This window comes from Nitrosospira briensis (genome assembly GCF_900115125.1).
Taxonomy (GTDB): domain Bacteria; phylum Pseudomonadota; class Gammaproteobacteria; order Burkholderiales; family Nitrosomonadaceae; genus Nitrosospira; species Nitrosospira briensis_A.
Genome location: NZ_FOVJ01000003.1, coordinates 1 through 56828, shown reverse-complemented (window position 1 = coordinate 56828; position 56828 = coordinate 1). Strand labels below are relative to the sequence as shown.

The 56828-nt window shown below is 51.3% G+C and carries 56 protein-coding genes, 3 tRNA genes, 1 other RNA gene and 2 pseudogenes (1 of these 62 running past the window's edge); 22 read left to right on the top strand and 40 right to left on the bottom strand.

What is annotated here, in order from left to right; genetic code table 11:
- From epsG to BMZ14_RS08330, 9 genes are all read right to left on the bottom strand, one after another.
- Positions 1-691: the 5' portion of a chain length determinant protein tyrosine kinase EpsG gene (gene epsG / locus BMZ14_RS08365; protein ID WP_083396721.1), read on the bottom strand. The gene continues 239 nt to the left of window position 1, outside the view; 691 of the gene's 930 nt are visible here — the first part of the coding sequence; it begins with the start codon at positions 689-691; the stop codon falls past the left edge of the window.
- Positions 692-711: 20 nt separating this feature from the next.
- Positions 712-2118 carry a chain length determinant protein EpsF gene (gene epsF / locus BMZ14_RS08360; protein WP_074796690.1) on the bottom strand — a complete coding sequence of 469 codons (1407 nt, stop codon included), beginning with the start codon at positions 2116-2118 and terminating at the stop codon, positions 712-714.
- Positions 2119-2134: 16 nt separating this feature from the next.
- Positions 2135-2932, bottom strand: coding sequence for a polysaccharide export protein EpsE (gene epsE / locus BMZ14_RS08355; protein WP_074796688.1), 798 nt, complete (start codon positions 2930-2932; stop codon positions 2135-2137).
- A 40-nt stretch (positions 2933-2972) separates the two neighbouring features.
- Positions 2973-3935, bottom strand: coding sequence for an EpsD family peptidyl-prolyl cis-trans isomerase (locus BMZ14_RS08350; protein WP_074797043.1), 963 nt, complete (start codon positions 3933-3935; stop codon positions 2973-2975).
- A gap of 515 nt (positions 3936-4450) precedes the next feature.
- The gene (locus BMZ14_RS15460) at positions 4451-5155 is read right to left on the bottom strand and encodes an outer membrane beta-barrel protein (RefSeq protein WP_256208496.1); all 705 of its coding nucleotides are present in this window, start codon (positions 5153-5155) and stop codon (positions 4451-4453) included.
- A gap of 66 nt (positions 5156-5221) precedes the next feature.
- A complete protein-coding gene (locus tag BMZ14_RS15455; protein ID WP_256208495.1) occupies positions 5222-5785 on the bottom strand; it encodes a porin family protein in 564 nt (187 codons plus the stop codon).
- A gap of 127 nt (positions 5786-5912) precedes the next feature.
- Entirely contained in the window at positions 5913-7331 is a 1419-nt protein-coding gene (locus BMZ14_RS08340; RefSeq protein ID WP_074796686.1) for an undecaprenyl-phosphate glucose phosphotransferase, read from the bottom strand.
- Complete coding sequence (gene epsA / locus BMZ14_RS08335) at positions 7324-8121, bottom strand: XrtB/PEP-CTERM-associated transcriptional regulator EpsA (RefSeq protein WP_074796684.1); 798 nt, start codon at positions 8119-8121, stop codon at positions 7324-7326. Before epsA ends, BMZ14_RS08340 begins: the two co-directional genes overlap by 8 nt.
- 880 nt (positions 8122-9001) lie before the next feature.
- Complete coding sequence (locus BMZ14_RS08330) at positions 9002-9739, bottom strand: class I SAM-dependent methyltransferase (protein WP_074796683.1); 738 nt, start codon at positions 9737-9739, stop codon at positions 9002-9004.
- Positions 9740-10164: 425 nt separating this feature from the next.
- Here BMZ14_RS08330 and BMZ14_RS15450 point away from each other — a divergent pair, with 425 nt between their 5' ends.
- Complete coding sequence (locus BMZ14_RS15450; RefSeq protein WP_256208492.1) at positions 10165-10293, top strand: hypothetical protein; 129 nt, start codon at positions 10165-10167, stop codon at positions 10291-10293.
- Positions 10294-10324: 31 nt separating this feature from the next.
- Here BMZ14_RS15450 and BMZ14_RS08325 read toward each other — a convergent pair.
- The 7 genes from BMZ14_RS08325 to BMZ14_RS08295 form a co-directional block, all read right to left on the bottom strand.
- A tRNA-His gene (locus tag BMZ14_RS08325) sits at positions 10325-10399 on the bottom strand.
- Between the two features lie 59 nt (positions 10400-10458).
- A tRNA-Arg gene (locus tag BMZ14_RS08320) sits at positions 10459-10535 on the bottom strand.
- A 35-nt stretch (positions 10536-10570) separates the two neighbouring features.
- Positions 10571-10647 (bottom strand) — tRNA-Pro (locus BMZ14_RS08315).
- 128 nt (positions 10648-10775) lie between these two features.
- Positions 10776-11576, bottom strand: a complete 801-nt coding sequence (folE2, locus tag BMZ14_RS08310) for a GTP cyclohydrolase FolE2 (protein ID WP_074796681.1) — start codon at positions 11574-11576, stop codon at positions 10776-10778.
- Between the two features lie 66 nt (positions 11577-11642).
- Positions 11643-13490 (bottom strand): 1-deoxy-D-xylulose-5-phosphate synthase, encoded by a 1848-nt coding sequence (dxs, locus tag BMZ14_RS08305; protein WP_074796679.1) that lies wholly within the window; start codon positions 13488-13490, stop codon positions 11643-11645.
- Positions 13491-13535: 45 nt separating this feature from the next.
- Complete coding sequence (locus tag BMZ14_RS08300; protein WP_074796677.1) at positions 13536-14429, bottom strand: polyprenyl synthetase family protein; 894 nt, start codon at positions 14427-14429, stop codon at positions 13536-13538.
- Positions 14419-14673, bottom strand: coding sequence for an exodeoxyribonuclease VII small subunit (locus BMZ14_RS08295; protein ID WP_074796675.1), 255 nt, complete (start codon positions 14671-14673; stop codon positions 14419-14421). Before BMZ14_RS08295 ends, BMZ14_RS08300 begins: the two co-directional genes overlap by 11 nt.
- A gap of 239 nt (positions 14674-14912) precedes the next feature.
- Here BMZ14_RS08295 and BMZ14_RS08290 point away from each other — a divergent pair, with 239 nt between their 5' ends.
- The 6 genes from BMZ14_RS08290 (at position 14913) to spt (ending at position 21288) form a co-directional block, all read left to right on the top strand.
- Complete coding sequence (locus BMZ14_RS08290; RefSeq protein WP_074796673.1) at positions 14913-16010, top strand: aromatic ring-hydroxylating oxygenase subunit alpha; 1098 nt, start codon at positions 14913-14915, stop codon at positions 16008-16010.
- Positions 16011-16059: 49 nt separating this feature from the next.
- Complete coding sequence (locus BMZ14_RS08285; RefSeq protein ID WP_074796671.1) at positions 16060-16404, top strand: SpoIIAA family protein; 345 nt, start codon at positions 16060-16062, stop codon at positions 16402-16404.
- A 665-nt stretch (positions 16405-17069) separates the two neighbouring features.
- The gene (locus BMZ14_RS08280; protein ID WP_074796669.1) at positions 17070-18893 is read left to right on the top strand and encodes a fatty acyl-AMP ligase; all 1824 of its coding nucleotides are present in this window, start codon (positions 17070-17072) and stop codon (positions 18891-18893) included.
- 7 nt (positions 18894-18900) lie between these two features.
- On the top strand, positions 18901-19815 hold the full coding sequence (locus BMZ14_RS08275) for an NAD-dependent epimerase/dehydratase family protein (RefSeq protein WP_074796667.1): 915 nt from the start codon (positions 18901-18903) through the stop codon (positions 19813-19815).
- A gap of 31 nt (positions 19816-19846) precedes the next feature.
- Positions 19847-20098 carry an acyl carrier protein gene (locus BMZ14_RS08270; protein WP_074797042.1) on the top strand — a complete coding sequence of 84 codons (252 nt, stop codon included), beginning with the start codon at positions 19847-19849 and terminating at the stop codon, positions 20096-20098.
- Positions 20099-20100: 2 nt separating this feature from the next.
- Positions 20101-21288, top strand: a complete 1188-nt coding sequence (gene spt / locus BMZ14_RS08265; RefSeq protein WP_074796665.1) for a serine palmitoyltransferase — start codon at positions 20101-20103, stop codon at positions 21286-21288.
- A gap of 474 nt (positions 21289-21762) precedes the next feature.
- On the opposite strand, the gene BMZ14_RS08260 is transcribed toward spt, so the two are convergent.
- On the bottom strand, positions 21763-22350 hold the full coding sequence (locus BMZ14_RS08260) for a hypothetical protein (RefSeq protein ID WP_074796663.1): 588 nt from the start codon (positions 22348-22350) through the stop codon (positions 21763-21765).
- Between the two features lie 205 nt (positions 22351-22555).
- Positions 22556-22858: RNase P RNA component class A (gene rnpB, locus BMZ14_RS08255), an RNA gene on the bottom strand.
- Between the two features lie 445 nt (positions 22859-23303).
- Between rnpB and BMZ14_RS08250 the strand changes: the two genes are divergently transcribed.
- A complete protein-coding gene (locus BMZ14_RS08250) occupies positions 23304-23654 on the top strand; it encodes an LEA/WHy family protein (RefSeq protein ID WP_256208491.1) in 351 nt (116 codons plus the stop codon).
- 30 nt (positions 23655-23684) lie between these two features.
- Here BMZ14_RS08250 and pyrE read toward each other — a convergent pair whose 3' ends face one another.
- On the bottom strand, positions 23685-24332 hold the full coding sequence (gene pyrE, locus BMZ14_RS08245) for an orotate phosphoribosyltransferase (RefSeq protein ID WP_074796659.1): 648 nt from the start codon (positions 24330-24332) through the stop codon (positions 23685-23687).
- A 234-nt stretch (positions 24333-24566) separates the two neighbouring features.
- Here pyrE and BMZ14_RS08240 point away from each other — a divergent pair, with 234 nt between their 5' ends.
- On the top strand, positions 24567-25349 hold the full coding sequence (locus BMZ14_RS08240; protein WP_074796657.1) for an exodeoxyribonuclease III: 783 nt from the start codon (positions 24567-24569) through the stop codon (positions 25347-25349).
- 178 nt (positions 25350-25527) lie between these two features.
- Positions 25528-26916: an AmpG family muropeptide MFS transporter gene (locus BMZ14_RS08235; RefSeq protein WP_074796655.1), complete on the top strand. Its 1389-nt coding sequence runs from the start codon at positions 25528-25530 to the stop codon at positions 26914-26916.
- A gap of 9 nt (positions 26917-26925) precedes the next feature.
- Here the strand turns inward: BMZ14_RS08235 and metW are convergent, their stop codons facing one another.
- The 16 genes and pseudogenes from metW to BMZ14_RS15615 all read right to left on the bottom strand — a co-directional run.
- Entirely contained in the window at positions 26926-27543 is a 618-nt protein-coding gene (metW, locus tag BMZ14_RS08230) for a methionine biosynthesis protein MetW (RefSeq protein ID WP_074797041.1), read from the bottom strand.
- 32 nt (positions 27544-27575) lie between these two features.
- The gene (gene metX / locus BMZ14_RS08225) at positions 27576-28703 is read right to left on the bottom strand and encodes a homoserine O-succinyltransferase MetX (protein WP_074796653.1); all 1128 of its coding nucleotides are present in this window, start codon (positions 28701-28703) and stop codon (positions 27576-27578) included.
- Between the two features lie 222 nt (positions 28704-28925).
- Positions 28926-30653, bottom strand: coding sequence for a phosphoenolpyruvate--protein phosphotransferase (gene ptsP / locus BMZ14_RS08220; RefSeq protein ID WP_074796651.1), 1728 nt, complete (start codon positions 30651-30653; stop codon positions 28926-28928).
- A complete protein-coding gene (locus BMZ14_RS08215) occupies positions 30650-30919 on the bottom strand; it encodes an HPr family phosphocarrier protein (protein WP_074796649.1) in 270 nt (89 codons plus the stop codon). Before BMZ14_RS08215 ends, ptsP begins: the two co-directional genes overlap by 4 nt.
- Positions 30919-31314, bottom strand: coding sequence for a PTS sugar transporter subunit IIA (locus tag BMZ14_RS08210; protein WP_074796647.1), 396 nt, complete (start codon positions 31312-31314; stop codon positions 30919-30921). The genes BMZ14_RS08215 and BMZ14_RS08210 overlap by 1 nt, the downstream gene beginning before the upstream one ends.
- Before the next feature lie 614 nt (positions 31315-31928).
- Positions 31929-32621, bottom strand: coding sequence for a choice-of-anchor K domain-containing protein (locus BMZ14_RS15445; RefSeq protein ID WP_074796643.1), 693 nt, complete (start codon positions 32619-32621; stop codon positions 31929-31931).
- Between the two features lie 493 nt (positions 32622-33114).
- Entirely contained in the window at positions 33115-36144 is a 3030-nt protein-coding gene (locus tag BMZ14_RS08195; RefSeq protein ID WP_074796641.1) for a hypothetical protein, read from the bottom strand.
- A 22-nt stretch (positions 36145-36166) separates the two neighbouring features.
- Positions 36167-36772 (bottom strand): hypothetical protein, encoded by a 606-nt coding sequence (locus BMZ14_RS08190; RefSeq protein WP_143071930.1) that lies wholly within the window; start codon positions 36770-36772, stop codon positions 36167-36169.
- A gap of 348 nt (positions 36773-37120) precedes the next feature.
- Complete coding sequence (locus tag BMZ14_RS08185; protein WP_074796637.1) at positions 37121-38086, bottom strand: tyrosine-type recombinase/integrase; 966 nt, start codon at positions 38084-38086, stop codon at positions 37121-37123.
- 600 nt (positions 38087-38686) lie between these two features.
- Positions 38687-39757 carry a zinc metalloprotease gene (locus tag BMZ14_RS08180; RefSeq protein WP_083396739.1) on the bottom strand — a complete coding sequence of 357 codons (1071 nt, stop codon included), beginning with the start codon at positions 39755-39757 and terminating at the stop codon, positions 38687-38689.
- Between the two features lie 113 nt (positions 39758-39870).
- Positions 39871-40206, bottom strand: a complete 336-nt coding sequence (locus BMZ14_RS08175; protein WP_218144999.1) for a hypothetical protein — start codon at positions 40204-40206, stop codon at positions 39871-39873.
- Between the two features lie 96 nt (positions 40207-40302).
- Positions 40303-41208, bottom strand: coding sequence for a hypothetical protein (locus tag BMZ14_RS08170; RefSeq protein WP_074796631.1), 906 nt, complete (start codon positions 41206-41208; stop codon positions 40303-40305).
- Positions 41209-41868: 660 nt separating this feature from the next.
- The gene (locus tag BMZ14_RS08160; RefSeq protein WP_177186944.1) at positions 41869-42435 is read right to left on the bottom strand and encodes a hypothetical protein; all 567 of its coding nucleotides are present in this window, start codon (positions 42433-42435) and stop codon (positions 41869-41871) included.
- A gap of 274 nt (positions 42436-42709) precedes the next feature.
- On the bottom strand, positions 42710-42883 hold the full coding sequence (locus BMZ14_RS15110) for a hypothetical protein (RefSeq protein ID WP_177186943.1): 174 nt from the start codon (positions 42881-42883) through the stop codon (positions 42710-42712).
- A 16-nt stretch (positions 42884-42899) separates the two neighbouring features.
- The gene (locus BMZ14_RS15620) at positions 42900-43121 is read right to left on the bottom strand and encodes a Na+/H+ antiporter NhaA (RefSeq protein WP_371265710.1); all 222 of its coding nucleotides are present in this window, start codon (positions 43119-43121) and stop codon (positions 42900-42902) included.
- Positions 43122-43160: 39 nt separating this feature from the next.
- Positions 43161-43513, bottom strand: a pseudogene (locus BMZ14_RS15615) (Na+/H+ antiporter NhaA); the annotation flags it as partial.
- 571 nt (positions 43514-44084) lie between these two features.
- Between BMZ14_RS15615 and BMZ14_RS08145 the strand changes: the two are divergent.
- From BMZ14_RS08145 to BMZ14_RS15265, 4 genes are all read left to right on the top strand, one after another.
- On the top strand, positions 44085-45038 hold the full coding sequence (locus tag BMZ14_RS08145) for a hypothetical protein (protein ID WP_074796623.1): 954 nt from the start codon (positions 44085-44087) through the stop codon (positions 45036-45038).
- Positions 45039-45052: 14 nt separating this feature from the next.
- Positions 45053-45322 carry a hypothetical protein gene (locus BMZ14_RS08140; protein WP_074796621.1) on the top strand — a complete coding sequence of 90 codons (270 nt, stop codon included), beginning with the start codon at positions 45053-45055 and terminating at the stop codon, positions 45320-45322.
- Positions 45323-45366: 44 nt separating this feature from the next.
- The gene (locus tag BMZ14_RS08135; RefSeq protein ID WP_074796619.1) at positions 45367-45960 is read left to right on the top strand and encodes a hypothetical protein; all 594 of its coding nucleotides are present in this window, start codon (positions 45367-45369) and stop codon (positions 45958-45960) included.
- 114 nt (positions 45961-46074) lie between these two features.
- On the top strand, positions 46075-46329 hold the full coding sequence (locus BMZ14_RS15265) for a hypothetical protein (RefSeq protein ID WP_074796617.1): 255 nt from the start codon (positions 46075-46077) through the stop codon (positions 46327-46329).
- A 191-nt stretch (positions 46330-46520) separates the two neighbouring features.
- On the opposite strand, the gene BMZ14_RS08125 is transcribed toward BMZ14_RS15265, so the two are convergent.
- Positions 46521-47069: a hypothetical protein gene (locus BMZ14_RS08125; protein ID WP_143071928.1), complete on the bottom strand. Its 549-nt coding sequence runs from the start codon at positions 47067-47069 to the stop codon at positions 46521-46523.
- Between the two features lie 10 nt (positions 47070-47079).
- Positions 47080-47247, bottom strand: a complete 168-nt coding sequence (locus tag BMZ14_RS15105; RefSeq protein ID WP_177186942.1) for a nucleoside phosphorylase-I family protein — start codon at positions 47245-47247, stop codon at positions 47080-47082.
- Between the two features lie 231 nt (positions 47248-47478).
- On the opposite strand from BMZ14_RS15105, the gene BMZ14_RS08120 reads away from it, so the two are divergent.
- From BMZ14_RS08120 to BMZ14_RS08105, 4 genes are all read left to right on the top strand, one after another.
- Positions 47479-48051: a hypothetical protein gene (locus BMZ14_RS08120; protein ID WP_143071927.1), complete on the top strand. Its 573-nt coding sequence runs from the start codon at positions 47479-47481 to the stop codon at positions 48049-48051.
- 420 nt (positions 48052-48471) lie between these two features.
- The gene (locus BMZ14_RS15610; RefSeq protein WP_371265673.1) at positions 48472-48984 is read left to right on the top strand and encodes a surface-adhesin E family protein; all 513 of its coding nucleotides are present in this window, start codon (positions 48472-48474) and stop codon (positions 48982-48984) included.
- 42 nt (positions 48985-49026) lie between these two features.
- Positions 49027-50307: a tetratricopeptide repeat protein gene (locus BMZ14_RS08110; protein ID WP_074796611.1), complete on the top strand. Its 1281-nt coding sequence runs from the start codon at positions 49027-49029 to the stop codon at positions 50305-50307.
- Positions 50308-50510: 203 nt separating this feature from the next.
- Positions 50511-50702 (top strand): hypothetical protein, encoded by a 192-nt coding sequence (locus tag BMZ14_RS08105; protein WP_074796609.1) that lies wholly within the window; start codon positions 50511-50513, stop codon positions 50700-50702.
- A gap of 136 nt (positions 50703-50838) precedes the next feature.
- Here the strand turns inward: BMZ14_RS08105 and BMZ14_RS08100 are convergent, their stop codons facing one another.
- Positions 50839-51309 carry a GNAT family N-acetyltransferase gene (locus BMZ14_RS08100; RefSeq protein WP_083396718.1) on the bottom strand — a complete coding sequence of 157 codons (471 nt, stop codon included), beginning with the start codon at positions 51307-51309 and terminating at the stop codon, positions 50839-50841.
- Positions 51310-51368: 59 nt separating this feature from the next.
- Positions 51369-51859, bottom strand: a pseudogene (locus tag BMZ14_RS08095) (thermonuclease family protein).
- Between the two features lie 188 nt (positions 51860-52047).
- Here BMZ14_RS08095 and BMZ14_RS08090 point away from each other — a divergent pair.
- The 4 genes from BMZ14_RS08090 to BMZ14_RS08075 all read left to right on the top strand — a co-directional run bounded on the left by BMZ14_RS08090 (position 52048) and on the right by BMZ14_RS08075 (position 55641).
- A complete protein-coding gene (locus BMZ14_RS08090; protein ID WP_074796605.1) occupies positions 52048-52326 on the top strand; it encodes an HU family DNA-binding protein in 279 nt (92 codons plus the stop codon).
- 76 nt (positions 52327-52402) lie between these two features.
- A complete protein-coding gene (ligD, locus tag BMZ14_RS08085) occupies positions 52403-53704 on the top strand; it encodes a DNA ligase D (protein ID WP_256208488.1) in 1302 nt (433 codons plus the stop codon).
- Between the two features lie 23 nt (positions 53705-53727).
- Positions 53728-54312 carry a non-homologous end-joining DNA ligase LigD gene (gene ligD, locus BMZ14_RS15440; RefSeq protein ID WP_074796601.1) on the top strand — a complete coding sequence of 195 codons (585 nt, stop codon included), beginning with the start codon at positions 53728-53730 and terminating at the stop codon, positions 54310-54312.
- Between the two features lie 168 nt (positions 54313-54480).
- On the top strand, positions 54481-55641 hold the full coding sequence (locus BMZ14_RS08075) for a PEP-CTERM sorting domain-containing protein (protein WP_074796599.1): 1161 nt from the start codon (positions 54481-54483) through the stop codon (positions 55639-55641).
- A gap of 114 nt (positions 55642-55755) precedes the next feature.
- Here the strand turns inward: BMZ14_RS08075 and BMZ14_RS08070 are convergent, their stop codons facing one another.
- Complete coding sequence (locus BMZ14_RS08070; protein WP_074797039.1) at positions 55756-56457, bottom strand: SOS response-associated peptidase; 702 nt, start codon at positions 56455-56457, stop codon at positions 55756-55758.
- Between the last annotated feature and the right edge of the window lie 371 nt (positions 56458-56828).

Genomic DNA, 56828 nt, shown 5'->3' with positions numbered 1-56828 from the left:
CCAATTCCTGCGGATTGGGGGGCACAGCGCCCGCCGGGAGTATCGAAAGCCCCAGCAACGAGGGCACGCGTGCGATTGCTTCTATACCCACTCGACCGGCAAGCACGCCGGACAACCCGGCATTATTGCCTAGTTTGAATAGCTCATGCTGCCGCGGCTTGCGCAGGTTGGCGTCGAGAAGCAAGGTCCGCTTGCCAAGCTGGGAGAAGACAATCGCAAGATTGGCAGCAATGAAGCTGCGTCCTTCCCCTGAGCCGGGGCTCAAAATGGCGAGCGAATTCAGGCCTGCTTCTGCGCCAAACCACCTCAACATAAGTTGGCTACGTAGCGCGCGCAGCTTCTCGACGACTGGACTGAACGGCTTATACGCGGCAACCAGTTGATAATCCAGGCTGTCGTCACCTGCGGGCAGGTAGAGGGTGTTAAATTGACGTGAAAGCGCAAAACGGACATCGTCTTCCGCAAGTAGGCCCAAGTCGATTGCCGTTTCGCCAAAACGCTTGCCCCTCTCAATTTGCAAGCGCAAAATGTGCTCCACGTTTTCTGCGGAGAGGCGTCCGGTATCGACAAGGATGGCTCCAATCGAACCTCCGGCGCCAGTTATCTGAGACTTGCCATAGATAGATGGGTCGCCTGGTCGCGCGGTCTGATTCCGTTTAAAAGCTTGGAAGCTGGCGCTTACGGGATTCATAGGCTGGTTCCATGTGGGGTTCAGCTGGTAGAGGTTCCCAGCTGCTTGGGTAGTTTTGGCAATTTGGGTAGTTTGGATACACTGCGACCCTCACTGCCGGGAATAACCGCAAGTACCGGCAAATCTATCGCTTGCACGAGATCTGTCGCCGAGCGTATACGACGGTTCATTAGTTCGAGCATCAAAGCAATCCCTACCCCGAGCAAGGTGCCGAGGAAAATGGAGATCAGCACATTGAGCAGGACTCTGGGCCGGGAGTGCTGAATTGGGATCGTGGCTGGATTGAGCATGGCGACGTTGGTCTGAACCGATTGACTTTCGAGGCGAGTGTGCGCTGCGCGCTGGCTCACGCCTTCAAACGTGCGCTGTGCCGCTTCGACGTCGCGCTTGAGAACAGCTATTTCGTCGCGCTCCCTGTTGAGTTCGAGCACACGTTTTTTCTGTATCTCCATCGCTTCTAGCAGTTCCTTTTCCTTTTGCTTGCCTACTTCGTAGGAGGTGCCGATACTGTTGGTGATTTGCTGAATTTCGCTGGCAAGCCTTCTCCTGAGCGAAGCAATCTCTGATTGCGTGCGCTTGGTTTGCGGATGATTTACACCGAGATTGACATTACTCTCCTGAAATTTTGCCTCAAGGCGTGCGAGGTCCGATTTAAGACTATTAACCAATGGGTTCTGCATCACCTCAGCCAGAGTTTCGGAGCTTGCCGATTTATGCTTGCTGCTGCTATCCGTAGTTTCTGCCTGCACGTTGGTTAATTGTGAGGAAAGTTCATTCAGCTTGGCAGTTTCATAATCAAGACGCTCTTCGGTAGCAACCACGCCGGTTTTTTGCTGATGTGCCGAAAGCGCCTCCTGGGCTTTTTCCAACTGCTCACGGACCGTTCTGGTTTGATCTTCAAACCATGAGGCGGACTGACGGGCAGGTGCGACCTTGAGATCAAGGTTGACATCGAAGTAGGCCTGGGCAAAGGCATTCGCGACGTTTGCGGCGAATTCAGGGTCCGCGCCCCTGAATTCAATATTGATGACATTGCTCTCGCGAGATGGTTTGACGTCAAGTTTCTCCTTTAGCAGATCAGCCAGCCAGGTGTGCAAATCGCCACTCCCGCCTGTTGCATCTATCCACTGCTCCCGAACAGCCGGGTTCTCGTCCATGCGGAGCAGCTTGACCACCCGCTGAGCTACACGGTCGCTGTTTATGATGTCTACTTGCGTTGCCATGTAGGCGGGAGCCGCCAAACCGGGCAATATCATGCCTCCGATAGGATCCGGCGATCTCACATCAATCACCAGGGCTGCGCTGGCGGTGTATTGCTTCGGTAACAACAAACTGACTACAAGAGTAGTTAGCACGGTAACCAATAGCGTGAAGAGAGCTACCTTGTAGCGCGCCCGCAGGATAAGTAGAAATTGTTGAAATGTCATTACATTACGACCATTATCAGAAAATACTTTCTCTAACGTAGATTATGTCGTTCGGCTGTACGATGTCGGTCATTTCAGGCGAAATCTTCTCGACATTGCCATCGGCGTTTTTCCGGTGGAGGCGCAACCACCATTCACTACCACGCTGGGTAGGACCGCCACCCTGGGCCAGGGCCTGCATGACTGTCATGCCGCGTTCGATACGGTAGGCTCCTGGACGCTGGGCTTCCCCATAAATATAGAACACCGGGGCGCGATGGACATAGATAGTATCGCCACCCGCAAGAATGATATCGTCCTCGGACTGCTCGTCGAGGTAGAGTGCAGGAATATCTATCAATTTACGAAAGGGCTGGCCGTTGCGTGAGCCCGTGACAATCGCGAAATCATCACCAGTCTGACTGGCGCCCCCCGCGGCGGCAAGCATATCGCTGACGCGGCTTAGGGTTTCAAGGGGAAAACGTCCTGGCCGGTTGACTTGACCCAGCACGCTTACCTGGCTGCCGCGCATCTGCAAGAGAATGATGTTGACCTGTGGTTGTTTGACAAAGCCGCCCTTCTTGAGCGCCGTGGCAATCTTCTGCTCCGCTGCCGCTACAGCAAGGCCGCCGACATCAACGGCTCCGACCAGCGGGTAAGTAATGGAGCCACTCTCGGACACGCGGGTTTCAGTCGTGAGGTCTGGATTCTGGAAGACCTGAATACGCAGCACATCTCCCGGCCCAAGGGGATAATCGTGATTGTCTTCCGCCAGCGCATTTGCGGTTGACAGGGCAAAGAAAAGAGTCAGTATTCGTATTAGAGCTTGCTTCATAGTTTCGGATTTCCTTATGCTTCGGGTAGTGGACAAATTTTTACTGCAAGCCGGCGACCCCATTTTCAACATTGATGTCAGCACCAGATTTCTGCGCACCGACGTCTGTAGCCTGTGCCACTGCGGGAACAGGAGCTTTTTGGGAGGCCACGCCCTTATCAGCGAATTCTCCCATATAGGTTATGTTTGCTTTGGCCTTCAACTCCTTGAACTCCTGCTTTGCAGCTTCCGCTGCGCGCTGATTGCCGAGAAACTGCTGGATGCGCGGAATTGCGGCTTCTTCCGACACTGGCACTGACTGCGCTGCGCCGAGCCGCATCAGGGTAACGGATTGCGGCCCCTGAATAACCAGGCCTTGGCCAACTTTGAGCGGATGTATTTTGGGCAGCAATTCGAGCGGGATCTGTTCGGCGGTTCGTGTTGCACTGCCAGCCGCAAATTTGATTCCCTTGCTCTTGAGCCAGTTGGCGACGCTTTCCATGGACTTGTCGGCATCTAGCATCTCTCTGAGCTCCCCGGCGATCCCGGCATCTGCGGGAACCACAATTTCCTGAATGTTGTAGACGCGCCGCTCGGCGAAGAGCTGCGGATTGTCCGAGTAATATTTCCTCGCTTCATCCACGCTAGGCTTCGGCATCGCGGCTGTCAACTGCTCAACATAGGCTCGAGCAAGAATTTCCCGCCGTGCATTTTCCACGGCCATAAGGACATCGGGTGAACGGTCTAGTTTTTTTCCGACGGCTTGCTCGACGGCAAGTTCCTGATCAATAAGCCGGTCGAGAATTTCCCGGCGAATTTTGGGCGCCGTTTCCGGTGCGGCGGCACCTGCGCCCGTGCGTGAAAGTACGTAGTTAATCTGGTGGACGGAAATCTCCCCGGAATTGACCTTCGCTGCAATCTGACTGGCAGGTTTCTCCGCCTCCTTGCTGCCACAGGCCGCGAGTCCCAGCGCAAGCAGCAGGGATAGTATTTGCGGTATACCTTTTTTCCGGCTGAGTTTCATATGGGCCTTGAGTGAAAAATGTGAGTACATATATATTCAGAAACCAGGTAGAACGGCCGCAACAACGACACCTATCAGCTTGATCCATCGTGCCACAAGATCATGGCACACTTTCCAGAGCAATCATCGTAACCGCTTCCCCCTTATTTGATCATTCAGCGGTCTCAACAAAAGAAGAGCAGCTCAAAGGAAAGAATATACACGATGCCGCCGGTCGTCAATTCGGTTTTCAGTGCGAATTTGACGACCTCGTCAGAAAACCTGCGATCGAAAGAATGCGCCTCATACTGATCTTCATCGCCCTCGCGCACTCTGCTGCATAGCCAAAAATTCTAATATATCAACCTTCCTGATCACGGTAGCGGAGGTAGCACTTGCAGCGCAATAGTCCATATGTACTATACCAATGAGTGCATCCAAATCGACTCTTGCTGCCCGGGATCTGGGGAAAATACGTACGGGATCATTGTTATCAATTTGCCGATGCAACGCGTGGCTTTCTATCTTCCGCGGTGTCAAAAGCTAAGCCTCGCGGACACGCTACCTGCGGTGCTATTGAAGTCAAATCCCCGGAAGTTGGAACTGCGGTGGTCCCTATGGAAGGCAGCGCTGAGAAAGAGTACCTTCAAAGGTTGCCAGTCCAAAGCGATCAGGCCGGAATGCATTGAATCGCTACGAACTCCCCCCGGAACCGGGAGGACTGCCCCCTCGAAATCGCTGAGGACATAATCGTAGCGCAGGCGCAATGCCGTTTTATCGGTAATTTGCCAGATTGGCGCTACCGTGAAGCGATCCGTCGCAATGAAACTGCTGGAAAAACGTTCAAAGGCAGGATGTCGAAAGGCAAACGGCGTGGTTTGGTAATTGGAGAGTTGGCGCGCCCAGCTGGCAGTGACGCGGGTCTTGCCTGTAATCGCCCAGTTTAGATTGAAGTTGCCTACGAAACCGGCGAAATCGCGCTGGGGAAAATGTACGTGTTCGCGCTTCAAGTAACCGGCGCGTGCGTCTATCGAAGCTTTGCCTGTAACGGGCCATGTCAGGTGAACCTGATGTTCCATTTCGTCGAACCGGGTATCGAGAAGACTCTCGACAATAGGTGCAGGTCTATCGATGAATTCTCCGAATCCGCTTCTTACCTTATAGGTAAGCTTGCTGCCTGAAGGAAAAGAATAACGGATGCCCCCTTCGACGGAAAAAATCTTGTTATTGAAGTCCTGCACGAGAAGCCGGCTGTTTTTCGCGATGCTGTGGTCAATACCGCCAACGATATGCCACGCCCTGTCAATTTAGAAGACCCCCTCGAAATTGAAATTGTCCCTGGTCCGCAGGTTGCGATTGGTGGAATTGTTTAAACCCGTCAGGTTCGCAAAATTGTTGAGCGCTTCGCTGTGGCTGGCGCTCAACCTGCCATGAATATAGGGAGTTAGATACCAGTGCCAGGCTGCCGTATAGTTTTTTCCGAGAAAGTTCAGATAATCAAAATTATTGTAGCGATTATCGATGAGGCTGCCATTGAACTCAAAACGCTGCATGGCATAAACCTTGTTTACTCCGAGTGTTACTGATGTGGTTATGATCTGGTCGGACCTCGTCGGCTGGCCGGTCAAAGCAGCCGGGTCAATGAGGGACGAAAGACGGAAAACATTGGTGTCATACGTGAATGTTGTGCCAACACTCACTTTGAAAAGCTCTCCTGGAAGTATTTTGGCTGGTTGCAGCATTCCCTGTTGGGCTGTGGCATGTTGCGCAGCCAACGAGAAATATAAGGGAACAATAAGTGCAAGGCAGCGGCTATAAGCGAGCCTTCGGCTACAACGAGGGGAAAGATTTATGAGCAATATTTTTTTCATTTTAGGTGCCTCTATCTTTTCCATGACACAAAATACCGCAAGGGTATCATCTCGACCGGCAACAGGGTAGAGGAAGTATTATTTACGGACAAAAAAGACGTAACAGTCGTACGGCTGTGCTTGAACCTCAATAGGCGGCCCGGTCCCTCAGGACTACCAGGATAGTCTTGAGAATGATGTGCAGGTCAAGGCGCAATGACCAATTGCGCAAATAATCGAGATCGTGATCGATGCGCGCCTGCATTTTGGCGAGAGTTCGGGTCTCCCCGCGGTAGCCATTAACCTGAGCCCAGCCGGTAATTCCAGGCTTGACCTTATGGCGGATCATGTAGCCTTTTATCAGATTGCGATATATCTCGTTGTGCGCTACGGCATGAGGCCGGGGGCCGACGATGCTCATGCGTCCCTGCAGGACGTTGATAAACTGCGGTAGTTCGTCCAGCGAATTCCCGCGCAAAAAAGCGCCGATACGAGTGACGCGACTGTCTCCCTTCTCTGCTTGCCGAATGGTATCGCCATCTTCGCAAACACGCATTGAGCGGAATTTATAGACGACGATTTCCTCCCCATCAAGCCCATATCGACGCTGTTTGAAAATGACGGGGCCGGGTGAATCCAGTCTTATGGCAATTGCGATGACGAGCAGAAGCGGGGAGATGAGCAACAGAATGAGCAAAGACAAAATAATATCGCTCGCTCGTTTAATGGCGCCGTTAGAGCCTGTAAAAGGGGATTCGCAAACGGAGATAACCGGCGTGCCACAAACTGTTCCGGTACGTCCCTGGATAAGGTCGGTGATAAACATGTCCGGTACAAAGTATATGGAAGCAGTGGTATCTTTCAGTTCGTCCAGAACATGAAGAATGCGTGGCTGGGAAGCCATCGGCAACGAAAGATAGATAAACTGGATACGGTTTTCCTTGACAAAATCGGGGACGTCTCGAAGCCTGCCGAGCAGTGTACTGTGTCCTGTCTGATGAAGCCGGCCCTGGTTCCGGTCGTCGAAAAAGCCTGACAGTTCAATTTTGGAATAGCGTGTTTCCTGAATCCGGCTGGCAAGCGCAACCCCTTGCTCATTCATGCCTAAAATAACGGCGCGCTGAGGCGGCCCTTGTAGCATAAGCAGATAAGGAGCAGCCGAACGCAAGGCCAGATGGGCGCCGATCTGGCTCAGGGGCGCCACCCATAACCAGGTGACCAATGCTTCGCTCGAGAATTGGGAGATGTAGCCGGTGGCAAAACCGAGAAAGAACAGCAGCAGCGCTACCCAGAACCAACTGTAGAGGACGTGGAAGATAAGCAGCTTGAAAGAGGATTGCAGGCGCGAGGAACCCGGGAAGGTAATCGAAAACACGATAACTGCAAGGATGAGGTAGGGCGGCAGCAGTGTCCCTTCGATACTGACGCTCACGAACCAGAGTGAAAGTGTAAGTACGGCGGGGTCCAGGATGGCTTCGGCCGCACTCAGCATATTATTGCCGAGCGGCCCGTTGGCGTGACGCGAGGAAACGGTTGAAGCTGAAAAAATAGGATGAGCTTCAGCCATGACGGGCCCTGCGCTCAACTTTGGAAACCGCTTGTACCCGATTATATACGTCGAGTTTCCGGAAAATCTGGTGCAGATGGTTTTTTACCGTATAGGAACTGATGCACAGGATACTGCCAATCTCGGCATTGGTTTTACCCTTCCTTACCCAATCCATTATCTCGATTTCGCGCTCGCTCAATCCCTGGCTTTCGGTTCCTAGCGCGAGGAGCGATGACCGGCAGGAACGCTGCGGCAAGGGCGCCACTCGACGCATTGCGGTATCAAGATAAGGCAGCAGGATTTCCATTGCGCTGAGCGTCGAATCGTTGAGTTTATCCTGAGAACTGAAAATCACGTAAAGGCATTCATCCCGACCGCGCTTGTCGCTGATGCCGTGCAAGAGCGATGAGCGCATGCTCAGCAAAGCTTTGCCAAGGGAACATTGTTGACGACTGTCTTCATAGCCAACAAGGTATTCTCCGTTGAGACGGTCGGAAGCGCTTGCTATACACGGCATTCTACCGAGTTCAACCCAACGATTATAAGACGCGCGTAACAATGGATAAAGACCCGTCAACTCTGAGTGCGCGGTTCTGACGCCAGGGAGAGGAGAAATAATATCGTGCTGAATTGCATTCGCGTTGAAATCACCCCACGCAACAAGCATGATCTCATGCGGTAGATAGTGCTGCACCTCCCCCTGCAACCATGTCAACAGGTCAAAATGCTGCCGTACCGCTAGCCCTTCCTGAATAATTCGGAAGTAACGCTGGAGATGATCGGCAGGAAGAGAGGACAACAAACCCATTTTTGAATTAGTTGATTTAGTTGGATGGGTTAAATAACTTGAACTTGGGTGAAACGTCTAATTACTCTCCATATGCAATCACCTACCCTACCTCTTAGGCTGCGCACAAGTTGTATTGGAACAGGCCGAGGAATTACAACCGCATGACCTGGATCCGTTGTAAATTAAACGCGGCCAGTACGCATACATTACAGAAGATGTAACTAAAATACGGCGATACTGTCTGTGCGGTAGATAACACACTATATTTTCGCGGTAACCCGGTAGCAACAACTCGATAGCTTTTTTTGAACGGGCTCACCTCCTACCCAAACTTTTTTACCATAATTTGCAATAAGCCTTGCTGCATATGAAGCAAAAGTCATGCCAATAATTTTATCTTACGCGTAACAAGTGTAATAAAGGTTTGATAGCAATTGCTTGCGTTGGGTTGTCGCTGAAACGGGGAAGGTCTAGCTATGCTGAAGCAAGATACTGATGAGTAACAAGTTTATTTGTCTCTAAAGAGAGACACTTTAACTGCATTAGCTAAAGGGATTTGCTATATCCCTTTTCCAGACCAGGACAATTATTTTTGGAGGGGAATTGCTTTTAAGGATTCCAGGGTGAAAGCACATATTCCGGCGTTACTGAGGGATAAGACTTCCACAGGAACCGAGTGCTGGAAAATTGATTTTCAAGAAAGCAAGTCCAACAACTCTGATTGCTACGCGTAAAACACGGTCGATTGTCCACGATTTTCCGCTAGTCCTGGCGTGCCACCCGGCAAATTACAAATCCTCTTTTTAAACCGAAAAATCATCTTAAATCAGGCAACTTTCGCGCGCTTCCCGTTCTGGAGCTTCGCGTTCTCCGTGTGCCTGATTATCAGGTCCCTTATTCATTTATTCAGCTGCAAAACATAAAGAAGGTTAGTGTGGCGTGCAGAAAGCTTTCCGAGGGACAGGGATGCGATAATCTGCTTAATCATACCGATTGCTAACTGAATCATGCCTTCTCCTGGTCGTATATATCCGTCTCCGAATTCCGCTGCTATGGAAAGATTGTTCTTTTCACAGAATTTACGTACTCCTTGCCGAGACACTACTGAATCATAATATGTTCGGAACGGGGCATAGCCAGGAAGGCCCGCCGTCTTCTTTTTTAGGAGGTAGCGGTAATAAAATATATGAAACCAATGGGGCGTTACCCGTGTAACAAATCCCTGCACGGAATCAGGATCCGGAATCCTTATGACAATTAATCCACCCGGTTTTAACCAACGAACAAACGAGTTCAGAACATTCTCGGCCCCATGAATATGTTCCAGGACAAACGCATTGTAGATTACATCGAATGTCCCGGCATCGAACTCGACCGTACGTAAATCTCCAACTATCGCCACGTCCAGATCTTTCATGACATTTTTGCGGATATCCAATGCATGAGAATCAGAGTCCACCCCCGTTAAAACATATTCGACACCATCGAGACGAAGTGACCAGCTCTGCCCGCACCCCGCTTCAAGTATCCGGAGGGCTCCATCCACCGGACCCATTTGCCTGATGAAATCCTCGATCAACTCGGCATCTCGTTCCCAGCTCGATGTAAGCTCAAGGTTGCCTAAAGGAGACTCCATCTTAACCGTCCTAGTGTTATGAGTTAGAAATTAGTTGAATTAATTATGCTTCTGGCTCACGTAAAATACATATGATGGGAGATGCTGCGATAAACGGCAGACCGAACGCGGGACTGATCTTGAGCACAGCCGAACATGAGCAGATACAGGCGTGATTACAATGTTAGTGAACTATCACTTAGCCGGCGCCAGAGCAATCCATATTCGCTATAAACTCAGCAGCGACACAAGTCTTCTGCGCCGCAAATATGACAGGCACAAACTGTTGCTAACCCATCAAGTCCGCTGGTCAAGTAATATTGGCGGAATCAATGTGTCCTGTCAATATATGTTGCTAGGCGGTATGTCTGGTCGGCTCTGCAAAAATGTATTCAGCGACAGTATAAGTTTTCGGCGAAACTCACCTTTAACAAAAGGAGCTTTGCATGAAGAAGAAACGGTTTGCCGTGGAGCAGATTGCCGTGGTAGTGGAGGAAGTCGAGGCTGACACTCCGGTGGCCGAACCAAGACGCCGGATCGAGCCGTTCCCGCCAAATATATCTCCGGCCCATTAAAGCTTGAGATAATGGAAAGGAAATAAGTACTTGGGGTGGCTGATGGGGATCGAACCCACGACAACCGGAATCACAATCCGGGACTCTACCACTGAGCTACAGCCACCATCGGAAAATCGCAAAGCATAGTTCGAAGCTCAGGCGCCAATCGCTAGAGGGATAGTTTGGCGTGCCCGACAGGAATCGAACCTGTAACCCCCAGCTTAGAAGGCTGGTGCTCTATCCGGTTGAGCTACGGGCACCACTCAAATCGGACTTTGCCTCTGACAAGCATGAATGGTCGGGGTGGAGAGATTTGAACTCCCGACATCCTGGTCCCAAACCAGGCGCGCTACCAGGCTACGCTACACCCCGGAAGGGCGATAATATACCTGCCCATCAAGAAAAGGTCAATTTTACGTCTTGACAGAGAAAATTATCCGCGCTTTCCCAAAATAAATATGCGGAGATAGCAGTTCCGTCCACAGGCACGAGAGATAAGCTCAGCTTTCCAATTTGTCCCGCTCGATCATCGCGTAAGCTGAATGATTATGGATGGATTCGAAATTTTCCGACTCCACTACATAGGCTTCTATGCGGGCGTCACGATTCAGTACCGCTGCCGTATCACGTACCACGTCCTCGACAAATTTGGGGTTGTCGTAGGCCTTTTCAGTAACATGCTTTTCGTCTGAACGTTTCAGCAATCCATAGAGCTCGCAGGATGCCTGATCTTCCGCCATACGGATCAGTTCCGCGATCCATACCAGGCCGCTGGTTCGAACGGATACGGACATATGGGACCGCTGATTGTGTGCGCCATAGTCGGAAACCTGCTTGGAGCATGGACAAAGGCTGGTTACCGGCACGACTGCTTTCATCGTGAACTGGTAGCTTCCGTTCTCGATTCGGCCGACGAAACTCACCTCATAGTCCAGCAAACTCTTTATTCGAGAAACCGGCGCCGCTTTGGTCATGAAATAAGGAAAAGACATTTCGATGCCACCAGATTCGGCTTCGAGCCTTGTTATCATGATCCGCAGCAGGCTTTCAAACCCTTCTGCCGAAATGGCGCGATCGTATCCATTAAGCACCTCCACGAAGCGTGACATGTGCACGCCTTTGAGGTGGTGGGGCAAATTTACGTACATATTGAAAGTGGCAACGGTATGTTGAATGCCACTGCCCTTGTCAGCTATCGTGACCGGGTGGCGGATGCCCTTGATACCGGCTCTGTTGATTGCAATAAGCCGCGTATCGGACGCACCTTGCACGTCTACCATGTGGAGATTCACTTCATTCATGGAGGTGTTGACTTCCTGGATTGGAGCATTCATACGTCAAGCCCAAACGTATGCGTGCGAATCGGGTTAGCTTGCAGAGAGTCTGGCTCTGATGCACCTTATGATAGCCGCCTTGTCCAGTCCGCAATCCGTCAGCATTTCCGAGGTTTCACCTTGATCTATGAAAACGTCCGGCAAGCCCAATTGCAGCACTGGAACCGTGAGGCCGCCGCTTATCAGTGATTCCAGGACTGCGCTACCCGCCCCGCCCATTATGGTGTTTTCTTCCACTGTTACCAGCAATTCGTGATTCGCTGCCAAGGATGAGACCAGATCGTTATCCAGTGGCTTGACAAAACGCATATTGGCGACCGTGGCATTTAACTCTTCCGCTGCTTCGAGGCAGGGCTTGAGCATACTGCCGAAGGCCAGCAGTGCGATTTTAACGCCCTCACGGCGGATTTCGCCACGGCCTATCGGCAACATCCGCATCTGCGTTTGGGGTACTACGCCGGTCCCGGCGCCGCGTGGATATCGTACTGCTGTCGGTGTATCCATCTGAAACGCGGTGTAGAGCATTTGACGACACTCATCCTCATCCGCAGGAGCCATCACGGTAATATTCGGGACACATCGCAAATAGGTTAAGTCGAAGCTGCCAGCGTGAGTGGGTCCGTCTGCTCCAACCAATCCCGCACGGTCGATGGCGAACACTACCGGGAGATTCTGGATGGCGACATCGTGAATCAATTGGTCGTAAGCCCGTTGCAAAAAAGTCGAATAGATAGCCACTACCGGCTTCATTCCGTCGCATGCCAGCCCTGCGGCAAATGTGACTGCATGTTGCTCGGCGATACCGACATCAAAATAACGATCAGGATATTCCTGGGAAAACCTCACCAGGCCCGAGCCTTCGCGCATTGCCGGGGTAATCCCGATCAGGCGCTGGTCCAATGCCGCCATATCACATAGCCAGTCTCCAAAAACTTGCGTATAGGACGGCTTGGCAGTGGCTTTGGGGATAATACCCGCGTCCGGATTGAATTTGGTTACTCCATGATAAAGAATCGGGTCTTCCTCGGCCGCCTTATAGCCTGCGCCTTTCCGCGTCACCACATGCAGAAACTGGGGCCCGTCAAGATGCTTGATGTTGTTGAGCGTGCCAACCAATACGTCAAGATCATGCCCATCTATGGGGCCGATATAGTTGAAACCGAACTCTTCAAACAGGGTGCTGGGCGTTACCATGCCTTTTACATGCTCTTCGGCGCGCTTGGCAAGTTCCAGCACATGGGGAACCACACCCAGCATTTTTTCGCCTGCGCGGCGCGCCGTAGCATAGAACTGTCCTGACATGAGCCTTGCAAGATAATTGTTGAGCGCGCCTACCGGGCGCGAAATGGACATATCGTTGTCATTCAGGATCACCAGCAAATTGGTATTCATGGCGCCCGCATTGTTCAAGGCCTCGAATGCCATACCTGCACTCATTGCGCCATCGCCGATTATCGCTACCACAGACCTCTCTTTGCCCTCCCTCTGTGAAGCGACCGCCATGCCTAAGGCAGCGCTGATGGAAGTGCTCGAGTGAGCTGTCCCGAATGCGTCGTATTCGCTTTCGTCCCGCCGTGGAAATCCTGCGATGCCGCCGTGCATGCGCAATTTGCTCATGCCTTCCCGGCGGCTGGTAAGAATTTTGTGTGCATACGTCTGATGGCCCACATCCCATACAAGACGGTCATGCGGCGTATTGAAAACGTAATGCAATGCAATCGTCAACTCGACCGTACCAAGATTGGAAGAAAGGTGCCCGCCCGTCTTGGCAACGGACTCAACCAGGAACCGGCGTAACTCGTCGGCAAGTTGCGGCAACATCTTGCGTTCCAGCTTTCGCAACTTGGAAGGGGTGGTGATGGTGTCAAGCAGTGGATACATTTAAACCTTGAAAATATATTATTCTTTACTATGGAAACGCCAGCCTCAAAACTCCCGCTGGATGATGAAGTCAGTTACTTGCCGCAACCGCCCCGCCATTGGGCCAAAAGCTTCCAGCGACTGATATGCACTGCGCCGCAACTCTTCGGCCAGTTCGCGAGCCCTGCTGCCCCCGAGGATACTCACGTATGTCGGTTTATTGTTTTCTGCGTCCTTGCCGGCGGTTTTTCCTAAAGTCGCCGTGGTAGCTTCTGCATCGAGTATGTCGTCCACTACCTGGAATGCGAGACCAATACACTTGGCAAAGTGATCAAGGCTCATCAGCTGATCTTCCGTAAGACGGCTTCCGCAACAGGCGCCAAGCATGACTGCAGCCCTGATAAGCGCTCCAGTCTTGTGAATATGCATGAATTCCAGCTCTGGCAGACTTAATGTCTTGCCGACGCTTGCGAGATCGACCGCCTGCCCCCCCGCCATGCCGCGCGAGCCAGCCGCTTTCGCCAAACGGCTGATCATGTCCAACTGCAGTTGCGGGTTGTCGGCCAGGCAATATTCCGCCAGTAATTGAAAGGCCAGACTTTGAAGGCTGTCTCCTGCCAGCAATGCAATGGCATCACCGTACTCGACATGGCAAGTAGGCTTGCCTCGCCGCAAAACATCATTATCCATGCATGGCAAGTCATCATGCACCAGTGAATAGGCATGTATCAGCTCTACGGCGGCCCCCGCGATCGTCACGCGCTCTTCATCCGCTCCGTTCAGCTCCCCAGCCGCAAAGGCAAGCAGCGGACGCACGCGCTTGCCTCCACCCAATACGGTGTAACGCATCGCGTCGTGCAGACGCTCGGGAGCAACATTTGCGGCGGGAAGCAGGGTCTGCAGGGAATTTTCTATGCGTACCTGGCGGCTCCTCGCCCAATCCTGGAAATCAGCGGTCATCGATACCGGACGGGGAGAAATTTTTCAGTGTATCGGCCTCAAGAAGACGTATCTGTTGTTGCGCATCCTGTAGCTTTGATTGGCAGTATTGTAACAACTCTGCTCCACGTTTGTGAGCCTCGAGCGATAGCTCGAGCGGCATTTGCCCTGCTTCCATTTCTACTACAATGCTTTCCAGTTCGGCCAATGCAGCTTCAAAATTCTCCGGCGGGGAAAATTTGACGGGGTCAGCGGGCTTTGTCATGATAAACACATTTTGTCACGGAGTTGTGATGCGTCGCGGGGAAACTACAAAAATAACGCAACAAGCGGGGTCAGGTCAATTAAATACAAGAAACTTTCCTTCAAATATGGCCTCTTAGACCGGATTATAAGCGTTTCCTGGAAAGAACACCCTTTTTCCACTTTTCCCGGTGCGTTTATTCGGCATTTTAATATTTCAACTATCTTTTTTACTCCTCGAAAAGGTCTAAAGTAACGGATATGTCCGATCTCGTTGATGTTTTCCAACTGGCGCCGACGCAATTACCAATTGATTGGTACCTCGATCCCCACGTTCTTGATCTGGAAAAACGCTTTTTATTCGATCGGGGGCCAGGCTATGTCGGCCATGAAATAATGCTGCCCAACGTGGGCGACTATTATGTGCGGGAATGGATGAGTAATGCGAAGGTATTGGTGCGTAACAGGGACGGGATCGAGCTATTGTCCAACGTGTGCCGCCACCGGCAGTCTCTGCTGCTCAAGGGCCGGGGCAATGCCAGAAATATCGTTTGCCCCATACATCGCTGGACCTACGATCTGAATGGCGTTTTGCTGGGCGCGCCGCATTTTTCCGAAAACCCTTGCCTGAACCTCGGCAGCACACCCTTGCAAAACTGGAATGGGCTGCTGTTTGAAGGCAAGCGAAATGTCGCGCGCGACCTCTCCAGATTAAGCGTCCTCAAGGATTTTGACTTTTCTGGCCACATATTGGAACGGGTTCAGATAGAGGAATATGCCTGCAACTGGAAAACGTTCATCGAAGTTTACCTGGAAGACTATCACGTCGAGCCGTATCATCCTGGATTGAGCAAATTCGTCAATACGGCGGAGTTGAAATGGGAATTTGACGAGTGGTACAACGTGCAGACTGTAGGGGTAAATTGCGGTTTTACACGCCCGGGCACACCGGTTTACGCCCGATGGCAGGAACAATTATTGCGTCAGACCGCGGGAAAAATACCTGGGCATGGCGCGATCTGGATGCTCTACTATCCCAACATCATGTTAGAATGGTATCCCCATGTGCTTGTTATCAGTACTGTGCTTCCGACGGGGACAGAGCGCTGCACCAACGTGGTCGAATTTTATTATCCGGAAGACATCGCCTTGTTTGAACGGGAATTCATTGAGGCGGAACAAGCGGCATATCGCGAAACCGCCATTGAAGATGACGAGATCTGCAAGTTGATGACCTCTGGGCGTCGTGCCCTGTATGAGCAGGGGATCAACCAAAGTGGCCCCTATCAGTCCCCGATGGAAGATGGAATGGTGCACTTCCATGCATTCTTGCGGCGGGAAATCGAACCGCACGTTTAGTTACTGTCCACGTGCCCATGAATAATCCGTGCTTTTTCGAGACCAGCCCATGATTACTATCCAGGAAACGGACAATCTGATCAGCGTCGCCGTTTTTGGTGAGTTTACCCTCGCCGATTACAAGGAATTCGAAGAGCAGGTACTCTACAAGTTCCGGCATGACGGCAAGGTGAACGTATTGTTCGATTGGCGAGACATGGTGGATTACACTGTTGATGTGGCATGGGAGGACATCAAGTTCATTCGGGAGCACGGCAGCGAATTCAACCGGATTGCAATAATCACGGAGAATCAGTGGCAAGCCTGGGGCGCCTGGGTATCGAATCTGTTTGTCAACGCCGACATCAGGGTGTTCAGCAATTACGCTGACGCGAAAGCATGGGCGGAAGCCTGACTGGTTCCGGGAAGTATCAGGCTTGAACACACCTGGCCAGGCCATTATGCATGGGGAATCGATTCTTCCAGGCTCCTTGCATCATGCTTGATGAAATGCTCGCCATTGCGTGGAGTACAGTCGCAGCAATTGAGCTTATCCGTGGCAGTTATGGCGTGTAAAACAATATGATGATGGCCGGCGAAGCCGTGGCCAGCCGTCATTCAGAAACCACATGAAAACGCAACATTACCGCTTTCGAGCAGTGTTGCAAAAAAGCGACACATTTCTCTCCTATTCTCCAAAATCTCTTTATATTGGCTGCTAACTCGTACAGAATGGAACCTGTCGCTCCAGCAGCATGGAAGAAGAGCCTGAGGTGTATTCGAACGGCATTTTTTGTAGCGGAAGCGGGCTGCACGCAATGGTTTTCATGGCTATATTAGTATGGCGGCAATGTTGCGTTGACAGTGAAGTCAACTATAATATAAGCTCGGTAATTAGTTAAATTAACACGTTATTCCTTAGTTTCGAGCGCTTGCATTCTCGGAATTTTTTATTTAACAACATTTGATTTTCAAGGTTGAGCATTTCGAGTCAGCGGCCCACATTGCACCAGTGTGTCCGACCGGAATCCTTTACATTACAAAAAGATGACTAGTACGATTAATTTGGAGGGGAAGACCTTGAGTTCAACAATAGCGAAGTTGAACGCTCCGCTGACGCAAGCGTTTGATCCTCGGTTAAACGAGTCGCCGATAGCAGTAAACCCAACACCGACATTGAACACACAAGCTCAGAGACTGGCTGACTTTGAAACCTTGACCGCTGCCTTGGAATATGCAGCAGCCGGGACTGCGGGATATAACTTTTACGACGCCAGGGGCAACCTGCGCTCCATTCTCCCCTATCAGGCATTAAGGGCAAATGCCCGGACTTCAGCTCAGCGCCTGGCTGCTATCGGGCTAAGCAGTGGTGACCGTGTAGCTATTATTGCCGACACCACCCCGGAATTTGTTGAATTGTTTTTCGCGTGCCGGTATGCAGGCCTGATTCCTTTTGCGATGCCTGTGCCGGTTAACCTTGGCAGCCACGCGGTGTATGTGCAGCAACTGCGCGGAATGCTTGAAGCGGGTCAGGCAAGCGCTGCCGTGGCAAATGTGGATTATATTAATTTCCTCGAAGAAGCGGCCGAGGGATCGAGTGGGCTACGCTGGGTTGGAACTCCGGAGCAACTCGGGGAGTTTCCCGTTGCGGATATAGTGCTGCCGGCAAATCGTCCCGATGAAATTGCTTATCTCCAGTTTACCTCAGGCAGCACACGTACTCCGCGCGGAGTGGTTATTACCGAACGCGCATTGATGAGCAATCTGCAGGGAATCGTGCGTAATGGATTGGAAATACGCGCGGGTGACCGTTGCGCATCCTGGCTTCCGTTTTATCACGACATGGGTTTGGTAGGCATGGTGATGGCGCCAATGGTCGCACAAGTTTCCGTCGATTATTTGGCAACTCGCGACTTCGCAATCAGACCGTTGCAATGGTTGCGGTTGATTAGCCGGAATCGGGCGACCGTGGCGTTTAGCCAACCTTTTGGCCTCAAACTCTGCACCCTCCGGGTCCGGGATTCGGATCTGGAAGATCTGGACCTTAGCAGCTGGCGTGCGGCAGGTGTCGGCGCCGAGATGATCCGTCCTGATACCTTGAGGAATTTTGCCGAGAAATTTGCGCCTGCGGGGTTTGATGAACGGGCCTTCCTTCCTTGCTACGGGCTGGCAGAGTCAACGCTTGCCGTCACCTTTTCCAAGGTTGGACAAGGATTTCAGAGCTTGCGGGTTGACGCCGGCACCCTGGTTGACAGAAAGATGGCGGTTCGATTACAGGCTGATGGCAGAAAGTATAGTGAATTTGTAAATTGTGGCCAGGCTTTGCCCGGACACATAGTAAAGGTCGTTGATGACGCCGGGCAGGAGTTGCCGGATCTAAGGGTAGGTAGCGTGCTGGTGCAGGGTAGCAGTATCATGACCGGCTACTTCAATAACCCCGAGGATACCAGCAAGACCTTGCGTCCCGGCAACTGGCTTGATACGGGTGATCTTGGTTTCCTTTTCGAAGGGGATTTGTATGTCACCGGCCGCCGCACAGACGTTATTATCGTTAACGGGCGCAATATCCGTGCTCAGGACATAGAGGAGCTTGCCGAGCAACAACCGGAGGTGAGAGCTCGTGAAGCATCCGCTTTTGGAATAAGCGATGCCAATGATGTCACAACCATCGTTCTGGTTATCGAGTGCCGCCTGACTTCGATAACAGATCGGCAATCTCTTACCAACCGGTTGCAGCGGCTCGTGTATATGGCATTTGGTGTTAATTGCCTGGTTGAATTGGTTCCCCCACATACCTTACCAAGGACCTCATCCGGCAAGCTTTCGCGTTTTGCGGCACGTCAGGGCTTCATACAGCGGACGAATTTGACAGACCAGCTATCAGCGGAGTCTGGGGACAAATAGCCGGAATATGTCTGAGTCAGTGGTGGCAGTAACTGGGGCCACCGGCTTTATTGGTCGTGTCCTTTTACAGTCATTGACCAAGGAAGGATGGACAGTCAGGGCTTTGACCAGAAACCACTGCGTAGATGATGAATTTACGCAATGGATCGAAGGTGATCTGGATGACCTCGATGCATTGCGTAGGCTTGTCAAAGACGTCGTCGCGGTTGTCCATTGTGCCGGCCGGGTTCGCGGTAGCTCTCTTGAGGACTTTGTCCATACCAATGTCGAGGGTACAGGCAATTTAGTGCGAGCCTCGATGGAACAGAGTTCTCCTCCCCGTTTTCTTCTTATATCCTCTCTTGCTGCCCGGCAACCCGAGCTTTCATGGTATGCGACCAGTAAGCGTATGGCTGAGAAGCTGGTGAGTGCTTACTCGCAGAAAATGGCGTGTGCAGTTTTTCGTCCGACTGCGGTCTATGGTCCAGGTGATAAAGAATTGAGCCCGCTCTTCAGGGTCACCCAGCGCGGGATATTGCCGATGGTGGGGCAGCGTGCCATGCGTTTTAGCCTATTACACGTCAACGACCTGGTAGCGGCCATTATCTGCTGGCTATCCACCGAGGCTCCCGTGCAAGGCGTCTATGAGCTTGATGACGGAAGGCCGGGAGGCTACGATAGCCGAGCCGTAGCAGACATTGCGCAAGAGGTCTGGAAACGGCGGGTACATTGCGTCTTCTTTCCGGCATCACTTGTATCGTTGATCGCAGCCATCAATTTGTGGTCGGCCCGCTTGCTCCATTATTCCCCAATGCTAACGCCAGGGAAAGTCAGAGAATTACGCCATCCGAACTGGGTTTGCGACATCACACCTCTAACCCGGGCACTGCCCAGCTGGCAACCCTCCATCCAACTGCGTGACGCCTTACCTCAAGCAATATAATTTGAACAACCGGATCAATTCAGAACAAGCCATGGCGATCGATTACACCGATGTGCTGCAGAAACTTTGCCTTCATTTAGAACAATTTGCTGGTCCTGGCGTAGTAATTACGCCAGAGACAGATCTTATTAATCAGCTTGCGATCGACTCTGTCAAGTTATTGAATCTAATTATGGAAATTGAGGATGAATTTGATATTTCCGTGCCTATCAATGCTCTTGCTGACGTCCAGACTGTCCATGAGCTTGCAACTTTAGTTCATCAGATAAAATCTGCAAAATAAAAATGAGCCTACTAGATAAGCTTGATGCCGTCGCTGCTACGAGAAAAGCGCTTTTACCCGAGGATGTCGAGGTTTTCGGGACGCCGGTAGATGCGGTTTATTCTTCTACGGAAGCGAAAATAGGTGACCGGCGTATATTATTCCTGGGCACAAATAACTATCTCGGACTGACATTCGCCCCTGAATGCCTGCAAGCCGCACATGCCGCAATCGATAGTGAGGGAACAGGTACCACCGGATCGCGCATGGCCAACGGCAGTTACAGTGGTCACCGTGCCCTCGAGCGGGAGCTTGCGGACTTCTACCGGTGCCATTCCTGTATCGTCTTTACGACCGGTTATCAGGCTAATCTCGCTACTATCTCCGGCTTGGCAGGGGCCGGTGATGTTGTTCTGATTGACGGTGATTCCCATGCAAGCATTTATGACGGGTGCCGTTTAAGTGGCGCGGAGATCATCAGGTTCAGGCACAATGATATGGTGGATCTGGAAAAGCGCCTTCGGCGTCTGGGAGAGCGCTCAAGTTCTACATTGATCATTGTTGAAGGTATTTACAGCATGCTGGGCGATCGCGCTCCCTTGGCAGATGTTGTCAAATTAAAAAATGCATACAACAGCACACTTCTTCTGGATGAGGCGCATTCCCTTGGCGTCCTGGGTACGACAGGGCAAGGCCTGGTAGAAGAAACGGGGCTTATCGAGGAGGTTGATTTCATAACTGGCACATTCAGTAAAAGCCTCGGCGGCATCGGAGGCTATTGCGTAAGCAAACATCCTCAACTTGATCAATTACGCTACGTCAGCCGTCCGTATATATTCACTGCATCACCCACCCCCGCTACTATCGCGTCAACACGGGCGGCGCTCAAATTGCTGCGTGAAGGGAGCGAGTTACGACGGCAGCTCTGGAGGAATGTGCACCAGCTTTATTCGCGGCTTGATGAGCTCGGCTACGATTTGGGGCCGGAGCCCAGCCCTGTTATCGCAGCCATACTGAAAACGCCACAGCAGGCGCTGGCTTTATGGAAGGGCCTGCTTGATCATGGCATCTATGTCAATCTAGTATTGCCACCCGCCACCCCCGAAGGTAATTCACTGGTTCGCTGCAGCGTTAGCGCGGTTCATAGCAGTGAACAGTTGGACTATGTGGGTAAGGCTTTTGCCGAGTTGCGCGAAGCTATTTCTCAGTAGCATCCGAGCCGTAGTTCAATCTTTTTTTTGGCCGCCGGCCGATGTCGCTGTGCATGGTGGTATATATTTTGCGGCGCACCAGTTCGGAAGATACGTTGTGTAAGGGAAAACAAGGGATGGAAACCCATCCTGTCCATAGCAGTTCCACTTGGAGCCGGTGTCGAGTCAGCGATATTTTTGAAGGGCTCGCCAAGCCGGTCTCTACTTACGATTGCAGCTAATCCATGAGCAATTCATATAGCTCGGGAGTTTTAGTACGGACTCCGACCGGATAGGATAGTATAAGGCAGATACTTCGTGGATACGATTATCTGCGGGAGGAGAAAAACCGCGTTGCTTATGAAGCAACAATGAATCGCTGAATTATACGGAGACAGGTGGGCCGATGGAATATCCTCAACTCATCAGCTAATCTCGCTAAGTTGAGGATATTCAGCAGCAGAATGAATCAACCGTCCCGAGGTTTGAGACGCATCAGGACATCTTTGCGCTGGTCCGACGACGCATGAAAAAGAAGGCGGCAGCACCAGCAATGCCCAGCAACAGCACAATTTCTGTCGCTCCAATGCCTCCACCGTGTCCATCATGGCCACCGCCACCGCCCACATGTACTGGAATTCGTACCGCTGTGGTCATCTTGCCGTCCTTCTCGGTTTCCAGCAGTAAGGCGTATTGACCAAGCTCTTCCACAGTCGCGGAAAATGTGATGCTTCCAGACGGATAGGGTTTGGCTGGTATGGACAGAATCTCATGTCCCCCTTCTCCATGCCCTTCCATAACCATGCGCAGTGCAATAGGAATCTCTCGAGAATCAAGATCCGTTAAATCGACGGTGAAATACAGCTCCCCTGTCTCGGGAACATGATCGCAATACGCATGAGTGGGCGGAAGATCACCCTTGGGTTTTTCATAAACACTGAAAGCTACAGGAAAAGCCCCAGACTTGATGGCGCAGTCACCTGAATGGTGACCTTCATGAGCGAGCATGAGTTGCGCGTGAGCCGGCAGCGCTATTAAAATAGCCCATGTCAACCCCGCAGCCCACCCAAATATTTTCTTCATAATTTCTCCGGTTTCGGATCCGCAAATTTATCTTACGCTGTGCCTTGGCGAAGGATCGCCTTGGCAAATAATCGCCGATTGTATACCAAACTGGTCGAGAAAAGGAAAGAGAGTATTTCTCCAAACCTTGATCCCACGCGACTTCAACTTAGTTAATATCGTATTTTTCAGGCGGTTTATTCTGGTGAATTGAACTTCCAGAACAAAATGAAGCTGGCCGATAAGCCGGGTTCTGTCATGGACAATCATTCCTCTAGACGCACGGTTGCCCGTGCGTTCAAGCAACCTACCCGCAGGCTCAGCGAGCAGCATCATTGCCTGCCTATTTGGTCTTGCTCCGGATGGAGGTTACCGCGTTTCACCGTAACTTAATACGCTCGTCTCTGTGGCCCTATTCCTCGCCTCACGGCGGCCGGCCATTAACCGGCATCCCGCTCTTTGGAGCCCGGACTTTCCTCCCCTCGCCTTTCATTACTGGAAAGCGAGCAGCGATTGTCTAGCCAGCTTCGACAGGGATAATACTCCAACCGGGGGGGCAGGAGCAAACTCAACCGCCAGGATACTTTACCTTGAGCTCCGGTGCCGACTGCGACCGGATTATATGAGAGGATGGGGTTCAGCAGGTTCCGAGCTTTCCACCCCTTAACGCCAGCCCAAATGCGGGGATGCAATTCCACAACCGCGGGTTTCCGGTCCCTGCATTCGGTCCATGCAACCCTTCCGCCAGATGCAAGGCTCGCCCACACGCTTTGTGAGACCAAAAATAAGCAGAAACACGCCGATTCATCAAATATTCGAGTTATGATTGGATTCACAACACGGGTGGGGCCATGAACCGTTGCCTATTGCTTATCTCAGGACTATTTTTCATCCTCTCCGGATGCGCTGCATTAAAGCTGCAGGATCCACTCCGGATTTCGGTGGCTGGACTCGAACCCCTGGAAGGAAAAGGGATGGAAGCACGCTTCGCAGTCCAGTTGAGAATTCAAAACCACGGCGAAAAACCACTCGATTATGACGGTGTTGCACTCGACCTGGATTTACGCGGAATGAGCTTTGCGAGCGGAGTGAGCGATCAACGCGGGACCATACCGCGCTTTGGAGAAACAATCATTACCGTGCCCGTGACCGTTCCTGCCACGGCAATAATCCGCCATGCGTTCGGGCTGGCTACCGGGGATCGTACCAGGGCTGATTACCAGTTGTATGGCAGGCTTGGTGGAACGGGACTAAGCATTGGAAGGAGCTTCGACTCCAGCGGAGAAATAACATTACCTGCCCTGCCGCCGGACGAGACGCAATAAATGCAGCAGTGGTACTGAAGATTTAACAGATTACTGCTGACCTACCCCATATCGCTCGCGATATGCTTTCACCGCTCGCAGGTTGCTTCCCATTTCCTCCGTGGTCCCCAGATAATTTGTAATGTCGTCGAGATTGACGATACTGGTCACCTGGATCCCGTATGCGAGATGAACTTCCTGCACGGCCGAAAGCTCCCCGTTGCCCCGCTCCATCCGATCAAGGGCAATAATGACTCCGGAAGGTACGGCGCCGGAACCGTGAATATGACGAACGGATTCACCCACTGAAACGCCGGCGGAAATGACGTCGTCCACTATCAACACCCGCCCTGCAAGCGGTGCACCCACGAGGTTCCCGCCTTCACCATGGTCTTTCACCTCTTTGCGGTTGAAGCAGAACGGGTAGTTATTCCCGCACTCCGCCAGTGCAATGGCAATAGAGCTGACCAGCGGAATGCCTTTGTAGGCAGGGCCAAACAGCATGTCAAACGGAAGCTGGGCAGCGAGTATCGCTTTAGCGTAAAATCGGCCCAGTTTCCTGAGGGAATCACCGTCGTTGAACAGGCCGGCGTTGAAAAAATACGGGGACATTCGCCCTGCTTTTGTTTTGAATTCACCGAAGCACAGCACATTGCGACTGATGGCAAACTTGATGAATTCCTGCCGAAAATCGGACATCGCTAATGACAAACCGGAAAAATGGACGTGCGGATTATAACGCTTAAGCTGAACGGCGCGCGTCTATTGCATCAGAGTTTTGCGGCCTTTCCGGAATAACATCCTTCGTGACCGGGAGCTTATCCGGTTTTACTCATCTTGCCACGCTCTGCTGCACACATAGCCGGAGCACCGTTAATATCAATCGCCCGGGCCTTCCGCCAGTCAACCACTTTTCCTTAAAGAATCAGACCCATGCTTCGAGTAATATCAGCCAATCTCAACGGCATCCGCTCAGCCTTCAGTAAAGGCTTTTTCGATTGGCTCGCAACACAAGACGCCGATTTTGCCTGTGTGCAAGAACTGAAAGCCCAGGTTGGAGACATGACCGCCGAAATGCTGAACCCATCCGGTTACTACGGCTACTTTCACTATGCGGAGAAAAAAGGCTATAGCGGTGTTGGCGTTTACGCTCGGCATCAACCACTCCAGGTTATTGAAGGCCTGGGAATTGCTGAAATCGATGCGGAAGGTCGCTACCTCGAGTTGATGTATGAAAAACTTTCCATAATCTCGCTGTATTTGCCCTCAGGATCCAGCGGCGAGCACCGGCAGGCGGCCAAATTTCTCTTCATGGAACGTTTTTTCGGGCATCTGGCCGCGCTCGTCAGATGCGGACGGGAGGTCATTCTATGCGGCGATTGGAACATTGCGCATCGGGAGATAGACCTGAAGAACTGGAAAGGAAATTTGAAAAACAGCGGTTTTCTTCCCGAGGAACGGGCCTGGCTGACGCGCGTGCTCGATGAACTGGGATGGATGGATGTGTATCGCCATCTGTACCCGGATACGACGGGTGAAGGTTATACCTGGTGGAGCAACCGGGGACAGGCCTGGGCCAAGAACGTGGGCTGGAGAATCGATTATCAGATTTCTACGTCAGGCATCGGAAATACCGCAAAGGAAGTCTCCATTTACAAGGAACAGCGTTTTAGCGATCACGCGCCGCTTACAGTGAACTACGATTGGAGCCTCTAAAAAGCAAGTGCTGATGGCGCCGCTGAATATCTTAGGGAATCGTTTTGGAAGAGACGTTCTGGAAGAGACGATCCATCTTTGCGCGACTGTGCCACTCCGCGTTCATGCATTTATTTAACCCCTCTACATTGCCTCCTTCGATCTGCCTGGACAGCGCCCATACGGTGGATTCACGATAATGCCAGCCGCGCTGTCCGGCTGGCTCCACGCTTTTCGCATCTACACCCATCCCCGCGTGCTGGGAATGCTGTCGCTGGGCTTCTCCGCTGGATTGCCCCTGTTACTCGTATTGGGCACGCTTTCGTTCTGGTTACGCGAAGCCGGGATCGACCGTTCCACTATCGGCCACCTAAGCTGGATAGGACTGGCTTACGGCTTCAAGTGGGTGTGGTCGCCGCTGGTGGATCGTCTTCCCCTGCCATTGTTGACCCGCTTGCTGGGCAGGCGGCGAGCATGGCTTTTGCTATCGCAAGTCGCCATTACCATCGCGCTGATCGGTATTGCGAGCACCGACCCGCTTCAAAACCTGACCCATACGGTATTTTTTGCGCTAGCTGTTGCTTTTGCTTCCGCCACTCAGGATATCGCCCTCGATGCATATCGAATCGAAGCCGTTGCTCCCAGGCTCCAGGGAGCGATGGCTGCCACTTACCAAGCTGGCTACCGCGTAGCAATGATTCTGGCCTCCGCCGGCGCGTTGTGGATAGCTGCGGCCGTGGATCCATCCGAAGCGACTTACGAATACGCGCCCTGGCGGATTGCTTACCTGTCGATGGCGGGCTTTATGGCGGTAGGGATTATTACCACCCTGATTATCCGTGAGCCGGATGTTCCCGTCACCCGTCTGATCTCGGAGAATGAGAACCGCGCCCGCGAAGCCATTGCTCATTGGCATTTGAACAAAAGACTTACACAACTGCTGGCATGGCTGTACGGCGCAATGATAGCGCCCTTCCGGGACTTTATCGTGCGTCATGGAGGCCAGGCTTTGCTGATTCTGGCGTTAATTGCGGCTTACCGCATCTCGGACGTTGTGATGGGGGTGATGAGCAATCCCTTCTACGTCGACATGGGTTATACAAAGGACGAAGTGGCGACCGTCTCCAAGGTTTATGGAGTTATCATGACAATTGCCGGCGCTGCCATAGGAGGGGTACTGACGGCGAAAATCGGCATCATGCGCACGCTGTTTCTAGGAGCGGTATTGTCAGCAGCAACGAATCTGCTTTTTGTCTGGCTGGCGGGACGCGGACACGACGTCACCGGACTCATATTCACTATCTCGGCCGATAATCTGTCGGCCGGCATCGCATCTTCCGCCTTTATTGCCTATCTTTCCGGCCTGACAAACTCTGCCTATTCCGCCACGCAGTACGCGCTGTTCAGCTCGGTGATGCTGTTGTTGCCGAAGTTCATTGCGGGATTCAGCGGCGACTTCGTCGATGCTTACGGTTATGCCAGCTTTTTCACCGGCACGGCGCTACTCGGCCTGCCGGTACTGGTCCTGGTATGGCTTGCCGGACGTGCTAAATTCGAAACCGAGGATTCACCCGCGCATCTGAAGTGATGTTGAAGGCTATTTTTGCTGTTCAAACCGGTAAAAAGCCAGCATCCCAAGCAAATTAGGCATCATCGCCACCTGGCGATTTCCACTCATTACGCGCCGCTCAAGAATTCGCGCGCCATGCTGACCGCAAAATTCCTCAAAATCGCCAAGCGTACAGTTATGAATGTTGGGGGTGTCGAACCATTGATAAGGCAACGCCTCCGAAACAGGCATGTTGCCCGCTAAAACCTGCAAGCGATTTTTCCAGTATCCAAAATTCGGGAACGAGACGATGCCTTCTTTGCTTACCCGCAGCATTTCCTTGATGATGTTTTCGGTATTTTTCACTGCCTGCAAGGTTTGCGAGAGAACGACATAATCGAACGACGCTGATTCGAAGCTTTGCAATCCCGATTCCAGATCGCTCTGAATCACGTTCACTCCGTTATTGAAGCAGGCAAGAACATTCGCGTCGTCAATTTCGACCCCATAACCACGGATATTACGCGCCTCACGCAAAAAACACATGAGCGAGCCATCTCCACAGCCGAGATCGAGCACCTTTGCGCCCGGCTTCACCCATGCGGCAATGACGGCAAAATCCGGCCTGAAGGAATGGGCAATGGACGGAATAGTAATGTCAGTCATGTCTTTGGTATTCACGGCCTCATGGTCTTGTTTCATACAACGATACTATCCATATAAGCCCGCACCAGCCTGTGGTAATGACGGTCTTCCATCAGGAAGGAATCATGGCCGTGGCTGGAAGTGATTTCCGCATAGCTGACGTTCAGCTCGTTATCCAGCAAGGCTCTGACAATGGCGCGAGAGCGCTCCGGTGAAAAACGCCAATCGGTAGTAAATGACAGTACCAGGAAATTCGCCTTGGCGGCGCGAAAGGCCGCACTCAAATCGTTGTTGTGCTGGTATGCGGGGTCAAAATAATCCAGCGCCTTGGTCATCAGCAAGTAGGTATTCGCATCGAACTGATCGGCGAACTTATCTCCCTGGTAGCGCAAGTACGATTCTATTTCGAACTCCACGTCAAATCCGAACGCAAGCGATCCGTTACGCAACTCCCGTCCGAATTTAGCAGCCATGGCGTCATCGGACAGATAGGTGATATGCCCCAGCATGCGCGCCAGCCTGAGGCCCCGCCGTGGCACTACACCGTGCGAATAGTAATCTCCCCCGTAAAAATCCTGATCAGTGATGATCGCCTGGCGTGCCACATCGTTGAATGCGATGTTTTGCGCTGTTAACTTGGCAGCTGCGGCGATAACCAATGCATGGCGAACCCTATCCGGAAAGTCGAGCGTCCATTGCAGGGCCTGCATGCCGCCAAGGCTGCCGCCCGCGACTGCGGCGAACTGATCGATACCAAGATGATCCGCCAGCCTTACCTGTGTTTGCACCCAATCTTCCACCGTCACCACCGGAAAATCCGGGCCGTAGCATTTACCCGTCTTTGCATTGATGCTGGCAGGCCCGGTCGAGCCATGGCAGCCACCGAGGTTGTTCACCCCGATGACAAAGAATTTTTGCGTATCGATCGATTTGCCGGCACCGATCATATTATTCCACCAGCCTCCGCTCTTGGGATTGTCCGGGTAGAAACCGGCCAGATGGTGGTTACCCGAAAGCGCATGGCAAACCAACACGGCGTTGGACCTGGCTGTGTTGAGTTCCCCGTAGGTTTCATATACCAACTCGTAACTGTCGAGCACAGTCCCGTTCTTCAAATGCATAGGCGTATCGAAACGCACAATTTGCGGCTCGACTATGCCGATAGAGTTGGAGTCTTGCATCAAGGTAAGAGGCTTGTCAGGAAGTCAGGAGGATAGGTCAGGGTTGGCAACGTGCAAATGGATAGCAATTACGAGTGCCCCTTTCCCGGTAGAAGATCCTGCCGGCTCGGCGGTTATACGACCGGGCATGGAAACGAGCGCAATCGACAACTGACAATTATGTCAAACACACGCTTAGAAATCCAACTGTACGTGGCCTCTCGAAGCATTCTTGAATAAACCTCAGCCATTCAACTTTGCCAATAAGGTATGAATCTTGTCCGGATCATCGGCTTTAAGTATTTTTTGCGTGAGCGGTATGATATCAGGCAGATTGCTTCTCAACACCTCACGTTTCACGGTCAGCAGTTGTGCAGGATGCATGGAAAACGACCGTAGCCCGAAACCGAGTAGAAGCCGGGTAAACGCCGTATCTCCCGCAATTTCGCCGCATACCGATACCGGTACACCAGTCCGGCTGGCGCTGCGGATGATGTGAGCAACCAATCGCAACACCGCGGGGTGCAAGGAATCGTAGAGATGCGCCACAGAGTCGTCGGCGCGATCGATGGCCAGCGTGTACTGTATCAAATCGTTGGTGCCGATTGACAGGAAATCCAGTTTGCGCATGAAAATATCCAGACATAGCGCGGCCGCTGGAATTTCTATCATGCCTCCAACTTGTATTTTTTCGTCGAAAGGAATTTTCTCGTTGCGCAAGCTTTGCTTGGCATTTTCGATCAAATGCAATGTCTGCGTAATTTCAAGGATACTGGAGAGCATCGGCACGAGAATATGAATCTGGCCGTAGCGGGAAGCCCGCAGAATCGCGCGCAACTGGGTATTGAACATCTGCGGTTCGGCCAGACTCAGGCGGATGGCGCGCAGCCCCAGCGCAGGATTGGCCGCCACCCGCTTTGCGCTGTCAAGATTCTTGTCGGCTCCCAGGTCAAATGTACGTATCGTCACCGGTAGTCCCCGCATTTTTCGGGCCACCGTCCGGTAAGCTTCGAACTGCTCGTCCTCGTCGGGCAAGGTGTCGCGATTGAGAAACAGGAACTCGCTGCGGAACAGACCGATGCCTGTCGCTCCGTTGTCTTTCACCTGCTCGACGTCCTGAGGCAGTTCGATATTGGCGTGCAATTCTATGGTTGTACCATCGAGCGTCGTAGCGGCGGTGGTCTTGATCCGCTTCAGCTTCTGCTTTTCCAGTTCAAGCTGGCTCTGGCGCAGGCGGTACTCAGACAGCACATGCTCGTCCGGATCGACTATTACCACCCCCTGGTTGCCGTCCACGATCAGCACATCATTGTCACGGATAAGCTGGCGGGCATGATGCAGCGCTACGATGGATGGAATATTGAGGCTGCGGGCAACGATGGCTGTGTGCGAAGTCAAGCCGCCCAGGTCAGTGAGAAATGCGATAAACCAGTGCTGTTTGTACTGCAGCACATCGGCCGGACTTAAATCGTGCGCGACCAGAATACTGGCGCCGTCATGCTTTAGCGGGGCTGGAACATAACCCGGATGGCCAAGCAAAGCTTTAAGAACTCTTTCCACTACTTGAATGACATCCGTTTTCCGTTCTCGGAGATACGGATCCTCGATCTCTTCAAACTGCGCCATCAATACGCCCATTTGCTGAGTAATAGCCCATTCGGCATTACACTGATTCTGAGCAATATAGGTTTTGGCTGCCGTGGAGAGAGTGGGATCGTCCAGGATCATCCGGTGCAAATCAAGAAATGCGCCGTATTCCGCGGCAGCGGGGCCACTGACAACAGAGGCATGCAATGCCTCAAGCTCTTCACGAACCGCTGTGAAAGCGGTGTCGAGACGGGATATTTCGTTGCTGACCTGATCCTTCGGTACGACATGGTGGGCCACCTCCAGCGCGGCGTGGGATGCGAGATGAGCGCGGCCCACCGAGATTCCGCCGGAAACCCCCACACCGTGCAGCACGAAGCTCACTCGCTTTCCCCGAAACGATTTTCGATCAAATCCACCAGTGCCTGCATTGCTTCGACCTCATCCTTACCTGTTGTTTCGATCCCGAGAGTAACGCCCTGGTTTGCAGCCAGCATCATGACCCCCATAATGCTTTTCGCATTAACTTTACGGTCGTTTCGCGATAGCCATACCTCGCTGCCAAATCGACCGGCCAATTGGGTGAGCTTTGCTGAGGCACGCGCGTGCATGCCAAGTTTGTTCAGGATCCTGACTTCCCTGTATTGCATTATGCGGTCCCCGGATCAAGGCGCATCACGCCTTCCCTGCCGCCAGCCAATGCTTTTTCCCCAGCTACCAGGAGTGATTCATTACGATAAGTGAGCGCCCGGACCAGCATGGGGAGATTGACTCCAGCAAGGCATTCCACCTTCCCCGGGCTGATCAGCCGATTGGCAATATTGCATGGCGTTGCGCCGCAGATATCGCTCAACAACAGTACGCCATCGCCGCAATCCAACTCCTTCACTAATTCGCGCGCCCTGGGCAGGACAACGTCCGGGTCGTCCTGGATGTTAATGCTTAGATGCGCCAAATACTGTGACTTCTCTCCCATGACGTGGTTAGCGCAGTGAATGAGACTATCGCCCAGATTGCCGTGCGAGATAATTAGAATTCCGATCATGTTCTGCGCCTGCTATATTGAATATCAGAGAGTGACGAAGCATTTTAGCATTGTCACCGTTGCGCGGCTGAGCGGATGTAGCACTGCTTTCGCTCAGCAGTCTGGCATCGTGAGCTTGGCTTCGCTACATCCAAACTTATCTTTGTGGAACATGGCGCTCGCTGCGGCGGCGCAATGTTTCAGCAGGATGAGGAAAAGGACGCATGAGATGATTAAAGGCGGCTTGCCATTTTTCTGCCGAAGGGAAACGGCTGCAGAAGGGTTTCTGAATTAGGGGAACCAGCCTAACCGGGGTTTCTTCTATTTTAGAGAATGTGCCAAGGTTCCGAGATACACTGGTACTGCAGCCATCGATCTAACCTCGCTAACCAACAAAGTCACATTAGGGCTTTAGATCACGTAAACGGCGGTGGGAACCGTCTGGTCTTTTGGGAATCGATTTCTAAGAAGAAAATGCGCTACAGTAAGGAGTTCCTCACACCTAATCCAATTAACATAATCACGGGTAGGGCAGATTGCATAAGCCTTCCCTTTTACTACAAACATTTCGAGAGGCTGGAAAGTGTCTGCAGTAAATCGAGGGCTGTGCTGATTACCCACGCTTGGTCGATTTCTTAAGCCTTTTTGTTGCGACGGGATATAACAGCGCCCATCAAGCCAAGGCCAGCCAGAAACAAGGCGTAGGTTTCGGGTTCCGGGATGACGCCGACAGAGCCACCCTCGGTGGGGTTTGTGAGGCTGATCAATTGCAGTTGATCGCCGGCTGGAGCCAGTTTCGCCATGATATCCACTGAAGCTGTTGCTTCTTCTGCAACGTTAAACGTGTAGGGGAAATTTCCCGTCGTAAACCATACGAAATCGGCATCTGCCACTGGATCACCCGTACTATTAGGCGTGGTATTAATGCTCAGCCTCTCGTGGTATGTGAAATTGTTCTCGGGGACATCATTAAAGTTGAGCGCAATATCGATCCCGACGGAGGAAACCTCTGTCCCAAGACGGGTTGTGCCATTATGATATGTCAAGGTTCCCAGCTTGAATGTTTCTCCCGAACCAGGAGCAAAACTGCTACCGGCGAAAGATAAACTACCGACCGTATCTCCTGATGATTCAGCTTCACCCCAACTGAAAGAGTTCGTTCCGATCCCACTGCAAGTGGCTGGAGGGCATGACGGGGTTGGATCAAGAAAAGTACCAGTAGAGGTACCGGCATCGGCCGCTTGTGTGTAGGCTGGTGCTAATGCTGCCAGGAGGGTCAAACCTAACCAAAGCGGATGACGTTGCAACTTGGTAAATTTATGATTCATTTTTCACCTCCTATTTGTCTTGAGTCTTGATTGTTGATAAAAGCAGCATCGATTACTCGCCGCAATTCAGGGATTGCAAATATACGTAGCCAGCTCCGGTTTCCAGTTAAATATAGGTCAGTTATAAAAACATTTTTACCTTTTTTCTTCCCCCTTTTTACTTGATAACCTATCTTTAGCGTTAGCTAAGCTGTGATTAATGAATCATGGCGCTGGTATGCACAGTGTCGCGCAAGGGGTCCCTTTTGCTACAAGGTTATGAATGATAAAGGACGTTATCATTCAGAGATCTCGTCTTGTTGAGAACGCCTATGGCCCTGTATCAGCTTAAATTTAATTAGCCAAACAATCCCATCACGGTGTAGGTATTTGCCAGCCACACAACTGACCGTCCTGCCTGGTCAAAACTTGCCGAGTTGCTGTTGCTCTGAGATGCAGGAAAGCAGAGAGTTCGATAGCTTTATACCGAAGTGTTAACCAGCTATGATTATTATTACTTTTTGCCTGGTTGCTTTTTCTGAGAAGAAGGTTTTGAAGAAGCTGACGTCAACGTTGATGGTTTTTCTACTGTAAAGTTAACACGCGCAAAGCTCGGATCATCCAGAGCCGCATGTGTGATCTGGCGCAGCCTTACTTTATGCTCTTTACTCTCTTCCGCGGAGTTAAGAAGCGCGATTCTCTCAACAAATGAGTCTCTTAGCGCTCGAAGTAGGTAAGCGGCTGGACGATATGCAACTTGATTTGTTTGTATCTCAGCCGCGGAAGGTAATGGTATTATTAAAAAATCGCTCTTGCCGTTTTTATCAGGATAGACTAGCTTGAGGTGCCACCATGGCTTGTTGTCTTTGATGCCCTGAACTAATGGCAAACCCGGAAGAATCGATTTAAGATGTACCTCCTCGTCCGATGCCAAAGCAAATGCATATGCTGGGATGGTAGTATTGGTTTCATTCAGTTTGCTCCCGACTAGATAGTAGCTAATGTTCAATCGGAACGGAATACTGTCTTGAAGGAAGCACACCGTTAAGGCGTAGGGAAACTTCTTCCATATCTCAGCAGAAGGAGTGCATGATACGATTTTTCCGTTGGCATCTTTTTTAGATATCAAATCCAGCGGCGGAAGTTCTACTGTCGTTCCGTAATTCGCTTCGCCAAGTATATCCGCTGACCTTTTAGTAATAAGCAGACCGGAATGTAGGCTCTCTTGAGCTAATGCAAGATTTAGCACATCAAGATAGAACTCCGGCCAGTCCCGGACCTCCCCTCCATCGAGCCCCCGATCGGAAACACCATTAAGTAACTCGCTTTCGTTCAGCATCTTATATATGCGGTTCGGCTCCTTACTCTGTTTAATGATCTCCATGTAGGGAGAAAAAAATAGCATATACTCACCCAGTTGCCTCACCATAGCAGGGGCCAAGGCTCGTCCAAGGGCGTGGTTGGGGGAAACAGGATCACCAGCGCGAGTGCATAATGCTCCCTCACATCTCTCATCAGAAATATGAGGCCGATCTATGTCTTCACCTAAACAGACAAATGCAGAGTGCTGTAGGTTTGCAAAATGTTCCGGCGCGATTGCTAAACCAGACAGCAATCGTGAGTAGCAATTCTGTTTTTCTTTGGTAACTTGGTACGTTTCTTTGGACTCCTCATCTTTTGTTTTGCTAATCGTATATATTCCCAATGTGAGAAGCGTAAGCTCTCTCATTCGTGAAAGCCGTGACTGAGCTGAAGTCGGCTCTGACTGGTCTTGCAGCGCGCCCGCAGTTCCAGCTAATAAAAGGGGATGAACTATCGTGAGTGGGTTGTTAGCGTTTTCCCCCCAATCACCGGTGGCGCTTGCGACCAGTTTATTTACACGGCCAGATAGAAATTCGCGGCAATTATCGAATAATTTGATGCGGTTGATATCGCTGTCAAAATGTTTTGTTCGATCTGCATAGCTTGGAAAAATGCCGTTTTTCATGCCGAACTTCTCTTCCGCCTTACGAACAAAAGTGCCACAGCCCTCGTACCTCTCGAGCGTCTGAGCAAGGATCAACTGATTAGCAACATCTGCCTTATCCTCTAGAGTTTTCAATTCGCTCATGATCTTGGCGGTACTCTCGTTCAGCTGAAAGCGGAGGTCATCGAGTTTCTGTATCGTGATGTACTGAAGCCTTGTGATCTCCTTCAAGGCTCCTATTATCTCCTTGTGTTGTTCCGCTTCTGCATTTTGACCTCCGGGGAAGAGACCGCCGGTACTTTGAAGAACAGTAAGCCAACCACTCCAACCGCCCAAGGCTATGCCGCTGATTATGTTAACTGCGGCTGATGCCGTTTCTATATTTCGATTGAAGTTGTAGACATCGACAGGAAGACCTGCCGTTGCGGCAAGATTAGCAAGTTGCCCTGCAGCGGCGAGGGTTTTAAGTGCATTGTCACGATAATTCATTACATTGGCGGTAGAAACAAGATCGCTACGCAACTTATCACGTTCTTTCGAGTCCATCTTCGGAAAAAACCCATCGTCCAAGGCGCGCACCTGGTCTGCGGGGCTCATCTGCCGCCACATGGCGGATTGCATTGCATCAACTTGACCACTAATAATTCCTATCTTGCTATTAAGCAAGACAAATTGTTTTTCTGTATAGCTCTTGAGCTCTACAATTGCTTTTGTGTTTGCAGAAATCTGCTCCTTAAATTCAGTAATCTCTTTGGCCGTCCCCATAAATTTCGAATGCTTAGCCTTAACTGCTTGTCGTAGCGAACTCATTTCAGCATCTGTATGGGCTTTATACCGAGCCAATGCTTTTTGAACCATGTCTGCTTTTGCGTTAGCTAAATCCGCCTTGACACCAGGCCCCAGCTCTTTCACAAGTTCGTCATCAAAGAACTCATTTTGCGGGCCGAACAAATCCCGTAACGCGGCTTGCTTTGTGCTATCTGTAACTCCGCGTTGCGCCCACTTCGCGGCCACAGCTTCATCCGTTTGAAGAACGGCCAGCACAATCGCGTTTTCCAGACCTGATTCGTAATCCGTTTTAATCTGTTTGGCATAACTTTCGGTTATTTCTTTAAAGCTCATGGATCCCGCGTGCGCCCCGAGTTTTAGGGCGAGCTTTGTTTTCGCTCCGCCAAACAATGGGGTTAAAGCAGTTACTGTTTCATGTCCTTCTTTGATACCTTCCAACGCATATCGCTTTTTATTGTAAGTTTCTTGGGTTGCGTCCACGTGCGACACCATATCGCTGATAGCTGTGACGCGAGTATTAAATGAATCATTCGGCGGCGGAGTCGCATTCTGTGCCCTCAATTTTTCGACTTGTTTTGCGACCCTTTGTGCTGTCCGTTCATTTTCCCTAATCTTAGGATCCCCGTACTCAGCTCCGACAATAGACTGTGTTATGGGCGAACTGTTTTTTGCACCGCGTGCTTTTAGCTCGAGCTGAGTGTCTGTCGCTGCCGATGGTGACTGAGCATGTGCCTGGCCAAAACTCGGCACGCATACGAAAGCAAGTATTATGGCAAGGCGTAAACGCATGACGTATTAAAGCTGATTCAGTTTATTTTTTTTCGACAGCTGGAGGTAGCACCTCATCACATTTCTCTTTTATCTCCGCGTAGGTTTTACAAAATTGGTTCAAGAGCAGCCGCATGTCTTTACTGCTTGATTCGGCAATAACTTCTGGCCTTAGCACGCGTACGCAAGCAGATGGAATCTCCGCGCGCACCTTATAGTAACAGTACTGATATGCCGTTTGTTTCGTTTCCACTGTTGGGAGACATTCATCATTAGGCGACGGTTTATTATAACCACCGGGACATAATGCGCTGTTCCATTGAACAATCCACACTGCAGCTCCTGATTGGTTAGGATCAGGACGTGTCATATTTAAGGGGGGCTCTTTATCCTTTACTAAAAATCTCCGAGAGGCAGGAGTTCCAACCTGTATATCCTCTGCACATTTGCGGACGATATCCTGAAGACATACTTCATCAAAAACCGTTATTTCTTTGTCGCTACCCGCGAAACTTGGTGATACTGCGAATACCGTTATTAGGGCCAGACCCAAAAAGCGACGAAATGTGTAATGCACGTTGTTTCTCCCTATACTTCGCAGAAATAAGACTGTAGAAATAAGACTGTCCACGTGATCTTCATAGCTCATGAATTATTAATAATAATAGAAGATTATCGCAATCCCCTGACATTTATGGTGTGCTAATAAATGTACTGATAAAGGGCTTGTCGACTAACCACTGATTGCCAATACCGGCTTTTGGGCTACCGATATGGTCTCTTACGCGGCGGGCGAGTCCGAGCACGTCGTTGATGTTCGTGGAACCAGTTGGTCCTACCGTTGTTAATTGAATAGTTGTAGACCCGTATGGGTGGTTGAAGCATTCGATGAAGTGTGACAATTAACACCAGTAGTCTCAGCGTTATTACCAAGGTGCAAAACTTGGCCCTACTGTCATACCTTCTGGATGATAAATTCCCTTTCGTCAAACGTCCCCTAATAACTCACTTTAAATGTCGGGCTATCCTCTGGCCTGGTTTTCCGATGATCATAGATCCGAGTCGTGGCAATATTGGCATGCCCCAACCATTCCTGCACTTTGGCAATATCCGCCTGATGATCCAATGCATTGGTTGCTGCAGTCGCTCGTAATGCGTGAGCACCGATCTTGAATCCTAGAGCTGAAGAATACGCACGTACCAGTTTATAAACCATATCTGCGGTAATGGCCTTACCCAGTGCACCGGTGCGGTTGTTGCGGATGGGCCGGAAGAGCGGTCCACTTAGATCAGCCCCATGCCCTGACTCTTCGAGATAATCTAGGATGAGGCCGCCCGCTGCGGGATGAAGAGGAATATAACGCGTCTTTCCTCCTTTACCTGAAACCTTCAGGTGGGCGACCCCGCGTCGCTCGTGCTTGAAATCCTTCACCAGAAGCATGCAAAGCTCTTCACGCCTCAAGGCGTGATACAGCAGGGTCGCCAAAATGGCGCGGTCTCGCTTGCCTTTGCGCAATGCATTATTCGGGGAATCAAGCAGACTGCGCGCCTGATGATCCCCAATTGCAGGAGTCTTACCTTGATAACCTTCTACCGAAGGCCGCTTGATGCCTTTGACCGGGTTATGCGTCACGGCATTTTTATCGCATAAATATTCGAACAGTGAGGACAGCGCAGCCAGGCGATGCCGGATAGTCGTGCCGCTCAATTCCCGGTACTTCAAGTCATCCCGCCAAGCAATGATATGGGCGCGGCTGATTTCCCGAAACTCATCCGGCCGCTCGATACCGGTGAACTTCATAAAATCCTCGAGCGCATTCCGATAGGCACGCCGGGTTTGCGCACTGTCAATATTCGCGAACCATTCGACTACCAGTGGAACATCTGCCAAGCGCTGGAAGTCGGCCGAGCTTAGAAGCCGACTGGAGGGAGGTACTGATACAGGAAGAACGGATGTGCTCATTCGCCCTATCTTATTATTGATAACGTATTTTATCAAGAATAGAGGATGCCTCAATTTGTCCTAATTCAGCACCCCATAAAAATATGTTATCAACTGTAAAAGGACTTTGTTTCCAATCCTACGGCCACGGCAGAAGGAAGGTTGGATGTTGTAGTGCACTTCTTCTGCGGAAATAGTTCCCCGGGGAGCTCAGGCCGCGGAAACCTATCAACTTTTGAGGAGACAGCAGTGAAGAAACAATATAGCTCCAAAAACCTTTTCGTTGGTCTACTAATGGCGGCAAACATGATTAGGAGATGTAAAAATGAAAATACCCGAATTTACCGCCGAAGCATCTCTATACCAAACGGGTAGCGGTTATCATTCGGCTGGTGCTCTTGAGGCTATGCGAGTAGGCAACATAGTATGCCCGCAGATACAATTTTCATTGATCATGGGGCGAAGACCGACTGGGCCATTCGGACCCATTGGACTACCTGGTCAGAACTGCGAACAAGCATGTTGGCACGTTTGCGCCTCAGTTGTTGGGGGCTCTGGTCTATTTCGTGAACGATGCATGCAGAACTGTTTGGCGGGGTGCGTCCCGAATCTCACAAGATTTTAACGTCTTGCTGGCGCTCCAAAGGTGCTGTCATCGTCAAAGCTCAGCGCATGGATATGATGGTCCACACCGAGATAGAGCACGCAGAGCTTTCCTTCTGACCACGAGGCGACTACTGGGTCACCTGCTGCCTCGGGCGCTCCAGCCGCCACAGTGAGATCTGTATGGATCCAACCGGTGGCAGGAACCGGCAATGGCTTGCCCTCTTCCAAGTAGGATGGCCTCGTCACATCGAGTGCTGTATGCATGCGCTGCACTTGGCCAGCGGTGAACATTACCATGCAGCGATCGTCAACATAGTCCATAAAGTTGACGAACATATCTCCCTCGGGCCCATTATTGCAGGTGGTATGTGGAAAACTTGGGAATCCTGTGTTAGGGCCAGCTTGGTTTGGCGTGTCGTCGACCTGATCAGTGCCGGCACAGCCCATCCCGTCATCGCCCCAAATATGAAACAGGTTCAGCCAATGTCCTACCTCGTGCGTCGCAGTGCGACCCAGGTTGAAAGGTGCCTCAGCGGTGCCAGTGGTCCCGAAAGCCCGGTAGTCGATCACCACACCATCGGTATGTACAGGACCTCCCGGGAATTGGGCATAGCCGAGGAGGTCGCCCAGATGACAGACCCATATGTTCAGGTAACGATCTGGCGGCCAGGCATCAGTGCCACCACTAACCGCCAATTTTACCGTGTCGTCATCGCCGAACGCGACAATGGAGGTGGAGGTGCGCGTAATGCCGCTCGTAATCGCTCCATCGGGATCACGGTCGGCGAGCTTGAACAGGATCCGTGCGTCGCCAATACTATCACTCCAGACGGGCGGGACTGACTTCAAGTCGGGATTGCGCTTGGCGAAGTCCTCGTTAAGTACATCGATCTGGCTTTTCACCTGCTCTGCCGAAATATTTTCTACGAGGCTGTTGTAGACTACGTGAACAACGACTGGGATTGTGGTCGTTCCCGTCCGGCCCCTATCACGTGCAAGCTTGCGCGCAAAGATAAGATTCTCGATCCGTTCCCGCCGTGCCCGGTAGTTAGGGTCGGTATCCAGTAAACGTCTATGAACTGCCATCGTTGCACACGCACGCATAAGCCGCTTAACCCCCCACTTCTTCTTTTCCTGATAACGTTTGGCCTACCTTCAGCCGGAAAGAGTGAAACGTACCCCAACTGCGACATTACTTCCTATTCGATGGATCCACTTATTACCCTAACCTGCAGCAACTCATCCGAGCAACTGACGATCTCAATGAAAGCAGGTTGTGTTGCATCTTGCCACTCAAGCTGAAGCAGATCGGGTTCTCCTGGATCGACGCTCCAGCGGCCTTCCCGTGTGACGAATGAATCGGCAGGACCACCGACGCGACTGACGAACCGGTCGGGTTCAAACTCCAGCACGTGTCTGGGTGGCCTTGACCGCGGAAGCTGCCAGTCTGACGGGCGATAGGTCCGCGCATGCTCAATATCTTCCTCACAAGAGTGAACCCAACGTCTCAAGAAACAAGGTTGTGCTGAGCTCATCTCTCTTTCCATCGTGCTTGGGTTCCTTCAGTACGCTAGCCTAACAGCCGCTTTCACATTGATGAGCTACTGGAGGGCAACGCTTCCCATGCCCACCTAATCGAAAAGCCAGCCAATGGCGGTACCAAGTACAAATCCAAGTGATGCTCCAGCCCCGCCTGCAACGGCGCCAGGCCCCGCGCCGACTCCGCCAACGACAAGTCCAACACCTCCTCCTACGGCTGCGCCAACCGTGTCTGCATTCGCCGTATCTTCCAACGAATCCCTAGCGGCCGCCCGTGGTGCCCCTTGCTGCAGCAGCTTGTAGAAGCTATGGTCAGGTGAATAGATGGAGTCTCGTCCATCATCCAGGATCCGGGCTGCAACCTCCATACCCTCGGCAAACCCATCGTCACGGTGCCTGCTCCTGAGGTCCGGGTCGCGAAGCACTCTGCGCTGCTCGTCAACGGATTTGTTGGTCAATTGCTGCCGCAAATCCTCCGCAGCTCGCTTTACGGACTCGGGCAGATTTGCCTGGCCTTCTTCAATCTTCGGTAAGAGATCGAGCACCGCTCGCATCCGGCCCTTTACGAAATCGTCGATCTGCTCGACTTGCAATGCCGCCTGGAGCACCTCCCTGCCTGAAGGACGGCCACCCCTCGTCTTATGCTTTTCCGGCAAATTCCGCAGCACCTGCATCGGGTGCTCCATGACAGTATTCACGATGAGAGTGTGATCCCTGACAGTCAAGGGACCAGTGTCCCCAGGGAAACCTCCAGGGAAACCAATCGGCAGCTGGTCCCCAATCCATAAACCGAGCGTCCCTCCCGGAAACTTCTCCCAGATGGGGATCGAGTCGGGGTCTCGCTGGCCACGTCGGTTACCGATGAAGTCGCTCTCCGCCAGGGCGCGCAAAACCACTGCCTTGATATCCGCTTCCACTTGCTTCTCTACAAGGCGTGACAGCTTGATGTCCCCCAAATCCACCATGAAACGACTACCTGACTTGCTTTCATCAGCCATGTTTATATCCTCCGTGCTAATATTAAGAAAGAATTCTTCTATCTATCGTACTACTGCGAGTTGTCGCGCGTAATGACCTTAGGGCAGATACGGCATGCGTCCGACCCTCGTTGATCAAACCAGCGACATTGATCTCGGATCGAACATTCGGGTAGTGGCGCATCAGTTGCATCTGACCTAGAAATCAAGTCCGCAAGCCGCTCGGGCAAGCTGCACCCGCCATTAGCCCACTGCTTGCACGCGCTTCCAAGGCACGGCGAGCTAAAGCGGAACCGGGTTTCAGGTAGCCCGCCACCTCTGGTAGCAATATCCAAGAATTCGCGTGTTACCTCAATTCTATCCTTGATAAAACCGACAGAACCGTTAGGTTGAACGACACCTAAAAGAACCGACTTCACCTCTGCCGATGCACTGGGGCAAAGTATTCTCTTGCGTAAGCCCTGTGTAACGTCTACTTCTTGCTGAATATCTCCGTGATCAGCGGTAGTTTTGACGGTCGAAGTAAAAGTACCCTGCCCAGAGTTCCTGTAATTCCGCATCTTGATCTTGATCTCCGTGTGATGTCTTCAGAGTACTCGTCGCCAGCGGTAGCATTATCCCTGGCTAGAGCATTTGCACCTCATCTAGTTTACGCACAAGCACCCACGCAACTGCTCGCTGTCAAAAATTCAGGCAAGGTAAACCACACCACCATCCGCTGCCTGCGTTGCAGAACCAGCACATGCCTGCCTGGTTGATCACGAAGTCGCCGATTTCGTCATCTTGGACGTTTGAAAAGATGGCCGAGCCGTCCTCGATATTGATGCTCTTCACCTCGTACACGAGCGACTGCACGACGGCGGCTTCGGCATCCACGATTTGCTCGGCGAGGCGGTCGCCCTTGGCGAGCGGGCCCGTGCCGCTTACACGCATCACCTTCCTATCGTAGGCGCGGCCGCCGATGACGTAAACTCCCACCGTGGCGGTCTCGCCGGGTGCAAGCTTGAATAGCGAAACTCTGCCGCCCTCCCGTTTAGTGATGTGCACGGGGATGTGCACAACTAAACCCGAAGGTCCGTCGAAGGTGGACGCCAGCTCGGGCAACATTAATCGTGCTGATAGACCCGCCGCAGTTGCCGCCGAATCGAGGTCGGCGAGCGCATCATTACAGGCGCGGATGGCATCCTCCATCGCTTTCACCCTCCGCTTGGTTTGAGGGGACGCAGACTCGAATGGTGATTGACTCATGGGATCTCCTCCGATCATCGCGAGATGTATAAGGTTTTTACAATGGGGAATCAATGAATCAATAGAGTTTTTATATGAAGCCATTCCCGTAAAAGCTGCCTGTCAGGAAATCTCCTTCATCTCAAGTTAGATCATGAATATGAATTGTCAAGGCAAGAGGTTCGATCAGTCCAAAATAAATTCCTTTCCGGAATCATGAGCCCGACCGGAGTACGCATTGGATTCTATCTACAGAAGAGTTACGGGAAGGAGGAGAGTGTCCCATCCTTATTGCCTATGGGTTAACTTCTAAAGCTATTTCAGGGCTCTGTTGCAAAAAATGAGAAGAATCAGTTTGGCTCATCTCTTCGCCCTTGACGACGATTTTGTTTGGATCGTCAACCTGCGGCACGTCCCGCTCGCAGGCCAACACAAATATAACTGGCAAAAGCCACACTGCTCTAATCACTGGTATCTCCTTCTGTTCAAGGCATGGTCCCTGTCTTGTCTTCCGTTGGGTGGTCCATGGTGTCTGGATCGGTGTCCGTGGACAGCGGTTGCCCAAAAGATTTCAGCCACAGGAAGCCGAATATGCCGGCTGTAAGAGACGCCAGAAGGATTGCGATTTTCGAGGCTGTAATAGTATCGGCCTGCCCCGGAAACGCCAGATTGGTGATGAAAATCGCGAACGCAATATCGGTGGCCATTGGAATCCCCATGCCACCTGGCGTGGGCGTGCCGGCGTTGAGGCTAAAGTGCAGCAGTGCGGGGATGCAGATGCCGCCACAGCCGCAACAATCGGCAGCAGGGCACTGCGAAAGTCGGACAGTTCTCCGTTGTACAGTTCGCGTTCAAATTCCAAGCCGATCATCAAAAAGAAAATCGCCATCAGGCCATCATTGATCCAATGCTCAACACTCATGCCGACTATTTCGTGGTGCCAGAACGAAAGGTAGGTTTCGCCTACAGGTGAGTTCGCCAATAGTAGCGAAAGCAAGGTGCAGACGATAAGGACAATCCCGCCCGCTTTTTTGGAAGCAAAAAATCGCTTGAAGGTGTGGGATAAAGCACGGGACGATGCGAAGAATGGAGTATTCATTGGGCGAACGGTAGCCGCGTGGCGGCCCGACCAACGCTGTACCTGCTACACACGACGTGTGCGCACCCGCCAGAAGTATAGCCCATCAGGCAGCAGCGCCTATCCCTTTACACGCTCCGGCGCTGTCCTTACGGTTTAAATAGCTGGCTCTTCTCCGGCGCATCGAATGTCAGCCAAACGAATCTTGTGCTGCTGCTTTGATGGGTAAGAACTGTCAGGTATCACCCTCGGCTATGCCGACGACCTTACCTGCAAATGTTTCCCCCACTTGCGGGGGCTGGGGAGCGGGCAAATTCTTTGGTGATTTACCCTCGATAAAATATGTTATCAACTGTAAAAACATCCGTTGAACGACGCCCATTCTTTGCATAATGTTCGACTCCCTTCAAGTAATCCTAAATCCATTTTCCCGTTCACCTCACATCAACAAGTCAAAGTCGTAAAACCCTCCCTTTTCCTCTATATTTAATTAATATTCTGTTTATTCTATCCGTCTCATCATAAAAGTATTGACATAGGCATCTCTATCTCCTAAGATCGCACTTATTCCATTAAGGATAGAATAAATATCATGAAACATTTTACAAAAGATGAGCTTTACGCTGAAATTAGAGAATATATGTGCGCTTTCGCAGACTGCTTGGATAGGGTTTACTTTTTAGGGGCGGGATGGGGACTGCTGGGCCTTGATTCGAAGAATTATCCCACGGATCAAATTGAGGACTTGAAGCCTGAGGATGTAGATATAAATAAGTATTACCTCACAGCCATGCTGGATGAGCTGTATGAGTACGGCATTAATGGTCGCCGGAAAATCGACCTTGACTGGATGGACTTCGAAGAGGCGGAATTCTTTGTGGAATCCATAAGTCATTTTCGACTTATAGAGGAAAGCTCCCTCGGGTATTCAATAACCCTGTCACAGCACGTAATCATGATGGCGACCGCCCGGTGGGCACTCGAAAAAAGATATGGATTGGCTGTGAATGAGTCAGAGGAATGGTCGCAACTTGGCGCTGTTCTGACCCTCAGCGAAATAGCTTTGCTTGCCAACATGGATGAAAAAAGCGTTCGTAATGCCGCTAATCCGAAACACAAGAATCATCTCAAAACGTTCAATCACGGATCCCGTACTTATGTGAACGTAGGAGACGCCAAGGCATGGCTTCAGCAGCGCAGAGGATTCAAGCCTACGGTCATTATTGATCCCGCCGCCGAGCGCGATCTGACGAAGATAGGATTTATCTCGGAACAGGATTTTGGTTCTTATCTCAACGTGCAACGGGAGAAGAAAGGCCTTGCTTTGACTGACGCGGTGAACGCTATTTCTCCTAGCGATTTGACCGAAGAGAAACTAGCAGGATTGGAGCAAGGCCACTTCTTTTTCGACCAAATTTTGTTTGTCAGGTTGGCACGGCTTTACGAACTCCACACCAAGGCTTTTGTATTCGCAGGATTGGCTTTACATCAGAAGCTGGAAAGAGATCAAGTCGAAGAACAAATGAACAAGCACATTCAAAGTTAATAAAGGGGGAAAACATGGAACTTACCAGACATGCAAGAATTCGCCAGCAGCAACGCAGCATTCCGCCAATGATCATCGAGCTTTTGATTGGCTATGGCGCCTGTGAGAAAGCAGGCGACGGCACCAGCAAACATTATTTTGATAAACGCTCAAAGCGTCGACTGGATGCATATGCAGGCAAGTTATCCAGTCTATTAATAGAGCATTTGAACTGCTATGTCGTAGTGTGCCCTGAAGGAAGGGTCATTACTGCCGGCCATCGAACCGAGAGAATAAAACACTGAGCGTTACAAAACCTTTTTACTTTAATTGGAGAATAAAAAAAGCAATGGACAACATCGCAAACAAATACGCATCAGTAATTTGCAGCGCGGCAACGCTTGTTATCAAGATTCATAGTGTAGGCGGAAAAAGATGGAAGCGAGATGTAGCAAAGGGAAGCCGCATCGGTCCCTGGTTACAAGGGCAATATGAAATCATCAACGAGCTTGCCTGGCGGGACAAGCAGCCATGCCTCTACCTCGTCCAAGCTAACGATTCGCGTATCACGTATATCGGCATTTCACGCAATGGGCTAAAGCATCGCTGGAGAACATCCCCAGCATTCGATGCGGAAACACTTGAAAAGCTGCCAGTGAACCAGTTGTTCCATAGTCAATGCTGGAAACATATCCAAGCGGAAAGCGATGCTGCTCCTGGCATCTCCTACGAGGTGCGGGTTATCACCGCAGACAAATTAAGTCGCGTCCTGGAACAGCTTGGTGAGCCACTCTCGGCACTCTGTGTGCTGCGGGACGATGAGGAAAGTCTTGTCGCCAGTATCGAGAGATGGCTATGCAATCGCAGCAGTGCAGAGCTTGCAAGCTGGAACCGAGCGATGACAGGAAAAACTGGAGCAAGAACTAAAACTCCCATCAGCTGAGGTTTTCGCAGATATGCAAATCATTGGTTGATTCGTGGGTGAAGCAGCCACGCTGGTCCGGCATCCATAAAGATGCTGGTTCAGCGATTACAGTTACTCAAACAAGTGAGAACGATGAAAACCATAAAACTCCTCTTGCCGCTGTTACTATTACTGCCAATCATTTCCACGGCAAGCGAAAAAGCTGTTTACGTTGGGGGCGGTCGCTACGCTTGTGATTCCGACTCTACTGATTGCGCAGTCCTCAAACAGAGAAATGAAGAACGGACGCGGAGGGAGCAAGAGAGGTATGAAAATGAGCGACAGTACGAACGAGAGGAACGCCGTGAAGCCGAGTATCTGCAAGATTACGAAAGACGTGAGTATTGAATGCCTGAAGTGGAGATCCGTGTGCATGGAACCGCATCACGCGCCAGCCCACGATACATCTTGCAGATTGGCTCGATCCCAGTCAATTTTTTCCGTTTCGTGAGGTATTTCAGGGACGACTACTACATTTGAATGTATTAGTCTCGATACTTTTCTTTGCCTATCTTTGTCCGCGGCTCGATATAAACCGTCTACCTCCAATGGTAAGCATCAAATATTTTGCGCTCATTTTCTTCAAGCATTGGGATGACGAGCAGTGATTTAATATGGCTTGGTTGAGACACAAACCAATTTATGAACTCTACAGATTTTAATGATTCAACCTTGCTCGGCGCACTTTGATATGCCAAATCTTCTGCTATTTCATCAAGGCGCCTCGATCCTTCCTCTGTTAAAACCCATGATCTCTTTGAGTTGTTGGTCCTGCTGGACAGGTTGCCCTTCGTAGACTCAGCCCGCGAAAGTTCAGTGTACCTAGGTGTTTTTCTAGTTATACGCACATTAGGATCAAACTTATAACCTACCAGTGCCTTGGAGAATTCCAGCCACTCAGTTTGCAATTGGGATTGCTTGGGAAATCGCTCACGACAACCTAATATCAAGGCCTTCACTCCAGCATCTGTTTTGGCATCCCTGGCGGCCCTATCACGGCATTCTTCAAAAGATTTAGGCTCCCAAAATCCCGTGAACCCCGTTAGCATGACAATTGCTAAAATCGCGCCTATCCGTGTAAGGTGCATTAATTTCTCCTCATTGAGCCCACCTTGAATCGCCCCGGACTTCATGGAGGCGTTTTGGTTTAGTTAGAAATGTGTCGCCATCGGCAATCTTCACGACCTGGCCGGTTAATGTTTCCGCATGGGCGAGCGAAAAGCATAAGCCATAAATTGCTATGGCGATGAATCTCAAGGCTTGCATATCAGCATCCCGATTAGCACGGGAATACCTCTTTCATGATTGTCCCCGTTTGATGTGCTTTCCTCTAATTATTTTTCGTTTTAACGCATGTAAAGGGTGTTTGGGTTGGCATATCAGATGCCCTAACTCCTGCTTAATCCCCTTACTGAACGGCAGGTGTACCTAGGTACAATTGTCCGCTCAGCTATAAAAGCGAAAAATAGAATCTAGGATAAGAAAAAAGGAGGACTGATGCGTCATCTCGGGGTTTTGTTATTTTCTATAGCACTCCTCTCAGGCTGTGCCACTGTGGGGGAGCAACGATCCTTCCATATAGCTGTTGATTCCCAAGCATCACCTACAGCTAAAGAGAAACTTAATTACGTCCTGTTACCTGGGAACGAGAACGTAACATTGGACGACTTGCAGTTTCAAGAATACTCACTTTACCTAAAGCACGCCCTTAAGAAACAGGGATTCATACCAGCTGACAATGCAGAAGATGCGAATATTGCCATCGTAGTTTCTTACGGAATTGGCGATCCACGAACTGAGCAACATAGCTATGCGCTTCCCGTATGGGGACAGACAGGCGTTTCTTCTGCAAACACTTATGGTACGGCGATGACCTTTGGAAACATGGCCTCTTACTCCGGAACGACAACATACACGCCCACGTACGGCGTAACGGGATATACAACCCAGATTGAATCAGCAACGACCTATTCTCGACATATATTAGTGGCAGCATATGATGCCAAAGCGTTTAAAAATTCGAACAAGGAAATTCAAATTTGGCGTACAGCCATGACCAGCAGAGGTTAAATGGGAGATCTTCGTCGAGTTTTTCCTATCCTGATTGCTGCCGGATCACCATATTTCGCTAGAAATACGGGCCAGAAAACCACGTCCAACTGAGGGAACTAGATGAAACCGTCCAGAATATAAAATATCAGCTCCCGAACAAGACCGGCGAGTAATTCAAAACCTAATCTATCTTTGCTTCCCTAGAGCTTGTCACATCACTATTTCATTTTTTAAGAGGAAGGAAATGAGGAAATTATATTGATTCCAATCCTTGCCGCGCTGAGTAGCGCCGCATTTGTCGATCAATACGTAATACGTAAGGGGCTATTCTCGACATGACGGAACGTATATTGCCCCGCATCATCGATCCGAATTCAACATGCCATCGCTACGATAACTACAACAGCCAAGGCAACGTTAACCGGTATACCAGCCATCATGACCATCAGCGGAACGAGTACAGCAATCCAGCGCAATATAATGACCAAAATAACTAAGCAAACACAACGGCAGCTACGGTTCCAACCCCCATCGCTAATGAGAAATTTGCGCAGTTTTGGTTTTGGTCTCTCTCTCTTATGTGGCCTTGCCCATGCAGAGTGGGTAGAGGTAAGTCGCGGTCCAACTGGTCAATTCTCTTTTGATCCATCCCTGGTTACCCGCCTACCAGATGGAAAAATAAGTGCGTGGGTGAAGGTCCAAGGAATCTTGGAAGCCTCGCAGAAGGAGGCTTGGGAAGCTTTTGGAGTTGGGGAACCATATTCCATTAGCAGATTTATACTTGATTGCGGGAAATATCAGAGCGCAGTCAGTTCGATTAAATACTATACGAACAATGGTAAACCTCTACTCGACGAAGTAACCTATTCGACTTGGGAGTTTAAAGATATAACGCCTGGTACAGTTGGGGACACCTTCGCAACCAAGGTCTGCACGGGAAAAATTCGATAAGAAAAATGTACCTCCTCTTGGTATGACCATCTACCTGAATAAATGAACATCCATTTACCTGTCCTTGCCGTCCTTGCCCTCCTGACATCAGTCCCGTGCACAGTTCAAGCTTCTGCTTCAGCTGATGGTAGGGCAACCGCTGGTGCAGGAAACGAGTCTGAACCAACAGCGAGGCTTCGGGTTCTTGCCGAACAAGGAGATGCGAAGGCTCAAAACGCCTTGGGCGTGTCGTATAGCAGAGGCACGGGAGTAGCCGAAGATCACGCTCTGGCAGTCCAATGGTTTCGCAAGGCAGCTGAGCAGAATTATGCCTTGGCTCAATATAACCTCGCGGACAGTTATTACACAGGCTCTGGTATCGCGAAAGACCCAGCTTTAGCAATCAGTTGGTATCGCAAGGCTGCCGAGCAAGGATATGCCCCGGCGCAGTTTAACTTGGGAACAGCGTACTACGATGGCTTAGGTATCCCAAAAGATCTTGCTCTGGCAGCCCGGTGGTTTCGGAAAGCAGCTGACCAAGGGTATGCAAAAGCGCAATTCAACCTTGGTAATAGCTACAGCAACGGATCAGGTTTACCGAAAGATCCTGCTCAAGCGATTCAGTGGTATCGCAAAGCCGCCGAACAAGGATTTGCGGCTGCACAAAGTAATCTGGGATTTGCGTACTATAACGGACTAGGTGTGCCGCAAAATCGCGTTCATGCAATTCCTTGGTTTCAAAAGGCGGCTGACCAGGGATATGCTAACGCGCAATACAACCTTGCTGATGGGTATTTTAACGGATACGGCGTTTCCAGAGATCTTGCTCAAGCAGCCCGGTGGTATCGAAAGGCGGCTGAGCAAGGCCTTCCTCAAGCTCAATACAGATTGGGACTAATGTATGCGAAGGGCGAGGGTGTCCCGAAGGACAATCCTCAGGCCGTCAAGTGGTATCGTAAGGCCGCGAATCAGGGCGATGCCGATGCTCAAGTTACTTTGGGCGCAATCTATAGCATGGGCGGAAGTCTGCCACAGGATTTCGCTCAAGCGTTCCATTGGTTTCGCAAGGCGGCGGAACAAGGCGCCATGCAAGCCGAGTATATTCTCGGAGACAGGTATCACAACGGTATAGGGGTTACCCAAAACTCTGCGCAGGCGGCCCACTGGTATCGCAAAGCCGCTGTACAGGGTCATGCCAGCGCACAATTTATGTTGGGGACGATGTACGCGAAGGGTGATGGCGTCCCACGAAATCTTACCCAGGCTATTCAGTGGATTCGAAAGGCTGCTGCTCAGGGAGACGACTCTGCTATAAATCTACTAGCAAAGGTGGCAGAAAAGTAGCGCAATAGAAAACGATAAACGCAAATAGTTTTTACTTGGAACTCAACAAGCTATCTACCTGGTAACGCCACGTCGGCAAGTTTGTAGTCTCGGGCATTCGCGAGAGGAAGCCAAGCGTAATGTGAATGCCCTATTTAAATAGAAAGGAGCCTGTCATTTATTTTGTGTGTAAGGTCATGAGATGATATTGAAAGGGAGACACCATGACCGACACAATGACCACCAAGAGCAGAAAGACCAAAGCGAAGGCCGCCAAGCTATTCCCGGATGAACTGATTGACCAACTACTGGCGCAGGTCCAGAACAAGGATGCCGGGTCGATTCTGGCTTCCAGCACCATCGCGTCGCTGAAGGCCTCGCCGCTACTGAACCGCGTATCCCTTAGCGTACTTTAAATTCCGAATTCTGAGGCGACCCCGATATAGATGGATTTCTAGCTGGATCGGTCAACCGTTGTAGGCCACGCCCATCACTTTTGCTATCCTTCGTTTGGGCAGGTCGATATCAAAATTCTGTATCTGGTCCCTATGTTCATTCAGCCTCAGGCGCCCCTGACTCCCTTGCGGCCTGCTCAACCGCTTGCAAGTACTTCTCATATTCCTGCGAACCATCCTGGGCAATGAGGTAACCTCGTTTTGCATACCAAGACTCAAGCCAATTGTGACCCACGCTCAGATCAAACGCGTTAACCGTGAGTCGAACTCGTGTACAACCAATTGAACGAGCAAAATCCTCCGCAAATGTGACGAGCTTGCTCCCGGCTCCCCTGTGCCTGAATTGCAGCAGAACAAAGACTTCATACAGAACTCCTGTCTTGATATCTGAGCGGTCATCGAAGGAGAGATAACCCACTTCTGCTAGGTTCTCGTATGCCGCGAACTGGTGAGTGCAAGTAGTTTGCTTGGCAAGCTCGGCTCTCTCCTGAAGCAATCGCTCTCTTAGTTCGGCTGGCTGCACGAATTCAGTAATCTCGAACATATTGGCTCGTCTCAGCTTTTCCATAACAAAGTTACCAACGCTTCAATAATGCAGTGAAATGCACACGGATTAAGAAAATTGTTCTACCTGCGCTTGCGCCGAAAAACCCAGGGTGGGATGGGAGATGGATCGCGCCATAGCCCAACTCGATCAAGCCTGGCGGCTTCTTCAGCTTCTGAATACAGGCGGCGCTCTCCAGGCGGCTGCTCCTTTTCATAGTACTTGTAATGCCAGGCAAGCCCTGCCCTCACAGATCCAGGTTCACGTCCCTGCCATCCACCAGCACCCTGCCTATAATTCGCTGATATCGGTCGCGCTTGTACCACTCCACGGTAACCGCTTTGCCAAAAGCCAGGCTCGCCAGATACTGCCGTGATACGGTGCCAAACGCCTGCTTTCTCTCGGGCGCATCAATGCCGGATAGCCGTATTTTATGCTGCTGCCTTGCGGCATCCAGAATGGTCAATGTGTCGCCATCGGCAATTCTCACGACCTGGCCGGTCAATGTTTCCGCATGGGCGAGCGAAAAGCATAAGCCATAGATTGCTATTGCAATGAATCTCAAGGCTTGCATATCAGCATCCCGATTAGTGCGGGAATAACCTCTTTCATGATTGTCCCCGTCTGATGTGCTTTCCTATGAAATTATTTTTTTTACTGCCTTGTTGATCTTGGACTGAAGACAACTTAAGGTATTAAGGTAGAGTAACGGCGTAATTAATAAGGTCTTAATAGAATGACAAAAAGGAGAGGATCGAAACCATGAATAAAAAAGAACTCATCGACGCCATGGCCGCCAAGACCGGCTCTAGCAAATCTGACGCTGAACGCGCTGTTGGCGCGCTACTTGAGGTCATTTCTGACACCCTGAAAAAAGGAGATTCCCTGTCGTTACCCGGTTTTGGAACGTTCGAAGTGCGGGAGCGCCCCGCGCGTGCCGGACGCAATCCCAGGACGGGTGAAGAACTGCAAATCGCAGCATCGAAGATCCCTGCATTCAAGGCAGGCGCTGCCCTTAAGGCCGCCGCCAATGGCAAATAAAGAAACAGCTTCAATCTAAGACCAGGCTCGAGCAAAGGTGCCCGGTTCGCTCAAAAGTGCCAAGCCTGCAAGGAGCGTGGCAGCGCCTCGCAAGAAAAGGCCCTCCCCTTCCCCGGATTTGCCGGAAAACGCACTCAAAGCCGATCTCCCGCCAATTCTCACGCCCGAGCTTGCAACGCTCGTCGATGGGCCTCCCAATGACGCTGATGAATGGGCATATGAAATCAAGTTCGACGGTTATCGGATACTGGCCAGAATAGAGGAAAAGAGAATCCAGCTTTTCACGCGCAACGGGAATGACTGGACCCACAAGCTGCCGCATGTAGAAAAGGCAATCGCTGCGATGGGTTTTCAAAGCGGTTGGCTGGACGGCGAAGTCGTCGTGCCCAACGACGTAGGCGTGCCTGATTTTCAGGCCCTGCAGAACGCATTTGATAGTTCGCGCACCGGGAACATCATTTATTTCGTTTTTGATGTCCCGTTTTATGCCGGCTTTGACTTAAGAACTGTACCTCTCACTGCCCGCGGTGAATTCCTCAAAGGCCTGTTCGAAACTCGCGCTTCGAAAACCGTGCACTTCAGCGAAACGTTCGACGTTCCGGCAAAAGACATCATCGCGTCAGCATGCCGCATGGGACTGGAAGGCGTCATCGGCAAGCGCAAGTCCTCGACGTATGTCTCGCGCCGCTCGCCCGACTGGATAAAGCTCAAGTGCAGCCAGCGGCAGGAATTCGTCGTTGGCGGCTATACCGATCCGAAGGGCTCCCGAACAGGATTCGGCGCGCTTCTGGTCGGCTTCTATGAGGATAAGAAACTGCGATATGCGGGGAACGTTGGCACGGGATACAGCGATAAAACCCTTCGCGATCTGAAGGCGAAGCTGGAAAAAATAGAAACAATCGAAAATCCCTTTGCCAAGACACCTGACATTCCTCGCAATGCTCATTGGGTCAAGCCCACACTGGTCGCGGAAGTCTCTTTTTCCGAATGGACCCGGGACGGCCATATCCGCCACCCTTCGTTTCAGGGCTTGAGAATAGACAAGAAGGCCGAGTCAATTACACGTGAAAAACCGGTTCATTCGAGCGCCCCGAAGCCTGCGCCGGTAGCCATGCCGAAGGTCAGCAACCCGGATCGGGTAATAGATCCATCCACCGGCTTTACCAAAATAGAGCTGGTGCGCTACTACAGCATTGTCGCGCCCCTGATGCTTGAGCACCTTGCGGGCAGGCCGGTATCGCTCGTGCGCGCGCCTGAGGGAATCACGGGAGAACTGTTTTTCCAGAAGCATCTTGAAAACGCCAGGATGCCGGGTGTTACTCAGCTTGATCCGGCGCTGCACCCTGACCACCCGCGTATCTGGAAATCTCGACGGTAGAGGGAATCCTGTCAGCGGCGCAAATGAACGTGATCGAATTCCACACCTGGAACGCCACCAAGAACGCTATAGGCAAACCAGACAGAATGACCTTTGACCTCGACCCTGGGGAAGGGCTTCACTGGGAGCATATGCAGGAAGCAGCGCAACTCGTGCGCATCTTCCTCAATGAACTGGGGTTGAAGTCCTTCCTCAAGACCAGCGGAGGAAAGGGTTTGCATGTCGTCGTTCCACTCAAAAGGCTGCGTGACTGGGATACGGTAAAGGACTTCTCCCAGGCTATCGTCGTGCACCTGGCCAAGACGATACCGCAACGTTTTGTGGCGAAGAGCGGGCCGAGCAACCGGAGGGGAAAAATCTTTATCGACTACCTGAGAAATGGCTTGGGCGCCACGACCATATGCGCCTGGTCAGCCCGGGCTCGCCCTGGCTTGGGTGTGTCTGTGCCGCTGGCATGGGAAGAGCTGCCCGGCCTGACAAGTGCAGCTCGCTGGACTGCTTCAAATATCCAGGACCGGCTGGAAAAAGGAAATAGTCCGTGGTCAGACTACGAAGCATCAAGGCAGTCGATATTATCGGCCATGAAAAAGTTGGGGTTCAGGCCGTAAGTCCTGATCTTTAAGGTCTGACCGTCATCCCAATAACCGCATTCCACGTCAGAATGCATGACGTCTTCGGGCTGCTCGAATCGTCCGCACATCGATAGGAATCGGATTTGACAGCCTGAATTCCATCACCTAATTTGAAGTAATGGATTCTACATATCGGGGCACGCGATGATACTCAGCCATTGCTTCAAAATCTGTAACCTCGTTCTTACATTAATTGCCGGCCTCAGCTTCGTTACTCATGCCACTGCTCAAAGCGTCCCGTACCTTATTGACACGAACAACAAGACTTGGACAAGGCTCGATTTGGGAAGCGGGGGATACGCCAGCGCACTCAACGATGCCGGACAGGTGACAGGCAGTTTTTACACTTCGGCAGGACCCCGTGCCTTCATCACGGGCCCCGATGGAATGGGCATAAGAGAGATCGCAAATTTTCCCGAGCCTTCTAATTACGTCATCCGTTCGGGCGACGTAATTAATAATGCCGGACGGGTTGCAGGCCAAACTCTGATACCTTCATGGGTTTTTCAAGGGCCTTTCTTCGTCACTGGACCCAATGGTACGGATCCAAAAACAGTATCCGAAGAACCAGGCGTTGTTCAGGGTCGGGGGAACGACATCAACGGCATCAATGACGCCGGGCAGGTGGTAGGGTCTCGGATTTTGAGGGATGGATCCCTTGGGTTCATGACCGGGCCTAATGGCGAGGGCCTGAATTTTATTGGCGATCTTGGCGGAGAGTCTCCCTGGGGTGATAAGTATATTGATGCTACCAGCATTAATAACACCGGGCAGGTGGTAGGAGCCTCGCTCGTAGTCGGAGGAGGCTCTCATGCGTTCATAACAGGCCCCAATGGCGTGGGTATTACGGATCTCGGGACGCTCGGTGGAGATGACAGTTACGCCACTGGCATCAATGACGCCGGGCAGGTGGTGGGGGATTCCCGCACCGTCGCAGATGCTACGCACGCTTTCATCACCGGCCCCAATGGGGTGGGGATGACCGACCTCGGGACGCTGGGTGGAGATTACAGTACCGCCTTGGGCATCAATGATGCTGGGCAAGTGGTGGGATGGTACTCGGCTGGTCGTTTTGGTGAGGGTGAGCGCCACGCCTTTATCACTGGTGTCAATGGTGAAGGAATGACCGATCTTAGTTCGTTGGTTGACCTGCCCCAAGGGGTAGTTTTAACCGAGGCGATAGACATCAATAACAATGGTCAAGTCATAGCCCGCGCTTCAATTGTTCCCGAACCCGAAACCTATGCCTTGATGCTCGCCGGATTGGGCTTGCTCGGGCTTTTGGGCGGCGCAAGAAGCCCATGAGTACTGATATTTGAGGGGTGGTGTTCGCCGGTATTGCCCAGACAATCCTTTCGGCAGTACTTTTCTTTCTGTTTCTGCTAGCCCTGAGAAACTACTTTAGGATTAATAGTAGGGTTAGGCGGACTCACTTATCGGTTTCAGCAATTCTCTGCTGTTGTTGAAAGGATCGGCCCGGTTCACGGCTCTATCCACTCTCCACCAGGTAAAGGCGTCGCCAGGCAAAGAGCGTGTCTGCGCGATATGCGCCGCTTCCTCAACCGGCGTATCAGGGTCCATCCAGCGCCACGCGTCCTCCGGTTCCAGCACAACGGGCCTGCGGTCGTGGATGTCCACCATGCCGCCGCTGCTGTCCTCTGTCACGATCACAAATCCAACTTCGACGTTTTGCTGAGTATTCGGCCTGAAGTTTGTTAGCCCTGCCATGAAAATGGGCTCGTCATCCTTCCGCTTTATATACCAGGGCTGTTTTTTGCCGTTTTCAAGCGTCCACTCGAACCATCCCCCTCCAGGAATGATCACCCTCCCATCGCGAAACATGTGCCGGAAGTAGCGCCCGGTTAAAGCTTTCTCGATCCGGGCGTTTATCCACGGTTTTTTCTTTGCAGCAGCTTCTTCAGGAGTCCGATAGCCCCAGGTTTGGCCGATGAATTCCAGTCTATGATTGTGCAGCGTTATCATCCATGGGCACAGGCCCGGCGCGATGTTGTACGAAGCAATATGGTCGCCACCGGTCCACTCCAGATCATTGCTCATGTCCGCCCCTAACGCACGGGCGTAATACTTGCGAGTCCCGGATTGCTCAAATCGTCCGCACATAGCAATAATTGTAATTGAGTCAACAGGCCGCTTCATACTTAGTAAGTTCAACGACGAAATATTTTCGCGGACGCGAAAATCATTCCCCGGTGTTGAGAAGCCCAACCCTTTCGCGTTGGGCTTAATTATTTGTCAGGCTTTCAGTTTTCGCATTTCCTCGGCCAATACCCACAAAGCACGATTAATCACATTCTGGTCAATTTCATACCCGCCAGCCACGTGCGGTAAGAAATGCACCAATGCCTTGATCTTTGAGTTTGGTTAATCCCTCTGGGTGGGTTTTGCCCCATTTTCACGGACGGATGGTTAAGCCTAAAGCATGCCGTTGACGCATTTCCAGCTGCCTTCTTTTTCTTGGGTTGTGGAATCGC

Bases quoted from the DNA above. Each gene is read 5' to 3' on its own strand.
- pyrE (WP_074796659.1), bottom strand. From the start codon at position 24,332: ATGTCCGATTTTCGGCAGGAATTCATCAAGTTTGCCATCAGTCGCAAT.
- BMZ14_RS15610 (WP_371265673.1), top strand. From the start codon at position 48,472: ATGACCATCAGCGGAACGAGTACAGCAATCCAGCGCAATATAATGACC.
- BMZ14_RS08235 (WP_074796655.1), top strand. From the start codon at position 25,528: ATGCCAGCCGCGCTGTCCGGCTGGCTCCACGCTTTTCGCATCTACACC.
- BMZ14_RS08250 (WP_256208491.1), top strand. From the start codon at position 23,304: ATGGAAGCACGCTTCGCAGTCCAGTTGAGAATTCAAAACCACGGCGAA.
- BMZ14_RS08145 (WP_074796623.1), top strand. From the start codon at position 44,085: ATGAAACATTTTACAAAAGATGAGCTTTACGCTGAAATTAGAGAATAT.
- BMZ14_RS08350 (WP_074797043.1), bottom strand. From the start codon at position 3,935: ATGAAACTCAGCCGGAAAAAAGGTATACCGCAAATACTATCCCTGCTG.
- BMZ14_RS08120 (WP_143071927.1), top strand. From the start codon at position 47,479: ATGCGTCATCTCGGGGTTTTGTTATTTTCTATAGCACTCCTCTCAGGC.
- BMZ14_RS08190 (WP_143071930.1), bottom strand. From the start codon at position 36,772: ATGAGCTATGAAGATCACGTGGACAGTCTTATTTCTACAGTCTTATTT.
- BMZ14_RS08275 (WP_074796667.1), top strand. From the start codon at position 18,901: ATGTCTGAGTCAGTGGTGGCAGTAACTGGGGCCACCGGCTTTATTGGT.
- folE2 (WP_074796681.1), bottom strand. From the start codon at position 11,576: ATGAATGAAGTGAATCTCCACATGGTAGACGTGCAAGGTGCGTCCGAT.
- BMZ14_RS08125 (WP_143071928.1), bottom strand. From the start codon at position 47,069: ATGCACCTTACACGGATAGGCGCGATTTTAGCAATTGTCATGCTAACG.
- spt (WP_074796665.1), top strand. From the start codon at position 20,101: ATGAGCCTACTAGATAAGCTTGATGCCGTCGCTGCTACGAGAAAAGCG.
- metX (WP_074796653.1), bottom strand. From the start codon at position 28,703: ATGCAAGACTCCAACTCTATCGGCATAGTCGAGCCGCAAATTGTGCGT.
- epsA (WP_074796684.1), bottom strand. From the start codon at position 8,121: ATGGGTTTGTTGTCCTCTCTTCCTGCCGATCATCTCCAGCGTTACTTC.
- BMZ14_RS08215 (WP_074796649.1), bottom strand. From the start codon at position 30,919: ATGCAATACAGGGAAGTCAGGATCCTGAACAAACTTGGCATGCACGCG.
- BMZ14_RS15445 (WP_074796643.1), bottom strand. From the start codon at position 32,621: ATGAATCATAAATTTACCAAGTTGCAACGTCATCCGCTTTGGTTAGGT.
- BMZ14_RS08110 (WP_074796611.1), top strand. From the start codon at position 49,027: ATGAACATCCATTTACCTGTCCTTGCCGTCCTTGCCCTCCTGACATCA.
- BMZ14_RS15455 (WP_256208495.1), bottom strand. From the start codon at position 5,785: ATGAAAAAAATATTGCTCATAAATCTTTCCCCTCGTTGTAGCCGAAGG.
- BMZ14_RS15620 (WP_371265710.1), bottom strand. From the start codon at position 43,121: ATGGCCACCGATATTGCGTTCGCGATTTTCATCACCAATCTGGCGTTT.
- BMZ14_RS15265 (WP_074796617.1), top strand. From the start codon at position 46,075: ATGAAAACCATAAAACTCCTCTTGCCGCTGTTACTATTACTGCCAATC.
- BMZ14_RS08175 (WP_218144999.1), bottom strand. From the start codon at position 40,206: ATGAGCTCAGCACAACCTTGTTTCTTGAGACGTTGGGTTCACTCTTGT.
- BMZ14_RS08075 (WP_074796599.1), top strand. From the start codon at position 54,481: ATGATACTCAGCCATTGCTTCAAAATCTGTAACCTCGTTCTTACATTA.
- dxs (WP_074796679.1), bottom strand. From the start codon at position 13,490: ATGTATCCACTGCTTGACACCATCACCACCCCTTCCAAGTTGCGAAAG.
- BMZ14_RS08330 (WP_074796683.1), bottom strand. From the start codon at position 9,739: ATGGAGTCTCCTTTAGGCAACCTTGAGCTTACATCGAGCTGGGAACGA.
- BMZ14_RS08090 (WP_074796605.1), top strand. From the start codon at position 52,048: ATGAATAAAAAAGAACTCATCGACGCCATGGCCGCCAAGACCGGCTCT.
- BMZ14_RS08270 (WP_074797042.1), top strand. From the start codon at position 19,847: ATGGCGATCGATTACACCGATGTGCTGCAGAAACTTTGCCTTCATTTA.
- BMZ14_RS08100 (WP_083396718.1), bottom strand. From the start codon at position 51,309: ATGGAAAAGCTGAGACGAGCCAATATGTTCGAGATTACTGAATTCGTG.
- BMZ14_RS08135 (WP_074796619.1), top strand. From the start codon at position 45,367: ATGGACAACATCGCAAACAAATACGCATCAGTAATTTGCAGCGCGGCA.
- BMZ14_RS08300 (WP_074796677.1), bottom strand. From the start codon at position 14,429: ATGACCGCTGATTTCCAGGATTGGGCGAGGAGCCGCCAGGTACGCATA.
- BMZ14_RS08140 (WP_074796621.1), top strand. From the start codon at position 45,053: ATGGAACTTACCAGACATGCAAGAATTCGCCAGCAGCAACGCAGCATT.
- BMZ14_RS08285 (WP_074796671.1), top strand. From the start codon at position 16,060: ATGATTACTATCCAGGAAACGGACAATCTGATCAGCGTCGCCGTTTTT.
- BMZ14_RS08070 (WP_074797039.1), bottom strand. From the start codon at position 56,457: ATGTGCGGACGATTTGAGCAATCCGGGACTCGCAAGTATTACGCCCGT.
- epsF (WP_074796690.1), bottom strand. From the start codon at position 2,118: ATGACATTTCAACAATTTCTACTTATCCTGCGGGCGCGCTACAAGGTA.
- BMZ14_RS08295 (WP_074796675.1), bottom strand. From the start codon at position 14,673: ATGACAAAGCCCGCTGACCCCGTCAAATTTTCCCCGCCGGAGAATTTT.
- BMZ14_RS08340 (WP_074796686.1), bottom strand. From the start codon at position 7,331: ATGGCTGAAGCTCATCCTATTTTTTCAGCTTCAACCGTTTCCTCGCGT.
- BMZ14_RS08180 (WP_083396739.1), bottom strand. From the start codon at position 39,757: ATGGCAGTTCATAGACGTTTACTGGATACCGACCCTAACTACCGGGCA.
- BMZ14_RS08195 (WP_074796641.1), bottom strand. From the start codon at position 36,144: ATGCGTTTACGCCTTGCCATAATACTTGCTTTCGTATGCGTGCCGAGT.
- BMZ14_RS08260 (WP_074796663.1), bottom strand. From the start codon at position 22,350: ATGAAGAAAATATTTGGGTGGGCTGCGGGGTTGACATGGGCTATTTTA.
- metW (WP_074797041.1), bottom strand. From the start codon at position 27,543: ATGACTGACATTACTATTCCGTCCATTGCCCATTCCTTCAGGCCGGAT.
- BMZ14_RS15450 (WP_256208492.1), top strand. From the start codon at position 10,165: ATGAAGAAGAAACGGTTTGCCGTGGAGCAGATTGCCGTGGTAGTGGAG.
- BMZ14_RS08160 (WP_177186944.1), bottom strand. From the start codon at position 42,435: ATGAGTCAATCACCATTCGAGTCTGCGTCCCCTCAAACCAAGCGGAGG.
- BMZ14_RS15105 (WP_177186942.1), bottom strand. From the start codon at position 47,247: ATGCAAGCCTTGAGATTCATCGCCATAGCAATTTATGGCTTATGCTTT.
- BMZ14_RS08170 (WP_074796631.1), bottom strand. From the start codon at position 41,208: ATGGCTGATGAAAGCAAGTCAGGTAGTCGTTTCATGGTGGATTTGGGG.
- BMZ14_RS08290 (WP_074796673.1), top strand. From the start codon at position 14,913: ATGTCCGATCTCGTTGATGTTTTCCAACTGGCGCCGACGCAATTACCA.
- BMZ14_RS08185 (WP_074796637.1), bottom strand. From the start codon at position 38,086: ATGAGCACATCCGTTCTTCCTGTATCAGTACCTCCCTCCAGTCGGCTT.
- BMZ14_RS08105 (WP_074796609.1), top strand. From the start codon at position 50,511: ATGACCGACACAATGACCACCAAGAGCAGAAAGACCAAAGCGAAGGCC.
- ligD (WP_074796601.1), top strand. From the start codon at position 53,728: ATGAACGTGATCGAATTCCACACCTGGAACGCCACCAAGAACGCTATA.
- BMZ14_RS08210 (WP_074796647.1), bottom strand. From the start codon at position 31,314: ATGATCGGAATTCTAATTATCTCGCACGGCAATCTGGGCGATAGTCTC.
- BMZ14_RS08240 (WP_074796657.1), top strand. From the start codon at position 24,567: ATGCTTCGAGTAATATCAGCCAATCTCAACGGCATCCGCTCAGCCTTC.
- epsE (WP_074796688.1), bottom strand. From the start codon at position 2,932: ATGAAGCAAGCTCTAATACGAATACTGACTCTTTTCTTTGCCCTGTCA.